The sequence below is a fragment of the Flavobacterium cheongpyeongense genome, assembly GCF_003202435.1.
In the GTDB taxonomy this organism is placed as follows: domain Bacteria; phylum Bacteroidota; class Bacteroidia; order Flavobacteriales; family Flavobacteriaceae; genus Flavobacterium; species Flavobacterium cheongpyeongense.
In genome coordinates this window covers 57,672-115,342 of record NZ_QJHK01000006.1, presented here as the reverse complement: position 1 = coordinate 115,342, position 57,671 = coordinate 57,672, and the positions used below count along the sequence as shown (strand labels likewise).

55 protein-coding genes and 3 tRNA genes (2 of these 58 cut by a window edge) are annotated in these 57,671 nt (G+C 33.1%); 23 read left to right on the top strand and 35 right to left on the bottom strand.

The annotated features are described in order from the left end of the window. From DMB65_RS09115 to DMB65_RS09100, 3 genes are all read left to right on the top strand, one after another. Positions 1-565 carry the end of a hypothetical protein gene (locus tag DMB65_RS09115; RefSeq protein WP_110306338.1) on the top strand. Its footprint begins 572 nt before the window's first position, so 565 of the gene's 1,137 nt are visible here — the last part of the coding sequence; the start codon falls outside the window, past its left edge; the stop codon is at positions 563-565. 55 nt (positions 566-620) lie between these two features. Further along, positions 621-1,886: a hypothetical protein gene (locus tag DMB65_RS09110; protein WP_110306337.1), complete on the top strand. Its 1,266-nt coding sequence runs from the start codon at positions 621-623 to the stop codon at positions 1,884-1,886. 889 nt (positions 1,887-2,775) lie between these two features. After that, positions 2,776-4,008: a TMEM143 family protein gene (locus DMB65_RS09100; RefSeq protein WP_110306335.1), complete on the top strand. Its 1,233-nt coding sequence runs from the start codon at positions 2,776-2,778 to the stop codon at positions 4,006-4,008. A gap of 642 nt (positions 4,009-4,650) precedes the next feature. Here DMB65_RS09100 and DMB65_RS09095 read toward each other — a convergent pair. After that, positions 4,651-5,196, bottom strand: a complete 546-nt coding sequence (locus DMB65_RS09095) for a DUF4494 domain-containing protein (protein WP_110306334.1) — start codon at positions 5,194-5,196, stop codon at positions 4,651-4,653. 163 nt (positions 5,197-5,359) lie between these two features. Here DMB65_RS09095 and DMB65_RS09090 point away from each other — a divergent pair, with 163 nt between their 5' ends. Further along, on the top strand, positions 5,360-5,824 hold the full coding sequence (locus DMB65_RS09090; RefSeq protein ID WP_110306333.1) for an Mpo1 family 2-hydroxy fatty acid dioxygenase: 465 nt from the start codon (positions 5,360-5,362) through the stop codon (positions 5,822-5,824). Next, on the top strand, positions 5,821-6,330 hold the full coding sequence (locus tag DMB65_RS09085; RefSeq protein ID WP_230470631.1) for a DinB family protein: 510 nt from the start codon (positions 5,821-5,823) through the stop codon (positions 6,328-6,330). Before DMB65_RS09090 ends, DMB65_RS09085 begins: the two co-directional genes overlap by 4 nt. A gap of 309 nt (positions 6,331-6,639) precedes the next feature. On the opposite strand, the gene DMB65_RS09080 is transcribed toward DMB65_RS09085, so the two are convergent. From DMB65_RS09080 to mraZ, 15 genes are all read right to left on the bottom strand, one after another. After that, a tRNA-Arg gene (locus DMB65_RS09080) sits at positions 6,640-6,713 on the bottom strand. 78 nt (positions 6,714-6,791) lie between these two features. Then, complete coding sequence (locus DMB65_RS09075) at positions 6,792-7,241, bottom strand: GatB/YqeY domain-containing protein (RefSeq protein WP_110306332.1); 450 nt, start codon at positions 7,239-7,241, stop codon at positions 6,792-6,794. 182 nt (positions 7,242-7,423) lie between these two features. After that, entirely contained in the window at positions 7,424-9,406 is a 1,983-nt protein-coding gene (gene ftsZ / locus DMB65_RS09070; protein ID WP_110306331.1) for a cell division protein FtsZ, read from the bottom strand. Positions 9,407-9,489: 83 nt separating this feature from the next. Further along, positions 9,490-10,899, bottom strand: coding sequence for a cell division protein FtsA (gene ftsA / locus DMB65_RS09065; protein WP_110306330.1), 1,410 nt, complete (start codon positions 10,897-10,899; stop codon positions 9,490-9,492). Positions 10,900-10,905: 6 nt separating this feature from the next. Next, positions 10,906-11,628, bottom strand: coding sequence for a cell division protein FtsQ/DivIB (locus DMB65_RS09060; protein ID WP_110306329.1), 723 nt, complete (start codon positions 11,626-11,628; stop codon positions 10,906-10,908). Beyond that, positions 11,615-12,964, bottom strand: a complete 1,350-nt coding sequence (gene murC / locus DMB65_RS09055; protein WP_110306328.1) for a UDP-N-acetylmuramate--L-alanine ligase — start codon at positions 12,962-12,964, stop codon at positions 11,615-11,617. Before murC ends, DMB65_RS09060 begins: the two co-directional genes overlap by 14 nt. A 145-nt stretch (positions 12,965-13,109) precedes the next feature. Next, a complete protein-coding gene (murG, locus tag DMB65_RS09050) occupies positions 13,110-14,195 on the bottom strand; it encodes an undecaprenyldiphospho-muramoylpentapeptide beta-N-acetylglucosaminyltransferase (protein WP_110306327.1) in 1,086 nt (361 codons plus the stop codon). Positions 14,196-14,239: 44 nt separating this feature from the next. Then, positions 14,240-15,550, bottom strand: a complete 1,311-nt coding sequence (locus tag DMB65_RS09045; protein ID WP_110306326.1) for an FtsW/RodA/SpoVE family cell cycle protein — start codon at positions 15,548-15,550, stop codon at positions 14,240-14,242. Between the two features lie 79 nt (positions 15,551-15,629). Continuing rightward, positions 15,630-16,964: a UDP-N-acetylmuramoyl-L-alanine--D-glutamate ligase gene (gene murD / locus DMB65_RS09040; protein ID WP_110306325.1), complete on the bottom strand. Its 1,335-nt coding sequence runs from the start codon at positions 16,962-16,964 to the stop codon at positions 15,630-15,632. Next, positions 16,965-18,197: a phospho-N-acetylmuramoyl-pentapeptide-transferase gene (gene mraY, locus DMB65_RS09035; protein WP_110306324.1), complete on the bottom strand. Its 1,233-nt coding sequence runs from the start codon at positions 18,195-18,197 to the stop codon at positions 16,965-16,967. A gap of 92 nt (positions 18,198-18,289) precedes the next feature. Further along, positions 18,290-19,753 (bottom strand): UDP-N-acetylmuramoyl-L-alanyl-D-glutamate--2,6-diaminopimelate ligase, encoded by a 1,464-nt coding sequence (locus DMB65_RS09030; protein ID WP_110306323.1) that lies wholly within the window; start codon positions 19,751-19,753, stop codon positions 18,290-18,292. Beyond that, entirely contained in the window at positions 19,750-21,759 is a 2,010-nt protein-coding gene (locus DMB65_RS09025) for a penicillin-binding protein (protein ID WP_110306322.1), read from the bottom strand. Before DMB65_RS09025 ends, DMB65_RS09030 begins: the two co-directional genes overlap by 4 nt. Further along, entirely contained in the window at positions 21,750-22,097 is a 348-nt protein-coding gene (locus tag DMB65_RS09020) for an FtsL-like putative cell division protein (protein ID WP_110306321.1), read from the bottom strand. The genes DMB65_RS09025 and DMB65_RS09020 overlap by 10 nt, the downstream gene beginning before the upstream one ends. Before the next feature lie 15 nt (positions 22,098-22,112). Next, the gene (rsmH, locus tag DMB65_RS09015) at positions 22,113-23,021 is read right to left on the bottom strand and encodes a 16S rRNA (cytosine(1402)-N(4))-methyltransferase RsmH (protein ID WP_196239570.1); all 909 of its coding nucleotides are present in this window, start codon (positions 23,019-23,021) and stop codon (positions 22,113-22,115) included. Next, positions 22,996-23,469 (bottom strand): division/cell wall cluster transcriptional repressor MraZ, encoded by a 474-nt coding sequence (gene mraZ, locus DMB65_RS09010; RefSeq protein WP_110306320.1) that lies wholly within the window; start codon positions 23,467-23,469, stop codon positions 22,996-22,998. Before mraZ ends, rsmH begins: the two co-directional genes overlap by 26 nt. A gap of 377 nt (positions 23,470-23,846) precedes the next feature. Between mraZ and DMB65_RS09005 the strand changes: the two genes are divergently transcribed. The 3 genes from DMB65_RS09005 to DMB65_RS08995 all read left to right on the top strand — a co-directional run bounded on the left by DMB65_RS09005 (position 23,847) and on the right by DMB65_RS08995 (position 26,062). Continuing rightward, entirely contained in the window at positions 23,847-24,620 is a 774-nt protein-coding gene (locus DMB65_RS09005; protein WP_110306319.1) for an alpha/beta fold hydrolase, read from the top strand. Positions 24,621-24,654: 34 nt separating this feature from the next. Continuing rightward, entirely contained in the window at positions 24,655-25,275 is a 621-nt protein-coding gene (gene yihA, locus DMB65_RS09000; protein WP_110306318.1) for a ribosome biogenesis GTP-binding protein YihA/YsxC, read from the top strand. Positions 25,276-25,435: 160 nt separating this feature from the next. Further along, positions 25,436-26,062 carry a hypothetical protein gene (locus DMB65_RS08995; protein WP_123955304.1) on the top strand — a complete coding sequence of 209 codons (627 nt, stop codon included), beginning with the start codon at positions 25,436-25,438 and terminating at the stop codon, positions 26,060-26,062. A 43-nt stretch (positions 26,063-26,105) separates the two neighbouring features. Here the strand turns inward: DMB65_RS08995 and gldC are convergent, their stop codons facing one another. Together gldC and gldB are read right to left on the bottom strand one after the other, a co-directional pair. Continuing rightward, a complete protein-coding gene (gldC, locus tag DMB65_RS08990) occupies positions 26,106-26,441 on the bottom strand; it encodes a gliding motility protein GldC (protein ID WP_165834903.1) in 336 nt (111 codons plus the stop codon). Beyond that, positions 26,441-27,397 (bottom strand): gliding motility lipoprotein GldB, encoded by a 957-nt coding sequence (gldB, locus tag DMB65_RS08985; RefSeq protein ID WP_110306316.1) that lies wholly within the window; start codon positions 27,395-27,397, stop codon positions 26,441-26,443. Before gldB ends, gldC begins: the two co-directional genes overlap by 1 nt. A gap of 98 nt (positions 27,398-27,495) precedes the next feature. Between gldB and nadE the strand changes: the two genes are divergently transcribed. Continuing rightward, on the top strand, positions 27,496-28,302 hold the full coding sequence (gene nadE, locus DMB65_RS08980; RefSeq protein ID WP_110306315.1) for an NAD(+) synthase: 807 nt from the start codon (positions 27,496-27,498) through the stop codon (positions 28,300-28,302). A 92-nt stretch (positions 28,303-28,394) separates the two neighbouring features. Beyond that, positions 28,395-29,024 (top strand): response regulator transcription factor, encoded by a 630-nt coding sequence (locus DMB65_RS08975; RefSeq protein WP_007810686.1) that lies wholly within the window; start codon positions 28,395-28,397, stop codon positions 29,022-29,024. Between the two features lie 73 nt (positions 29,025-29,097). On the opposite strand, the gene dnaG is transcribed toward DMB65_RS08975, so the two are convergent. From dnaG to rlmN, 6 genes are all read right to left on the bottom strand, one after another. After that, entirely contained in the window at positions 29,098-31,128 is a 2,031-nt protein-coding gene (gene dnaG, locus DMB65_RS08970) for a DNA primase (RefSeq protein ID WP_110306442.1), read from the bottom strand. 128 nt (positions 31,129-31,256) lie between these two features. Beyond that, positions 31,257-32,306 (bottom strand): hypothetical protein, encoded by a 1,050-nt coding sequence (locus tag DMB65_RS08965; RefSeq protein ID WP_110306314.1) that lies wholly within the window; start codon positions 32,304-32,306, stop codon positions 31,257-31,259. 116 nt (positions 32,307-32,422) lie between these two features. Then, entirely contained in the window at positions 32,423-33,148 is a 726-nt protein-coding gene (locus DMB65_RS08960; RefSeq protein WP_110306313.1) for a hypothetical protein, read from the bottom strand. Further along, positions 33,135-33,695 (bottom strand): RNA polymerase sigma factor, encoded by a 561-nt coding sequence (locus DMB65_RS08955; RefSeq protein WP_110306312.1) that lies wholly within the window; start codon positions 33,693-33,695, stop codon positions 33,135-33,137. The genes DMB65_RS08960 and DMB65_RS08955 overlap by 14 nt, the downstream gene beginning before the upstream one ends. A 178-nt stretch (positions 33,696-33,873) precedes the next feature. Continuing rightward, positions 33,874-34,851 carry a polyprenyl synthetase family protein gene (locus DMB65_RS08950; RefSeq protein ID WP_110306311.1) on the bottom strand — a complete coding sequence of 326 codons (978 nt, stop codon included), beginning with the start codon at positions 34,849-34,851 and terminating at the stop codon, positions 33,874-33,876. Positions 34,852-34,928: 77 nt separating this feature from the next. Further along, positions 34,929-35,972 (bottom strand): 23S rRNA (adenine(2503)-C(2))-methyltransferase RlmN, encoded by a 1,044-nt coding sequence (gene rlmN / locus DMB65_RS08945; RefSeq protein WP_110306310.1) that lies wholly within the window; start codon positions 35,970-35,972, stop codon positions 34,929-34,931. A gap of 421 nt (positions 35,973-36,393) precedes the next feature. Here rlmN and DMB65_RS08940 point away from each other — a divergent pair, with 421 nt between their 5' ends. The 4 genes from DMB65_RS08940 to DMB65_RS08925 all read left to right on the top strand — a co-directional run bounded on the left by DMB65_RS08940 (position 36,394) and on the right by DMB65_RS08925 (position 39,201). Then, positions 36,394-36,990 carry a YceI family protein gene (locus DMB65_RS08940; RefSeq protein WP_110306309.1) on the top strand — a complete coding sequence of 199 codons (597 nt, stop codon included), beginning with the start codon at positions 36,394-36,396 and terminating at the stop codon, positions 36,988-36,990. A gap of 296 nt (positions 36,991-37,286) precedes the next feature. Further along, the gene (locus DMB65_RS08935; protein WP_110306308.1) at positions 37,287-37,640 is read left to right on the top strand and encodes a hypothetical protein; all 354 of its coding nucleotides are present in this window, start codon (positions 37,287-37,289) and stop codon (positions 37,638-37,640) included. Between the two features lie 111 nt (positions 37,641-37,751). Beyond that, the gene (locus DMB65_RS08930) at positions 37,752-38,393 is read left to right on the top strand and encodes an O-methyltransferase (RefSeq protein ID WP_110306307.1); all 642 of its coding nucleotides are present in this window, start codon (positions 37,752-37,754) and stop codon (positions 38,391-38,393) included. Between the two features lie 85 nt (positions 38,394-38,478). Beyond that, complete coding sequence (locus tag DMB65_RS08925; protein WP_110306306.1) at positions 38,479-39,201, top strand: phytanoyl-CoA dioxygenase family protein; 723 nt, start codon at positions 38,479-38,481, stop codon at positions 39,199-39,201. 135 nt (positions 39,202-39,336) lie between these two features. On the opposite strand, the gene DMB65_RS08920 is transcribed toward DMB65_RS08925, so the two are convergent. The 7 genes from DMB65_RS08920 to DMB65_RS08890 all read right to left on the bottom strand — a co-directional run bounded on the left by DMB65_RS08920 (position 39,337) and on the right by DMB65_RS08890 (position 45,390). Next, complete coding sequence (locus tag DMB65_RS08920; protein ID WP_110306305.1) at positions 39,337-39,900, bottom strand: phosphatase PAP2 family protein; 564 nt, start codon at positions 39,898-39,900, stop codon at positions 39,337-39,339. 1 nt (position 39,901) lies between these two features. After that, entirely contained in the window at positions 39,902-40,249 is a 348-nt protein-coding gene (locus DMB65_RS08915) for a Sec-independent protein translocase subunit TatA/TatB (RefSeq protein WP_110306304.1), read from the bottom strand. 104 nt (positions 40,250-40,353) lie between these two features. After that, entirely contained in the window at positions 40,354-42,597 is a 2,244-nt protein-coding gene (locus DMB65_RS08910; RefSeq protein ID WP_110306303.1) for a M1 family metallopeptidase, read from the bottom strand. A gap of 65 nt (positions 42,598-42,662) precedes the next feature. Continuing rightward, positions 42,663-43,169 (bottom strand): DUF6702 family protein, encoded by a 507-nt coding sequence (locus DMB65_RS08905; protein ID WP_110306302.1) that lies wholly within the window; start codon positions 43,167-43,169, stop codon positions 42,663-42,665. Continuing rightward, positions 43,166-43,921: a hypothetical protein gene (locus DMB65_RS08900; protein WP_110306301.1), complete on the bottom strand. Its 756-nt coding sequence runs from the start codon at positions 43,919-43,921 to the stop codon at positions 43,166-43,168. Before DMB65_RS08900 ends, DMB65_RS08905 begins: the two co-directional genes overlap by 4 nt. Beyond that, a complete protein-coding gene (locus DMB65_RS08895; protein WP_110306300.1) occupies positions 43,911-44,636 on the bottom strand; it encodes a carboxypeptidase-like regulatory domain-containing protein in 726 nt (241 codons plus the stop codon). Before DMB65_RS08895 ends, DMB65_RS08900 begins: the two co-directional genes overlap by 11 nt. Continuing rightward, the gene (locus tag DMB65_RS08890) at positions 44,623-45,390 is read right to left on the bottom strand and encodes a hypothetical protein (protein WP_110306299.1); all 768 of its coding nucleotides are present in this window, start codon (positions 45,388-45,390) and stop codon (positions 44,623-44,625) included. The genes DMB65_RS08895 and DMB65_RS08890 overlap by 14 nt, the downstream gene beginning before the upstream one ends. Before the next feature lie 160 nt (positions 45,391-45,550). Here DMB65_RS08890 and pepE point away from each other — a divergent pair, with 160 nt between their 5' ends. After that, a complete protein-coding gene (gene pepE / locus DMB65_RS08885) occupies positions 45,551-46,258 on the top strand; it encodes a dipeptidase PepE (protein WP_110306298.1) in 708 nt (235 codons plus the stop codon). 44 nt (positions 46,259-46,302) lie between these two features. Here pepE and DMB65_RS08880 read toward each other — a convergent pair. Both DMB65_RS08880 and DMB65_RS08875 read right to left on the bottom strand, forming a co-directional pair. Continuing rightward, positions 46,303-46,375: transfer RNA gene (locus DMB65_RS08880), tRNA-Gly, on the bottom strand. Between the two features lie 92 nt (positions 46,376-46,467). Then, positions 46,468-46,540 (bottom strand) — tRNA-Gly (locus DMB65_RS08875). 135 nt (positions 46,541-46,675) lie between these two features. On the opposite strand from DMB65_RS08875, the gene DMB65_RS08870 reads away from it, so the two are divergent. After that, on the top strand, positions 46,676-47,119 hold the full coding sequence (locus DMB65_RS08870) for a GNAT family N-acetyltransferase (protein WP_110306297.1): 444 nt from the start codon (positions 46,676-46,678) through the stop codon (positions 47,117-47,119). Beyond that, positions 47,116-48,699 carry a L,D-transpeptidase family protein gene (locus tag DMB65_RS08865; protein WP_110306296.1) on the top strand — a complete coding sequence of 528 codons (1,584 nt, stop codon included), beginning with the start codon at positions 47,116-47,118 and terminating at the stop codon, positions 48,697-48,699. The genes DMB65_RS08870 and DMB65_RS08865 overlap by 4 nt, the downstream gene beginning before the upstream one ends. Here the strand turns inward: DMB65_RS08865 and DMB65_RS08860 are convergent. Continuing rightward, the gene (locus DMB65_RS08860; RefSeq protein WP_110306295.1) at positions 48,688-49,407 is read right to left on the bottom strand and encodes a murein L,D-transpeptidase catalytic domain family protein; all 720 of its coding nucleotides are present in this window, start codon (positions 49,405-49,407) and stop codon (positions 48,688-48,690) included. The genes DMB65_RS08865 and DMB65_RS08860 overlap by 12 nt on opposite strands. A gap of 452 nt (positions 49,408-49,859) precedes the next feature. Between DMB65_RS08860 and gpmI the strand changes: the two genes are divergently transcribed. After that, entirely contained in the window at positions 49,860-51,377 is a 1,518-nt protein-coding gene (gene gpmI / locus DMB65_RS08855) for a 2,3-bisphosphoglycerate-independent phosphoglycerate mutase (protein WP_110306294.1), read from the top strand. A gap of 72 nt (positions 51,378-51,449) precedes the next feature. On the opposite strand, the gene DMB65_RS08850 is transcribed toward gpmI, so the two are convergent. Further along, positions 51,450-52,703: a DUF445 domain-containing protein gene (locus DMB65_RS08850; protein WP_110306293.1), complete on the bottom strand. Its 1,254-nt coding sequence runs from the start codon at positions 52,701-52,703 to the stop codon at positions 51,450-51,452. A gap of 189 nt (positions 52,704-52,892) precedes the next feature. Here DMB65_RS08850 and map point away from each other — a divergent pair, with 189 nt between their 5' ends. The 5 genes from map to DMB65_RS08825 form a co-directional block, all read left to right on the top strand. Continuing rightward, a complete protein-coding gene (map, locus tag DMB65_RS08845; protein WP_110306441.1) occupies positions 52,893-53,711 on the top strand; it encodes a type I methionyl aminopeptidase in 819 nt (272 codons plus the stop codon). Between the two features lie 120 nt (positions 53,712-53,831). Then, a complete protein-coding gene (locus DMB65_RS08840) occupies positions 53,832-55,130 on the top strand; it encodes an AAA family ATPase (RefSeq protein WP_110306292.1) in 1,299 nt (432 codons plus the stop codon). Further along, entirely contained in the window at positions 55,120-55,620 is a 501-nt protein-coding gene (locus tag DMB65_RS08835; RefSeq protein ID WP_110306291.1) for a hypothetical protein, read from the top strand. The genes DMB65_RS08840 and DMB65_RS08835 overlap by 11 nt, the downstream gene beginning before the upstream one ends. Then, positions 55,621-56,388, top strand: a complete 768-nt coding sequence (locus DMB65_RS08830) for a class I SAM-dependent methyltransferase (RefSeq protein ID WP_110306290.1) — start codon at positions 55,621-55,623, stop codon at positions 56,386-56,388. It abuts the gene before it with no gap. A gap of 126 nt (positions 56,389-56,514) precedes the next feature. Next, a protein-coding gene (locus tag DMB65_RS08825) for a DEAD/DEAH box helicase (RefSeq protein WP_110306289.1) crosses the window boundary here: on the top strand, positions 56,515-57,671 show its 5' portion. It continues 1,744 nt past the right edge of the window; 1,157 of the gene's 2,901 nt are visible here — the first part of the coding sequence; it begins with the start codon at positions 56,515-56,517; its stop codon lies beyond the right edge, outside the window.

The following is a 57,671-nucleotide window of genomic DNA, read 5'->3' as shown; positions in this document are numbered from 1 at the left end:
AATTCTAAAAGCAATCGATCCCCAAATTGCTAGCAAGGGATATGGTGAGACGATAACCAACAGCAGCGGATTAATGGCACATCTAAATGAACTTACTCAAGCTTATTACAAAGAATTACAATCAAAAGGCCTGTTAACTATAGCAACAGATGGAACTTCTAATGAAAGTGGAAAATTTAATAAGGCTTCGTTTAGCATAACATATTTAAAAGGGAATAAGGAAGCCTGGAATGAAATTGACTTAAGAGCGAAACTTATTTATGCTGATACTTTAGTTACAGATCATTTACCACGAACTGAATTAAATACAAAAATTGGCTCGAACTTTAAATTCGGAAATGATTATAAAAAACAAAGCTACCTAGAAATTAAAGCTGTTGCAGAGTATAATAAAATATTTAATAATGTATTATCTGATGAAGATGACGAGGTAATTACTGCAAACGCTGAAATCAGATTAAGAATAGCAGATGATCTTTGGATTCCTCTAGTAATAAAATATGATATTGAAAAAGCTAATTTTCTGGGTTTCCTAAATGTTACTTATAATTTTGAAGGATTTTAATACATTTTAAACTAAAACTATTTACAATTATTGATACTAACCAAACACAACCATCATGACTAATAAAATAGGAATATACATTACTGGACTTGGACAATCTATTGATAATGAAACAGTAGAAAAACATGCTGAAAGACTAAAAAATGAACTAAGTTTTACCACAACTGGATTTGACTATTATTTAAAAACAGAAAAAATATTTTACATCCCAGAAAAAAGCAGCACGGTAGTCCAGCTTTTAAGAAAAGATAAAAAAACCGATAATGAAGAATTAGTATATAAAATATATGATTTTCAATATCACAACATACTAACAGACAAATTTTCGCATCGCAATATTTTTATTAAAAGTTTAATATTATTTAGTTTAGTGATAAAAAAATTACCTCATATCTTTTTGAAGCTTTTCAATCGCAATGGTTTTAGCAGACCTGGGCAAACTTTCTATGCCTTTTTAATACTTTTCGTAATTTCATTATTTATACTTTTTTTAATACCTACCTGTATTGATTTAATCTTAAATTCCGGGGTTTTTAAAAAACCAGACAATTCAATTTTAGAGAAAATAATAACACGGGTAGATGCTGAAAAAGTGAGGGAATATAGCAAATCAATACTTTCATTTACTGCCCTACTACTATTATTTGTGCCTCAATCAAAAACACTTATTACTTCTTTGGCAACAGAATTTGCTTGTGTAGACAGTTATATCAATAATGGAGAACAAAGTCAAATTTTATTAGGCAATCTAAATTTACTAACAGAATATATTGCTGAAAATGAAACCAATCCAGAGCTACATTTTCATTGTTACAGCTTTGGTAGTATTATAGCACTGGATGCACTTTTTCCGATAGCCAATATACCTCCAAGTGATAATATCAGAAATTTAACAACATTGATTATCACTATAGGAAATCCATTCGAATTCATAAATGCATATTATCCAAATTATTACGAAGGCAGATCTCGTGTTATGGAAGACAAGATAAAATGGCTAAATATTTATTCCTTATTAGATACTTTTGCAACCAATTTCAGGAATGATAATAAGAAAGGCGAAGCTCAATTTGGCTTAAAGGACATCTCTACTATACCCGAAAACATCAATTATGAAATACGTAATAAACCTTTAAATGCAATTGATTTTATATTACTAAACAGTATAAAGATGCACAAATGTTATTGGGACTCGTTAACGATTGGGGAAAGTTGTCTAAAAGTTTTATTACCTAGTATGAAAAAGGGTAATTTAATAACCGAAAGCATTCATCCAAATCCAGTTACTCCGGTAAATACTGAAACCACACCATTAGAGTAATTTTTTATAAATTGATCCGCGAATTTTAAATTATACACAAATGCCTGTTAAGTTCATATTTTATGTTCTTAAAGCATAAAAACTTTTTACAAAAGTGCCGAGTTTGAACTTGGCGCTTTTTATATCTACTAAACCCTCAATATGATGAAAGTTTGCCTTTTGTTTTCTGTAATAAAACACATTTATAAGAAATCAAACAATTATAATCTATCCCCAGAACCTTTTTAATCTCCATTATTTCGCTTTTGCATTTTGTCTAAAATCACAAACGACCAATTTTGGAGTACAATTTTCTAATGCCGGATCATAAGATATCATCCTACTACAGACATTTTTTGCAATGCTGACTGGGAGCAAACAATATCATTCTCCCTGGAACAGAAAAAATATATTCAAAAAACAACAAATAATGAGTATCTTAAGTATAATAAAGAAATTTTTAACCCTTTGGATGAAATTATTCAAAAACGTTAGTTTCGAGTGCTTTTTGTGAAGAGAAATGGAGCAAAAAATGTATCGGGAATCATTTTCAATAATTTTTTTTCTGTTCCTAATACGATTTTCTATCGAAAATTACTCAAGAAGACAAAAAATTATTAGCAAAACTCATTACAACCAACTCCATTATCTTACTTATATCAGCAACTTGCAATTGGCATTAAAAAAATCTAAAATTAAAGACGAACTTGGGTTTCAGCTGATCAATCCTACAGGATTGTCTGGTAATTATACTGAAACTATATTTAAAAAATATATCAATTTCCAATCGAATTCAGCTCTTTTTTAAACAATAACTAAACTTTAATACAAATACCACTCAAAATCAAGTTTCGAGTGTTATTTTTACGCTTTAGAAAATACTACTAAGATTAAAGTATCCGAAATTCATATGACACGAGAACATTACATTCCCTTTAACAAGGAATTCTTACTCGAACAACAAATAGCTGCTTTTGCAGAAGATCAGAAAAAAGCAGAGGACTTTAAAAGGTTATTCGATATCATCGAACATTATTATCATTATGAAGCTTTTAATCTTAATCGAAATCTAAAACAAAACTATGCTTTATTTGATCCAGATTTAAGTGAGAAAGAGCGTGAAGGATTTGTAAGCAAGAGTGATTTTTCAATCTTTAAAGAAACTCTTCTCAAAGTTTTAGGGCATGGCAACTATCGTCGTGTTGATCAAGAAACACTGGACAAAGCCTTCAAAGATTCTGATTTAATTGGCTTAAAGCTTTCAATAGACTTTAATGCTTTTAAAGAATATGAATTATATGTTCGTGGCCATCATAAAGCAAAAGAAAAAGTTAAAAAATATATTTTCTGGAAGAAAGAAATTGAAATCGAGTATTATGATCGTGTTATGATTTATCTGAATTATAACGAAGCCGATTATCTTAGTAAGAAAAAAGTAAAATTAGGAAAGATGCCTGTTGATCCGGGGTCGATCGTTTTGAAAATCTTTAAACGTGTACCTATAAACGACCTTGAAACCATTTTCCCAAATGCAATTCCAAGAATGTCTGCTACTGACAAATTACTTCTCTGGATACCAGGTGTTTTCGGTGGTATTTCATTATTAAGCGCCAAGGTAATTCCGGCCTTGATTAACATGTATGATGCTTATCAAACAGGCGAAGCTATTGATTTATTAAATAGTAAAACCTCCTTAAATCAGGGATTAATTGCACTCGGAATTTTATCTGCTTATTGTTTTCGTCAATACAATAATTTTATAAACAAGAAAATCAGATATTCTAAGATGCTTTCGGACAGTCTTTATTTTAAAAACCTTGGAAATAACAGCGGTGCTTTTTATTCGCTTTTAAATTCATCTGAGGAAGAAGTACTTAAAGAAACTATTTTGGCCTATACTTTTTTATACAAAAGTGAAAATCCGTTAACGGCTGAAGAAATTGACAATCAAATAGAATCCTGGTTTAAAACTAAACTAAATACAAACATTGATTTTGATGTAAAAGATGCTTTATTGAAATTAAAAAACATCGGTCTTGGAATAGAAACCAATGACAAATGGGAAGTTATTCCTCTTGAAAAAGCACTCGTTACGATTGATCAATTATGGGATGATGCTTTTGATTATAACAATCAAAAATAATTTTCTATTTGATTGTTATTAAACTTGTATACGACAAATCTGAAATACAAAATCTTTATAATTTTATCAATTCCTTTAATCCATTCTCAACTTTCTTTTTCATGTGTACTTTTCTGTTTTGTAATAATACCTCTATTAAAAACACTTTATAAAAGTACCAGGAAAAAAAACCAGCATTTCATCGGATTTATTTTGCTCTTTATCGATTTAATTTGTAATATTGACAAGGTTAAAAAAACAAAAATTTGTTTATTAAAAAAAATCATTTCTATTCTATAATTTTTATTTTTCATCTATTTGTATGAAAAAAAATCATTACAAAAGTTAAAACTAAAGATTTAAAAAAATTAATTAACAAATGATTACTATTTAAACAAAAAAAAGTTATGACAAAAAAAATGCTTCTTGGTTTGTGGATTTCGTTTCTTTTAATTTCTATTTTCATCCTTGTTTTAGGTAAATGGATCCAATCTGGCTATTGAAAATTATTAAAATTGTCATCAAAACACACTGGTTTTAGAAAAAAATATTCTGAATATTTTTAGAATATTTAATAAAAAAAGTGCTTACTAATTAGTAAAAGAAAAAAAGAGAACTCAAACAAGTTCTCTTTTTTTTACGTTCACAAAATTTACTGATAACTTATTCCGTTTCTGTTTCAATAAAATTTTCCACTGTTTCACCCACAGTTACTAATTCAGGTTTAGAAGCTTTAAGTGCATTGAATCTTTCTAACTGTTCCAATTCTTCTTCTTCGCCGCTAAAATAAGGAAAGACATCCATAATTGGGGATTCAGAAATTGCCGGAATAGTATAATCCCCCATAGTGTTTTTCATAACAGCAACGGTGTTATCATAAGCTTCCTTTACATCGTTTGCCTGCACCAGTATATACATGTTCGTTTTGCGCTCTTTTCCGCTTTCTTCATCAAAAGCTATTAAAGAAATTTTCGATTTAAACCAACGGTCTGCGTTTTCAAAAGGATGAATTTCTGCATAATTTGCCACTTTTATGTTGGTGATCTTAAATTCCTCACTAACATACGCCTTCATTTCTTCATTAATTCTGCTTTCAGCTTCTGTATACGATATGGCGTCTACCAGATAAGGTTCTGTTGTAACCTTTTGTGACCCAATATCATCCGTTTTTCTGTATTTTACTTTACATTCGTACCAAATTGCGCTCATTTCTTTTGTGTTTTTTTAAGGAATCCAAAGATAGATTTTCATAGAAAAAAAATCGGCTATTCGAGAAATAGATATTCACAATTTTAGAACAGGAATCAGTTTTGAAATTGTATCGTAAATCAAAAATATTTTATAGCTTTGATACAATCCTAAATTACAAAAAATGAGAACATTAGAACAATGGTTTGAAGAATATGCAGTTAGTCATCAAAACCCAAAAAACAAAAGCATACATTATATCTGCGTACCAGCGATTTATTTCTCAATTGTTGGTTTATTGATGAGCATTCCCAATAAATCCATTTCCAATACATTATCACTCAATATGCCAATAATTGAAAATTGGGCAGTTGTTGTATTGATTTTTGTACTTATTTTTTATACAAGGCTATCAATTGCTATGGCTTTTAAGATTGCTGTATTTTCAGCAATTTGTCTGACTGCAAATTATTACATCAGCAAGATTTTACCTTTATGGATGTTTTCTGTTGGTGTTTTTATTATTGCATGGATCGGACAATTTTACGGACATAACATTGAAGGAAAAAAACCATCTTTCCTTAAAGATGTCCAGTTTTTAATGATCGGTCCTGCCTGGGTTTTAGAGAATTTGTTTTCTAAGAAATGATTTTAAATACCATTTTAATTTTCACTATGGAATTTATGTCTTCATACTATAAAGAGCAATATGAGTTTGTAAAAGAATCCCGAGAAGTATTGTTCGGATTTTGTAAAAAAATTTCAGAGGAAGACTTCGTTAACCAAAATTCTTCATTTGGTCGTGGCGGAAGTATCAGAAACCTATTAGTTCATGTAGCCAACACTTATGAATATTGGATTGCCAATCTTGCTTTAAACAAAAATATAATCTATGCTGAATACGAAAACTTCAAAAATATACAAGATGTAATAATATTGTTTAATACTATAGACGATTTCATGTTCAAATTCATTTCAGAGCTTGATTATTTTGATAATGGGATATCATATAAAATCAAAAATATTAATCATTCAACAAAACCTCTTAGATTGTTTAGTCATGTAATTACCCATGAATATCACCACAAAGGTCAAATATTATCTTTGGCTAGACACTTAGAATATATTCCTGTTGATACTGATATAATGAGATAATTATCATTTGAAATAGCAAAAGTGGCAAAAATTCAGAACTGGCAAATTTAGGATACAGTATAAAGCAAAATGCTGGATTTGGAGAACCTTTCAGAAAATGGATTTACTACTTTTAAAAGCTATCAGCAAAAGGTTTGAACAGAAAATAAATGTATGCTGCAGTAAATTTTCTTCTAAATCGAAAAACCCTAGCCCAGACAGTAGCGTCATCCTTTTATGGCGGGTTTCGCCATAAAAGATATAGCGTAGGCTGGATTAGCTTCAAATAAAAAAGGACAAAAAAGAGAAATTCTTCTTTGTCCCGTCAAGTGACCACGGAGGGGTTCGAACCCCCAACCCTCAGAGCCGAAATCTGATATTCTATCCAGTTGAACTACGTGGTCAAAAATATTTAATTTTTAAATCCCAATTCCAAATTTGAGACGATCTAAACTTGGAATTTGGATTTTTTTTATTCAAATTTAAGCAAGTAACTTCTTGACTATTGTCGAAATGGTTTTACCTTCAGCAGTTCCTCCTAACTGAGCAGAAGCCAAGCCCATAACTTTCCCCATAGAAGCAATTCCTGAAGCTCCCGTTTCTGCAATAATTTTAGCAATTACCGCTTCTACTTCTGCTTCGCTTAATTGTGCCGGTAAAAACTTCTCAATTACAGCTACCTGAGCCAATTCGGGCTCAGCTAAATCAGGACGGTTTTGTTCAGTAAAAATTCTTGCACTTTCTTTACGGGTTTTAACTAATCTCTGAAGCAATTTAATCTCATCTTCTTCCGATAATTCTTCTTTAGATCCTGAAGCTGTAGAGGCTAACAGCAATTCAGATTTAATGGCTCGTAATGACTCTAATGCAACAGTATCTTTTGCTCTCATGGCGGTTTTTATCTCGTCCATGATTTGTGCTTGTAAACTCATTTTGTTTTATTTAAATAAGCAGTGCTTATAATTGATGTATAATGTGAATGATAAATCCCCACGTAGCTTTAACTTTTTTTATCATCGAAAAGAAATCAAATTTCTAAATTCTGTGCGAAGATAAAAAAAATAACCCGAAAATTAAATCCAATTTTCGGGTTATCCTAATATTAGATCTTAAACTAATCTACGTTGTCGTGCAAAAATGAATTATTTGAACGCAATTGCAAATCATTATTGCTGTCAGTTCCTACAGAAATTCTTGAATTGGCTGCATTTGATGGTGTATTCGACAAATCGATACCTAATCTTTTATAGGCCGGTTCTTTTTCAAGTTCATCAATTCTTGAAACATTATTATGGAACTTATAATTAAACTCTTTTAGCTTCTTTCTTCTTTCCTCAGCTCTTAAACGCAATGTTTCCTCAATTGTCAATTCCATTGGAGAAATTTCTGAAGTTGTGGTAAAATCAGGCTGACTTGTAAAATCTACTGCCTGCTTCAATGTAATATTTAATTCCTCCGGAACTACATCTTCTGTCCCTTTTTCAACTGGTTTTGATGTCATTAAATCATTCTCAACCTCCATATACTCTTCTAACGAATACTTGATGATTCCATTCTCAGAAACTTCTGTTACCGGCACAAACGAAACTGGTTCATTTACTTTTATATTACGGGTTTCATTTGTCAACTCGAATAAAATTTTATTATCCTCGACAACTTGATGTTTCTTTACTTCAGGCTCAGCTCTGAAAAGAGGCAAATCAAATGAAAAAGTAGTTTGCTCCTCTCTTTCTAAAATTCTCTGTTCAACCTGTTTTGTTTCCTGAAAAGACTTCACTTGAGGACTTGAAATAGTAAAATCGATATCTGTAATTGGCGATACGATTTCAAAAGTCACATCAAGATTTTTGATAAACTCAGACATAACAACTAACTCTTCCTGATTTATTGCTGGAGTAACAGGAGCAACAGCCACGGGTGTAGGTGTAATTGTTGCAGTTGTATCTTCCATCAAATCAAAAACAACTTTTGGCTCTGTTGGAGCGGTTGGAGTTTCTGCATTCAAATCAAAAGAAGTAAGAGGTCTGTTTGTTAAATTATGAACACTTCTTTGTTCATCTTCTAATGTATGGATGATCTTTTTGGGTTCAGTATTTACGATTTCATTTTGTTGTTCAACATCAAAACCAGTAGCAATGATGGTTACAGCAATGGCTTCACCAAGAGTTTCGTCTTCACCAACCCCCATGATAATATTAGCATTATAACCTGCTTCTGCCTGAATATGATCGTTGATTTCTCCGATTTCATCAAGTGTAATTTCATTAGATCCAGAAACGATAAGCAACAATACGTTTTTGGCTCCTGTTATTTTATTGTCATTTAATAACGGAGAATCCAATGCAGATACTATAGCATCTTTGGCTCTGTTATCACCTTCTGAAACAGCTGATCCCATAATAGCTGTTCCGCTATTTGCCAAAACTGTTCTGGCATCACGTAAGTCGATATTTTGAGTATAGTGGTGCGTAATTACTTCGGCAATTCCTCTTGATGCAGTTGCCAAAACTTCATCCGCTTTTGAGAATCCGGCTTTAAAACCAAGATTTCCGTAAACTTCTCTTAATTTATTATTATTGATTACAATTAGCGAATCTACCTGCTTACGCAATTTTTCAATTCCTATAAGTGCTTGTTCCTGACGCACTTTTCCTTCAAACTGAAATGGAATTGTTACAATACCCACTGTAAGGATTTCTCTTTCTTTTGATAATTGTGCTATAACAGGAGCAGCTCCTGTACCGGTTCCACCACCCATACCGGCAGTAATAAATACCATTTTAGTACCACGGTCTAACATTTTTTCAATGTCAGCGATACTTTCAATAGCAGATTGCTGCCCTACATCAGGATTTGCACCTGCTCCAAGACCTTCTGTTAAATTTACACCTAACTGAATTTTGTTTGGTACTGAACTATTTTGAAGTGCTTGTGAATCTGTATTACAAACGATGAAATCAACGCCCTTAATACCTTGTTTGAACATATGATTGATAGCGTTGCTACCTCCTCCTCCTACACCTATTACTTTGATTACATTTGATTGGTTTTTTGGTAAATCAAATGAAATGCTTCCAAATTCTGAGTTGCTCATCATCTTTTTGGTTTTGAAATTCTTATTTAATACATTTTTTACTTCTTGACTTGGGGCCAATAGTAATTCCTTTTCTCTTATTTATTTTATTCTGCGTTGTCTAAAAAATCTTTAATTTTGTCGACATACCTGTCAAAAAATGATCTTCTTATTTTAGTTTCTGTGGATTCTTCAACAGCTGAGTTGTTTCTAACCTCTCTTGATTGCTCAATAGTCTCCACTCTTTCAACGTAGTTTTCTTCAACTTCGTATCGTTGCTGGGGTACTGGGGTAACATTTCTGTAAACAACCTTGGGCTGTTCATTTACAACTTCCATCCTCACAGCACTTTGAGAGCTGTTCTCAATACTGTTCATTACCAATCCGACAGCAGTTGCAAACAATGGGCTGGAAATTTCTTCGCTTGAGTTCCCTGCCAGATGCTCATTAGGATATCCAATTCTGGTATCCATACCCGTAATATATTCGACTAACTGCTTGATGTGTTTTAATTGTGCTCCACCACCTGTCAGAACAATTCCTGCTATTAATTTTTTACGTGGATCTTCATGTCCGTAAGCTTTGATTTCAGTAAAAACCTGTTCGATTATCTCTACCACACGGGCGTGAATAATTTTTGATAGATTTTTCAGCGAAATTTCTTTTGGTTCTCTTCCTCTCAAACCTGGAATAGAAACAATTTCGTTGTCTTTATTTTCTCCCGGCCATGCTGATCCGAATTTTATTTTTAAAAGTTCTGCCTGTTTTTCAATGATTGAACACCCTTCTTTAATATCCTCGGTAATTACATTTCCTCCAAAAGGAATTACAGCAGTATGACGAATGATCCCATCTTTAAAAATGGCTAAATCTGTTGTACCGCCTCCAATATCAATAAGGGCAACCCCGGCTTCTTTTTCTTCCTGACTCAAAACAGCATCTGCCGAAGCCAATGGCTCTAGTGTCAGTCCGGATAATTCTATTCCTGAACTCTGAATACATCTTCCTACATTTCTGATAGATGATGCCTGTCCAACTACTACGTGAAAGCTCGATTCTAATCTTCCGCCGTACATTCCGATTGGTTCTTTTATTTCAGACTGACCATCAATTTTAAATTCCTGTGGCAAAACATGAATAATTTCTTCCCCTGGTAACATGGCCAGCTTATTGACCTGATCAATCAAAAGCTGAATATCTTTTTCACCAATTACTTCTTCGGGATTATTGCGGCTTATGTAATCGGTATGCTGAATACTTCTGATGTGTTGTCCTGCAATACCGACAACCACGTCTTTAATTTTATAACCTGAGTTTGTTTCGGCTTCAAGAATAGCTTGCTGAATCGATTGGATCGTTTGTGTAATGTTGTTTACAACACCCCTTGCTACACCCAGACTTTTGGATTTACCAATACCCAAAATTTCTAATTTTCCATACTCATTCTTTTTGCCTATCATGGCAACTATTTTGGTTGTTCCAATATCTAGACCTACTGCAATATTATCTTTTTCCATTTTCTACTATTTTGTGCAAACTACTTGTTCCGTAAACCTGAGATCAATTTTATTATATTTATATAACGAACTGTCTAAAACAGCTTTTTGAAAAAAGGCTTTATAATTCCTGAATTTTTCATCCATATTCATCGTTCTTCCAAAATCAATGAAGTAATTATAATTTCTATTAAACATCTTTAAGCTACCATTAGGCATAATTTCTATTGCAATGATGTTTTTTTTCAAAAACGCATCGTCATAAATTGTGCGAAATAGGGCAGCTAAATCTTCGTTATTTTTTTTATTTATTGTCCCCGAAACAAGAGGAACCCGCGCCGTAAAATTGTCAGACAAAGGCATTTTATTTCCTTCATAATCAACATAGAAAGAGCTCACACCATCATAAACTCTTACTATTGGTGTTCTCTGTTTTACCTGCGCTTTGAGAACTCCATCGATACTTACAAAAACATCTGACTTTTCAATCATGTCGTGTGCATCGAGGATTTTTTCAATTTTGTTCAAATCTACTTCATCTTTTCGGATACTGGAAGCGTCTCTTTTATTTTCTATCAACAATTTATTAACCGTTTCCGGCTTCACAAAAAGCGTATTTTCTCCTACAAAAACAACCATAGCTTTTTTGAGTTTTCTATCTCCGTTTCGATGCTGGGCAAACGAATACAAAAAAAGAACAAGTCCAAAAATGAGAATCAATCGAATATTTGTCCAATTAAATATTTTCATTTAGTGTTTTTTTGATTGACGGAACCATTTCTCCAATATCACCAGCTCCGATGGTTACAATTATTGGCGCATCACTGGCTTTAATCTGCGCTAATAAATCATTTTTTGCAACAATTTTTTTGTTAGGATTTGTCATTTTTGTCATCAGCCATTCTGATGTAATTCCTTCCATCGGTAATTCGCGTGCTGGATAGATATCCATTAAAAACACTTCATCAAAAGCTGACAAACTTTCTGCAAATCCATCTGCAAAATCTCTTGTTCTGCTAAATAAATGCGGTTGAAAAACGGCTAATACTTTTCGTCCGGGATACAACTCTGTAACCGCCTGATGAACAGCATTTATTTCTGTTGGATGATGGGCATAATCATCTATATAAACTAATTTTTCTGTTTTTATCTGGTATGAAAAACGTCTTCTGATTCCGTTAAAAGAAGCAAGTGCTTTTGCAATAGCCTCTGTTGCAGTACCAAAAGTTTTTGACATCGCAATAGCCATTAAAGCATTCATTAAATTATGTTTTCCCGGAAGTCCAAAACGCAAATCCTTCATAATCTCTGATGGTGTCTTCACATCAAAAACATAGCTTCCTTCTTCAATTCGGATATTATACGCTTTATATACTGCATCTTCATTTATAGCACACTGCATTCCATCAAGAGGCAGCTGTTTTGTTATAAACAATTTATTTCTGTCTTCGACTTTTGAAGCAAATTCTATAAATGATGCTTCAATTGCATCACTTGTTCCGTAAATATCTAAATGATCTGCATCCATTGATGTAACACAGGCAATATTGGGATGCAAATGCAAAAATGACCTGTCAAATTCATCTGCTTCTACAACTGTTACGGTTTTTCCGCTTCCAATCAAATTAGAGTTATAATTCTCTACAATACCACCTACAAATGCCGTAACATCTGCTCCACTTTCATGCAGGATGTGACCTAAAATACTAGATGTTGTAGTTTTTCCATGTGTGCCTGCCACAGCAAAGCAAAATGTGTCTTTTGTGATAATCCCCAGAACTTCGGCGCGTTTTTTGACCTGATAATTTCTTTCGATGAAATAATTCCACTCTGAGTGTGTTATAGGAACGGCAGGTGTAAAAATCACTAAAGTATTTTCTACATAATAGTCGTTAGGAATTAGTCCTATATTATCTTCAAAATGAATATCAATACCGCTTTCGATTAATTCACTTGTAAGCATTGAAGGCGTTTTATCGTATCCTGAAACTTTTTTTCCGATATACTTGAAATAACGGGCCAAAGCACTCATACCGATTCCTCCGATACCTATAAAATAAACGTTTTGTATTTGATTTAAATTCATTTCAATTTTTAATTTTGAGCTATTTACACATTTATAAGAAATTAGTAATTAAGCTTTTGTGTGTTTTTATTTTAATAACTCAAAACACTTAAAAATAGCGTTCTGAATTCTTTATCGTGTTCTATAATTATCAATTAAAGTTATATTATAACAACTTTTTAATTTCGTCTACTATAACTTTCGTAGCATTTGGCTTAGCTAATTTTTTAATATTCTCGCTTAATTGATGCTGCTTCTCTGAGTCTTTCAATAAAGCTTCAAAAACAATACTAAATTCACTTTCTAATTCTGTTTCTTTTAATAAAATGGCTCCTTTTGCTTCTACAATTGCCTGAGCATTTTTGGTCTGATGATCTTCGGCCACATTTGGCGACGGAATGAAAATTACCGGTTTCCCCACAATGCATAATTCAGAAACTGAGGAAGCACCTGCACGCGAAATAATCAAATCTGACGCAGCATAAACAAAATCCATTCTTTCAATGAAATCAACCACTTTTACATTTGGCTGATTGTATTTTTTATAATCCTCAAAATATAGTTTTCCGCATTGCCAAATTACCTGTACCTCTTGCGAAACAAAATTCTGCAGTTCTTTCTCAATCAACTGATTGATTCTTCTGGCACCTAAACTTCCTCCCAGAACCAACAATGTTTTTTTATTTGGATCTAAGCCATAAAAAGTAATTGCTTCGCTTCTTTTACTATCTATATCAATTAAATCCTGGCGAACGGGATTTCCTGTCAAAATGATTTTTTCTTTTGGAAAAAATCTTTCTAAATTTTCATAAGCTACACAAATCGAATTTGCTTTTTTACTTAATAATTTATTGGTAATTCCCGGAAAAGAATTTTGTTCCTGAATAACGGTTGGAATTCCTACTGAACCGGCTGCCTGCAATAAAGGTCCACTGGCAAAACCACCAGTTCCGATTACTACATTCGGCTTAAACTGCTTAATAATTCTTCTTGACTCTAGCAAACTTGCTGCTAATTTTAAAGGAAACATTATATTTTGTAATGTTAACTTTCTTTGTAAACCGGCAATCCAAAGACCTTTTATTTCGTAACCAGCCTGAGGTACTTTTTGCATTTCCATTTTATCTTTGGCACCTACAAAAAGAAATTCAGCATCAGGAAATTGTAATTTCAACTCATTTGCAATCGCAATGGCAGGATAAATATGTCCTCCTGTCCCGCCACCGCTTAGTATGAATTTATATTGTGTCATATTTTTTTAAAGTATAGTGTTTAAAAACTATTCTCTTCTCAATTTTATTTATTTAATACTGCATTCATCGGATTTCCGGAATTATCTTCGATCGAATACATTCCCTCTTCTTTATATATTTCATCAGCAGGTAAATCTTCCTCTGATAATTCTTTATCAATTAGCCTTTGAAGTGCTTCTTTTCTTCTTTCTTTATCTTGTTGTTCTTCTGCAATTTCTTCTTCTTTTTTAGTCACACTGATAATAATTCCCAAAGAGAAACAAGTCATCCAGATAGAACTACCACCACTACTTATAAGCGGGAGCGTTTGTCCTGTTACCGGCAATAATTCAACAGCTACTGCCATATTAATCATTGCCTGAAATATCATTGGAAAACCAAGCCCTACGACCACTAATTTTCCAAAAAGTGTATTTGCTTTATGCGATGCAATTACAAATCTGAAAAGCAACAACAAATATAAAAGCAAGATTGAAACTCCTCCAACTAGTCCGTATTCTTCTACTACAATCGCATAAATAAAATCAGAAGATGATTGCGGTAGAAAGTTTTTCTGAACACTTTTCCCTGGACCTAAACCTCCTAATCTTCCCGATGCGATAGCAATTTTTGCTTTCTCAATTTGATAATCATCTTCATCAGGTTTGTCTGTGGTAAAATTCATAATACGGCTTTCCCAAGTTGATACCCTGCTGAAGAACCTTGAATCTGGAAATGCTTTTGCTACCAATAAGAAAAATATCAGCATTGCAACACCTGAACCAATAATGAAACCAATATATTTTAATGGATATTTACCAATAAAAGTCAGCATTATTACCATGGCGAAAATCAACGCTGTGGTCGAAAAGTTTGCCGGTAAAATAAGTGCCAGTGTTATAAAAACCGGCAACCAAAGCTGTATTAATGAAACCTGAAAAGGTTCATTGCTGTCTTTTGTTTTTGATAAATAACGTGCTACAAATATAAAAAGAACGATTGCTGCCAAAGTCGACGTCTGAAATGTAATACCAATAAAAGGCACCTGGATCCAACGACTTGCATTTGCACCGGCAATTACAGTTCCTTTTAACAATGTGTAAAGCAACAAAAACCAAACAACAGGCAAGGCAATTTTTGAAATGGCTCTAAAATAATGGTATGGCACTTTATGCACCCAATAGATAATCAAAAAACCAATACAAATATGGGCTAGATGTTTGACCAAATACCCTAAAGTATTTCCGGTTCCATGACCGATGTAAGCCAAATTACTACTCGCACTAAAAACAGGCATAAACGAAAACAGCGCTAATAAAGCCACGAATGACCATATTACTCTATCTCCTTTTAATTTGTTAACTAGCTCTTTCATAATCTTTAATTTCAAGTATTTCTTGTTTTAGGTTTCAAGTTCATCCTAACTTGAAACCTAAAACCTGGAACAAATTTTTTTACAAGTTGTGTACCGCTTGCTTAAACTGCTTTCCTCTGTCTTCGTAACTCTCGAATAAATCAAAACTTGCGCAGGCAGGAGATAATAATACCGTATCTCCTTTTTCAGTTAATCTTTGAGCTGTTTTCACAGCATCATTCATATTGTTTACCTCTACCATAATATCAACTACATCACCAAAAGCTTCGATAATTTTGCGATTATCAATCCCTAAGCAAATAATTGCTTTTACTTTTTCGCGAACCAATGACATTAATTCATTGTAATCATTTCCTTTATCAACACCACCCACAATCCAGACTGTTGGTACATTCATATTTTCTAAAGCAAAGAAAGTAGCATTTACATTTGTTGCTTTTGAGTCATTGATGTACTGTACATTTTGAATTTTTAAAACCTTTTCTAAGCGGTGTTCAACACCTTGAAAATTTGATAAACTTTCGCGAATTGTTGCATTTCTGATTTGCATCAATTTTGCTACAGAGCTTGCTGCCATTGCATTTTTAATATTATGTTTTCCTTCTAACGCAATGTATTCTGTTTCCATTGTAAACTCTTCCTGGTTGATCTTTATTTCCATTTTATTGTTATTTATAGAAGCTCCTTCGTCAAAACTTTTAGTCAGTGAAAAAGGAATTAATTTAGCTTTTGTTTTATTGTTTTTTAACCATTCTGTAGTTGCTTCATCATCGGCATCGTAAATCAGATAATCACTTTCTGTCTGATTCATTGTAATTCTGAACTTTGAATTAATATAATTCGCATATTTATAATCGTAACGATCTAAATGATCTGGACTTATATTGGTTATTATGGCAATATCCGGTCTGTACTCTATTATTCCATCGAGCTGAAAACTGCTTAATTCGAGCACGTAAGCATCATATTTATTTTCGGCAACCTGCCATGCAAAACTTTTTCCTATGTTGCCACCTAAACCAACATTTAATCCTGCTGATTTTAGCAAATGATGCGTTAACATTGTTGTCGTGGTTTTACCATTACTCCCTGTTATTCCGATTGTCAATGCTTCGGTGTAAGGCTTTGCAAACTCGATTTCTGATATTACTTTAATTCCGGCAGCGACGAGCTTTTTTACTATGGGAGATTTTTCTGGAATTCCCGGGCTTTTCATGACGACATCGGCATTCAAAATCAGATCTTCTGTGTGTTGCTCTTCTTCCCAGGCAATTCCATTAATTACAAGAACTTCTTTATAACTTTCCTTTATTTTCCCAAAATCAGATACAAAAACATCATATCCTTTTTTCTTTCCGAGTATTGCGGTTCCGACACCGCTTTCTCCTCCTCCTAATACTACCAATCTACTCATCTATCTCAATTTTAAAGTAACAATTGACAATATTGCCAGCATGACAGCTACGATCCAGAAACGCGTCACGATTTTACTTTCATGATATCCTTTTTTCTGATAATGATGATGCAAAGGCGACATCAGGAAAATTCTTCTGCCTTCTCCAAAACGCTTTTTAGTATATTTAAAATAAGCCACCTGAATAATTACTGAAGCGCTTTCTGCCAGGAAAATTCCACAAAACAAAACAATTAATATTTCTTTACGAACAGCAATTGCTAATACTGCTATAATCCCTCCAATGGTTAGACTTCCCGTATCTCCCATAAAAACAGATGCCGGATAAGAATTATACCAAAGAAAACCAATCAAAGCACCTACAAAAGCAGAAATAAAAACGGTCATTTCTCCTGAATTGGGGATATACATTATATTGAGGTAATTAGAAAAAATGATATTACCCGAAACAAACGTAAATATCCCAAGTGCCAAGACAGATATGGCCGAAGTTCCTGCTGCAAGACCATCTATCCCATCAGTCAAATTAGCTCCATTAGAAACTGCAGTAATAATAAAAATAACAACCGGAATAAAAATCAACCAGGCCCATTTTTCATAGCCTTCACCAGTCCACGCTAAAATTTCAGCATAATCAAACTCATTGTTTTTTACAAAAGGTATTGTAGTGGCAGTTGATTTTTCTTCAACAGGAGCCTGAAGAACAACAGTCGTGGTATTAGTGGCTTTGAAACTTTCACTATAACCAGTATCTGTTCTCACTGTAACAGCCGGATTAAAATAAAGAACGGATCCTACAATAATACCAAGACCAACCTGACCAATAACCTTGAATTTACCTTTAAGTCCTTCTTTATCCTTTTTGAATATTTTAATATAATCATCCACAAAACCTATTGTACCCATCCAAAGTGTTGTAACAATAAGTAATACAATATAAATATTATGCAAACGGGCAAATAACAAAACAGGTATTAGAGTAGCAAAAATGATGATCAATCCTCCCATTGTTGGAGTACCTGCTTTTTCATTTTGACCTGCTAGCCCTAACTCACGAACAGTTTCTCCTACTTGCTGGCGGCGTAAAAAGTTTATAATTCTTTTTCCGTAAATTGTTGACAAAAGCAACGAAAGCATAAAGGCCAAAGCTGATCTGAAAGTAATGTACTGAAATACTCCTGCTCCGGGAACATCCAATGTTTTGTTTAAATATTCAAATAAATAGTATAGCATATCTTATTTTTTTTATTCCAATTTCGAATTAAATTCCATTTCTAAAATCCTAACATGAGCTGTGGATTTTGGAATGTGCAATTTCTATTTTTTTATTTTTTTAGTTGTTCCAAAATTTCTTTTACCGTTTCCATGTCATCAAAATGGTGACGGACACCATTTATTTCCTGATAAGTTTCATGACCTTTACCTGCAATTAAAATAATATCGTTTGCTTGTGCTAATTGACAAGCCGTTTTTATTGCCTGCTTTCTATCTGTAATTCTCAGTATCTTTTTATAATTATGAGCTTCAATACCTTCTTCCATGTCATCTAAAATCACTTCAGGATCTTCATTTCTTGGATTATCAGCTGTCAAAATTGCTTTATCACTTAAATTTGCGGCAATTTGAGCCATGATTGGCCTTTTGGATTTATCCCTATTTCCTCCACAACCTACTACGGTAATTAATTGTTCATTTTTAGTTCTGATGTCATTAATTGTTTTTAAAACATTTTCCAAAGCATCGGGAGTATGTGCGTAATCAACAATTGCAGTAACATTGCTCTCTGATACGATATACTGAAACCGTCCGGAAACACTCTCTAAATCAGACAACAAGCGCAACGCTTCAAGACTATCCATACCCAATTCGATTGCCGTTCCATAAATAGCCAATATGTTATAAGCATTAAAAGTACCTATCAGTTTTACCCAAACTTCATTATCATTCACTTTTAATAATAAACCTGACAATTGACTTTCCAAAATCTGCGCTTTAAAATCGGCATATGTTTTTAAAGCATACGTAAATTTTCTTGCTACTGTGTTCTGCAGCATTACAGGTCCGTTTTTATCATCAATGTTTGATAAAGCAAAAGCTGTTTTTGGCAATGAATCAAAAAAAGATTTTTTAACGTCTCTATATTCTGCAAAAGTCGGATGATAATCCAAATGATCGTGAGAAAGGTTTGTAAAAATTCCACCTACAAAATGCAGGGCTTCCGTTCTTTTTTGATGAATTCCGTGCGAGCTTACTTCCATAAAGCAGTGTGTTACTCCGGCCTCAATCATTTCATTCAAATAATGATTAATAGTGATTGAATCCGGTGTTGTATGAGTTGCTTTATATTCTGATTCATCAACCATTATTTTGACTGTTGATAGTAAACCAACCTTAAAACCTGCTTTTTGAAACAATTGAAATAATAATGACGCAATAGTAGTTTTACCGTTTGTACCTGTAACACCTACTAGTTTTAATTTCTCAGAAGGATTTTCGAAGTAATTAGCTGCCATAAAAGCCAAAGCCGTATTGGTGTCTTTTACCTGAATGTATGTAATCCCTTTTTCAACATTTTCTGGTAACGCATCGCAAATAATAGCAGTTGCACCTGACTGAATTGCTTTTTCAATGTAGTCGTGACCATCTGAAAGAGTTCCGCGAATGGCTATAAAAACATCATTTTCCTTAATTTTTCTTGAATCAAAATCGATTTTTTGAATAGCAATATCTGTTGAACCTGTTACAGATTCAATAGCTAGTTTATATAATATGTCTTTTAGTATTTTCACGATAATTCTAATACTATAATTGTGTTTTTATTAAATCTTTGTCCAGGCTGTACAGACTGTTTTTTTACTTTTCCGATACCGATCACTTTTACTTTTAAATCCAGATTCTCTAGTAAGGCAATAGCATCCATTCCTGGCATTCCTTTTAAATTCGGAATCAGTTTTGTTTTTTTATTGGATTCTATATCAAACTTGTCATAACTGTATTCCTGTTTTGGAATTTTAGAATCCAAACGTTTAATTTTATTTGTTGAAGGCGCATCAGTAAAAATCTTTTGGGCTATTCTTTTAAAAACCGGCCCTGCAACATCAGCTCCGAAATAATTATTTTTTGATGTATTGGGTTTATGAACCACCACAATACAAGAGTACTTTGGGTGATCTGCCGGAAAATATCCAACGAAGGAAGATGCATAATATAAAGCTGATTTTCCTTCTTTTCCTCCATAGTTCATCTGAGCCGTTCCTGTTTTTCCTGCCATCGAAAAATCTTTCGAATACAACTTAGAACCTGTTCCTTTTTTAACCACATTCTGTAAAACAGCTTTTATTTTTTTTAGCGTTTCTTCCGAACACACTTTTGGGTTTATTATTTCTGTGTCAAACTTCTTGATTGTTTTATTCCACTCTTTAATTTCAGAAACAAATTGTGGTTTTACCATTACACCATTATTGGCAACCGAATTATAAAATGTCAAAGTCTGCATTGGGGTAACTGAAACATTATAACCAAAAGCCATCCACGGAAGTGTAGTTCCTGACCAGCTTTTATCTCCCGGATGCGGAATAACTGGCCTTCCCTCACCTTTAAAATGCAATCCTAAAGTTTTATCCAATCCCCAATTTCTAATATGATTTACAAATTTTGACGGATTACTTTTGTAATTATCATAAACCGCCTGCACCATAACTGTATTTGAAGAAAGTTCAAATCCACGTGCTAAAGAAACTTTTCCATAACCTCCATTGTGCGAATCACGAACGCTGCGACCGTAATATTTTACCACTCCGTTATGACTGTCAAAAACTGTGCTTGTATCTGCAACCTTATCTTCTAAAATCGCCATTAAATCAACTAATTTAAAAGTTGACCCCGGCTCGTGAGATTCAGCAACAGCATAATTGGTAGTTTCATAATAAGTCCCGTCTTCTGCTCTTCCTAAATTTGAAATCGCTTTTACATAACCTGTTTCGGTTTCCATCACAACTACACATCCGTGATCAGCTTCGTAATCCTGAAGCTGTTTCAATAAGGCGTGATGTGCAATATCCTGAATAAAAACATCAATTGTTGAAATTACATCGTAACCATCAATTGGATCAACTTCGTTTACATCACGAATTGGCTTCCATTGTCCTTTGGCAATTTTTTGTTTTAAAATTTTACCGTCTTTTCCGTTCAGATAACTTTTAAATGCCCACTCGATTCCTTTCCCAACCTCTACTCCCGTTGCAGGATCAATTCGGTCGTAGCCAATTGTTCTTTCAGCAATTTTCCCTATTGGATGTTTTCTAACTGTCTCCTGTTCAATAATAATTCCTCCTTTAAAAGCCCCTAAATTAAATAGCGGAAAGCCTTTAATTCTCATATAATCAGTATAACTTAAATTACGTGCAATCAAATAATACCGGTTTTTATTTTGCCTTGCTTTTCTTAGCTCATTTTGATAATAGCCACTTGGTCTGCCAAATACAATCGCTAAAGAATCTGAAAGAGGCTTTACATACTTTTCGAAGTTCTCTTCTTTTGGTGCTTTTGAATCGAAACGAATTTCATAATTAGGTATTGATGTTGCCAGTAAACTTCCATCAGCAGAGTAAATATTTCCTTTATTGGCCGGAATTACAAAATTTCTAACCGTTCGCTGTTTCGCCAGTTTTCTGTAATAATCTCCTTCTACCCATTGAATATTGGTCAACTTAACAACAATAGCAATTGCCATCAAAAAGATGAAAACTGCTACGAGATAAATTCTGTAGGATATATGTTTATCGTCTACTGCCATATTCTTTTAAAGAAACTTTTTTCTTCTTCTTTTTTAACTTCTATCTTTATCGGAGGAACAGTAGAGGGATAAATCTGTTTTTTAAGCATTTTATCCGATATAGTGGACTCCATTTTTAACTTCATCAATTCTGAACGTCGGTCTACAAATTCAGATCTCAATTCTTTTACTTCGTTGTTGAGTTTTGCAATTTCAAAAACCTTTTGTTCGTATCGTTGTGTATTTGCAATCATTATTATAGCAAGCAGAATGATAAAAACAATGAATCTCCAGTTTTTAATTGCATCATCGTTAATCAGAAACCTTGCTTTTAATATGCTAAATACGCCACTTTTCATTTTCTACCTATTATATTATATCTTTTCAGCTACCCTTAATTTTGCACTTCTAGCCCTGTTGTTTATTTTAATTTCTGCATCATCCGGAACAATCAATTTTCCGATGGTTTTAAACGGAACAGAAAAATTTCCAAAAAAATCACGTTCCGGCTCGCCTTCAAACATTCCGTTTTTAATGAATCTTTTTACTAGCCTGTCTTCTAAGGAATGATAGGATATTACAGAAAACCTTCCGCCCGGTTTTAAAATCTCTAATGATTGCTCAATAAATTCTTTTAAAACATCCATTTCCTGATTTACTTCAATCCGGATAGCCTGATAAATCTGAGCCAATATTTTATTTCGAACTCTTTCAGGTAAATATTTCGCTAAAACTTCTTTCAATTCATCAGTAGTTTTGATTGCATGATGCTCTCTGGCTTCTATAATTGTCCTAGACAATACAGGGGCATTTTTCAATTCTCCATAGTCCAGAAATACCCTTCTCAAATTGGCATCATCATATTCATTAACGACACGATACGCATTCAAATCATTTTTCTGACTCATCCTCATATCGAGTTCCGCATCAAACCTTGTCGAAAAACCTCTTTCCGGAACATCAAACTGATGCGATGAAACTCCTAAATCTGCCAAAATTCCGTCTACACTTTTTACACCATGAAAACGTAAAAATCTTTTTATAAACCTAAAGTTTTCATTGATCAAAGTAAATCTTTCATCCGGTAAAGCATTTGCAAGCGCGTCCTCATCCTGATCAAAAGCAAATAACTTTCCGTTTGGTCCTAATCGCTTCAAAATTTCTTTTGAATGACCTCCGCCACCAAACGTAACATCTACATATATTCCGTCAGGCTTAATATTTAAACCATCAACTGTTGGATGAAGTAAAACCGGATTATGATATTCCATTGTCGTCGTCATTAATATTTCCCATTACTTCTTCGGCTAAATCTGCAAAATCCATATCTTCGCCGCTTATTGATTTTTCATATAAATCCTTATCCCAAATCTCCACAATATTAACCGCAGATGAAAAAACCACATCTTTTGAAATACCTGAAAAAGAAACCAAATCTTTTGGAACTAACAATCTTCCCAATGCATCAATCTCTACTATTTTAACTCCTGCAGTAAATCTTCGGATAAAATCATTATTCTTTTTTACGAAACGATTCAGCTTGTTGATTTTTTGCATCATCAAATCCCACTCTTCCATTGGATACAACTCCAGACACGGTTGAAAAACAGAGCGCTTCAAAACAAATCCGTTTTGAAGAGATGAAGTCAATTGCTTTTTTAAAGGCGCTGGTATCATTAGCCTTCCTTTAGCATCGACTTTACACTCATATGTTCCTACAATAGTGTTCAAGAAAATCAATTAACATGTTATACAGCAAAAATATAAAAAATATTACCACATTTTACCACTATATACCACTTTGTTGATAAGTTTACCTACTTTCACACCTTATCACTTAATTAATGGACAATCAATACTTTACACATTAATCAGTTTGCAAATAAATTCAAGAAATATTTGTAAAAATTAAATAGTCTTTCTCTTAAAAAAACAATTATAATGCAATGATTTTAACATTTTCAAGATTCAACAAAAAGCACTCTAAAACCTGATTTTTAAACATTTATAAATTCTACTAAAATTATGTAGTTAAAAAATGACAGCAAAAATTCATTTTTATTTATTAAACCCTATATTTGTCCAAATTGAAATTGGTATTAAATTAAATGGACAAACACTACAAAAAAGAAGGCAAATACAGCTATTTTGAAGCTGGAGAAGGAACTCCTATCGTAATTCTTCACGGATTAATGGGAGGTCTAAGTAACTTTGACGGTGTAGCACAATATTTCCCAACCAAAGGTTACAAAGTTGTTATCCCGGATTTGCCAATATACACGCAGAGTATCCTAAAAACGAACGTAAAAAGCTTTGCTAAATACGTTAAAGATTTCATCAATTTTAAAGGTTTTGACAAAGTTATATTACTAGGAAATTCATTAGGGGGACATATCGCCCTTTACCACACTAAATTATATCCTGAAAAAGTAGCAGGACTTGTAATAACAGGAAGTTCAGGACTTTACGAAAGCGCAATGGGAGACAGCTACCCAAGAAGAGGCGATTATGAATACATCAAAAAGAAATCTGAAGATGTATTTTATGATCCAAAAATTGCCACTCCTGATCTTATTGATGAAGTATATGCAACAGCCAATGACCGCATCAAACTGATTAAAACATTAACGATTGCCAAGAGTGCAATTCGTCATAATATGGCCAAAGATTTACCAAAAATGACAGTAGAAACCTGTATCATTTGGGGCAAAAACGATTCTGTAACACCTCCAAATGTTGCCGAAGAGTTTGATAAATTATTACCTAATTCAACCCTGTACTGGATTGACAAATGCGGTCACGCTGCTATGATGGAACATCCTGAGGAATTTAATGAAATTCTAGAAGAATGGCTTACTAAAAAGAATTTTTCTAGTATCTAGACTTACGAATTTAGAAGTTTTAAAACTCAAAAACATGAAAATTACTACTGCCGAATTCATTGTCAGCAATTCTGAAGTTGCAAAATGCCCGCAGGAATTTTTACCTGAATATGCTTTTATAGGAAGATCTAATGTTGGAAAATCTTCTTTAATCAACATGCTAACTAATCATAAAAATTTAGCAAAAACATCAGGTCGCCCAGGAAAAACACAGCTAATCAATCATTTCAAGATTAACAACAATTGGTTTTTGGTCGATTTACCGGGTTATGGATATGCAAAAGTTTCTAAAAAAACCAAATCAGTTTTTCAGCAATTTATTACGGATTATTTTGAAACCAGAGAACAATTAGTTTGTGCTTTTGTTTTGATTGACATTCGACACGAGGCTCAAAAGATAGATATTGAATTTATGTCGTATATGGGTGAAAGCGAAATTCCGTTTTGTATTATATTCACCAAAGCTGATAAGATTAGTAAAGTAAAAACAGATTCGCATATTGCCGCTTACAAAAAACAGATGTTTGCCAATAACTGGGCCGAAATGCCTCAGTATTTTGTAACCTCATCTACAGAATCAACAGGAAAGCAAGAGCTATTATCTTATATTGACGAAGTGAATCAGGAGGTTTTCAAAAACAACTCAGGGTTTTAATTCTAAAAAGAAGAATGGTAAATTAAAATTCCATTTTAAATATCAACCTTGGAATTCTTTATTATTGGCAAATTCTTTGAATCTGATTTTTTATTTTAAAGAATAACCTTTAGGCATTATTTTTTTTAAATTATATTTGACCAAAATTAATGATTCTTTTATGAAGAAAAATATTTGTCTTTTACTTTTGTTACTTTTATCTTCCTGTAACGTCACTCACTACTTTTTACATAGTACAGACAATGTGAATAGTTTGGATTTTACTAAAGGTACATGGCTTATCGGCGATATCGAAGTTGATCAAAATACAAAAACAAAGCTGACTCATTATGTAATGGCTGACTTTTCAAAATACTTAGGAAGAAGAGTAAAGTATTCGATGGCCGAACGAAAATATTTCGCAACCAAGCAAGTCCCTTTAAAATTAGACAAATCAGCAATTTTAGAACTCAAAAAAGCAGCTGATTCTGATTATTATGTAAATATAAAATGTAAAAACGCAAAAAACGAGTTTAGTAATTTTGAATTTAAAAATCATTTTTACTATAAAAAACAAATGACATACGCCGAAATTATTTTAGAAGTATATGATTTGAATCGTGGCGAAATAATATACTGTAAAGCAGCCGGAGGATGTCTCGAAGAAGACCTTAGTATTACAAACCAACCCACATCTGTAGTGATAATGGGTTGCTACAGAAAAATTATAAATGATATCAAGAAAAACTCAATCAAACCTGTAAAACGCTTACCTACCTATCAGGAGAAAAAAAATTTCAAATCCTGAGTTAAATCATTAGGATTTGAAATTTGTATTTTATTGGAATTTACTATCTGGTTAATTCTAATTTTTCTGCAAAATAATCACAGAAATCTTTCATTGTGTCTGCCATTTTTTCATCATCTGTAGCGCGTTTAAAAGTATCCGACATTGCAACTAATGTTTGGTGAAAGAAAATTTTCATTTCATCTACCGGCATATCTTTTGTCCACAAATCAATTCGCATACTTTCTTTGGCTTTACTGTCCCATATAGAAAGCATAATTGCTTTTGCTTCTTCATCCTGAACCCCACCATCCTGAGCACTCCATGTTAATTTTTCAGGCACTCGGTTTTCGTCTAATTGTATATTGAATTTAATTTCTGAGTTTATTGTATCTGACATTATTTCTTAGGTTTGTATTTTGACTTTTCGAAAATTTCTTTAGCATTTGTTTTCAATAATTCTGGTAAAGTTACAGCATTATTTTTCATATACGAACGAACCATTTGCCAACCGATCCAAGCACCAACCCTTCCAGGTGAATCATTATCTATTTCCAGATAAAATTTAGAAAACGGAGCAGGAGCTATAAAACGACCAGTTAATTTAGGATCTACACTATATAACATTTCTTTTTCTATAAAATAACGCCACATATAGGCCTCATTTTCTTCACACCATTTTATTTGTTCTGGTGTGTAACCAATTTTGTCAGCATCTGTATATTCTGGCAAAAGCAAATCTTTGGCGTACAATTGTTTCCCCTCGAAAATCATTTGGGAAACCAGATTTTTATCATCGTAGGCAGGAATATTTCTATAAGCAAAACTCGAAACGACATCTGGCATAATTTGTCTTTCTTCAAAATTTTGTCTCATATAATTTGGAAATTGATAGAATTTGTGGTCTTTACCCAAATACAACTCCAAAGCAACTATAACCAGACTATCTGCATAAATAGCTTTGGCATTATAATCCATCTCTCCAATTACCGTAATAACTTTAGGTGTCTTTGTTTTAGGAAAATAATATTTTACATGTTGAAAGAGCTTGTTAAATTCCTGACGAACAGGCTCAAAATTGGAATATTTTTTCTGAACTTCAGTATAAACCTCTCTCCAGATAGGTTCCTGCATTTTTTGAAGCCAGACCGAATCATCATTTCCAGCCGGAAAAAAGAATGGGTACTGTTTTTTTACCTTTGCTAAATCTTCAGGTTTAGTTTCAAAAAAAACTTTATCAAAACGCTCTACCTTAATATCAACCGGAATTTCTTCAACTGCCTTTTCTATTTTGTTTTTTTGATCACATGATAAAAAAAACAGGGATAGAACCACTACAAAGCGACATATTTTCATTTTATTTTAATTAGATTTGTGTTACTTATCTTTAGTAAACATATACTTAAAAATATTTTTGCAAATATACATCCCTACACCTTAAAACTTGAATTATTATGGCTAAAAAAAGCACTATTCAAACAGAAAAAGTAAATGCCCACATTGTAGAGTGGTTGAAAAATTATGCTAACAATGCAAAAGTGAATGGTTTTGTAATTGGAATTTCCGGTGGAGTTGATTCTGCTGTCACATCAACATTATGTGCTCAGACAGGATTAAAAGTCCTGTGTGTTGAAATGCCTATTCATCAGGCACCAAATCAGGTTTTGAGAGGAAAGGAACATATTGAACAACTAAAAAAACGGTTTCCTAATGTTTCATCTGTTGAAACAGATTTAACCGCAACTTTTGAAGCATTTAAAAGTGCAGTTCCTGTTACTGAAGACGAAACGAAAGTAAATTTATCATTAGCCAATACACGTGCACGCATCAGAATGACTTCTTTATATTATTTAGCCGGAATTCATGGCCTTTTAGTTGCAGGCACAGGTAACAAAGTAGAAGATTTTGGTGTTGGTTTTTACACTAAATATGGAGACGGTGGTGTTGATTTGAGTCCAATTGCCGATTTAATGAAGTCTGATGTTTATGCTCTTGGGGAATTTTTAACAATTCCTGCCTCAATTTTAACAGCCGCCCCTACAGATGGTTTGTTTGGAGACAACAGAACAGACGAAGACCAATTGGGCGCAAGTTATGACGAACTGGAATGGGCAATGCTCGCCGAAGAAGCAGGAAATACAGCTACTGACTATAACGGAAGAGAAAAAATTGTCTTTGAAATCTATAAGCGTCTAAACACCAATAACAAGCATAAAATGGAAGAGATACCTGTGTGTATGATACCAAAAACGTTAAAATAAAAATTTTTAACATTTGTCAGCGATAAACTACAGAATTTATTTATTAATTTTACAGCTCCAAAAACAATGTACAATTCTAAAAAGGTAAAATTATGATTAAAGTATGTCTAGCAGACAACCACCCTGTGACTCACTTTGGCGTTAAGTCGTATTTTAAAGACCATGACCAAATTTCAATTGTCGCCAATGTAGGTAATTTTTCAATGGTAAGAGACATTCTCCAAACGAAGGAGATTGACATTCTAATTCTGGATTTGGAATTAGAAGGTCTTTCAAGCATCTTTGAAGTAAAGTCAATCCTGAAAAATTTCCCAAAAACGAAAATTGTAATCTTTAGCGATCTGGCCGAGCAAATGTATGCTCCTAATGCAATCAAAGCGGGTGTTTCCGGGTACGTACACAAAACGGAAAAACTTGAAACACTGGGTGTTTCAATTATTAAGGTACACGAAGGAAAAGTTATTATTAACGAAACTGTACGTAAAAACATGGCACTTATTGCTAAACAAAGCAAAAGTGAACGTTTGTACAGAAAACTTTCCAATCGTGAAATTGAAGTTTTACGTTACTTAAGTGACGGTAAGAAAAACAATGAAATTTCTAAAATTTTAAACCTGAACGAAAAAACAATTAGTACTTATAAACTAAGACTATTGACTAAATTGAATGTTACCAATTTAGTTGATTTAGTAAATAAGGCTAAGACTTTAGAAATTATTTAAACAAAATGACTGATTTACTTTAGTAAATCATCAAAACGTAAAGCTCTATATTAAAAAAAATATAGAGCTTTTTTTATGAATGATAAGGAACGATAACCCTTCCCAATTTTTTCGAAAAATTATTAAGGAGTTTAGAATAATCTACAACCATGGATAATATTTCTGAATTATCTTCCTGCGGATCGTTTAATAAAGTGTTTTTTAATTCATGAATAATTTTAGAAATTAAATACCACCGCATTGAAAAAATAGTATCGGAAACATTCTGCTCTATGGTTGCATTTTTATGCTTTGGAAAAATGTTTTGTCCTTCCCAGTTATGAATGGTCAGCCTTTCATCTTCCATTAAAATATTGGTTACTTCCTGAGCAAATTCCGGCTGCAGGTGCATCAGATATTTATCTAAACTAAAGGTTTCGTTCTGATTATAAAAATCAATTATATCATTAAAAATGCTTTGAAATAATTGATTTGACAATTCTACTTCATCTTCTTGTAAGCTGAGGTAAACTTTCTCATAAACCCTATACTGTCTTTTTTCTGTAACCTCTTTTACATTTCCTTCTTCATCGGCCTTTAAGAAAACGTCTTCAAAATTTTCGGTAACGCTTCCATAGAGTAATAGAATTTCAATGATTTTTCTTTCCAGACCGTACAAAATATCTGTTTTTTCAGATGGTTGTTGCGTATCTCCGGGATAAGTTGGGTCATCATAATATCTGGGATCATCCGGCGAATAATTATTTCTATGAACTTCAAATGCCTTTTGCTCTTGTTTTTGCTTTTTACCGGCTTCTGCAATCTCTTTTTGTGTTAGCTGTGCGAGTGTACTTACCAGTACCTGCTCAGAAATATCCATGATTCTGGCACACTCCTGTACATATACTTCACGCTGAATTCGATCTGGAATTTTAGAAATACTAGTAACCATATCCCGAATCAAATCGGCTTTTTTTATAGGATCATTTTTTGCTTCGCCCATTAAAATTGAAGCTTTAAACTGGATAAAATCTTTACTGTTTTGCTCCAGATACGCAACTAAATCTTCATAAGAATTTTTTCTGGCAAAACTGTCGGGATCTTCTCCGTCCGGAAATGCACAAACCCTAACATTCATTCCTTCTTCAAGAATCAAATCAATCCCCCGGATTGCAGCACGGAGTCCTGCAGCATCTCCATCAAAAAGTACGGTGATGTTTCGGGTAAGCCTGTTAATTAAACGAATCTGATCTGGTGTTAAGGCAGTTCCGGAAGAGGCCACGACATTCTCAATTCCGGACTGATGAAACTGGATAACATCTGTATAACCTTCGACCAAATAACAATTATTTTGTTTTGCGATGGATTGTTTGGCCTGAAAAATCCCGTAAAGGACTTTACTTTTATGGTAAATATCACTTTCAGGAGAATTCAGGTATTTTGCTGCTTTTTTATCATTCGTTAAAATACGCCCTCCGAATCCCAAAATACGTCCAGACATACTTTGAATTGGAAACATTACACGCCCTTTAAAACGGTCAAAAGGCCGGTCTTCTCTTGGAATTGTCAAACCGGTACTTTCCAGAAATTCCAGTTTATAGCCTTTCCCTAAAGCTTCTTTGGTTAAAGCATCCCAGGTTTCCGGAGAATATCCCAAACTAAATTTTTTAATCGTTTCATTTGTAAAACCTCTTTCCTTAAAATACGAAAGCCCTATGGCTTTTCCCTCTTCTGAATTTAAAAGAACATCATTAAAATATTTGGCAGCAAATTCTGAAACCAGATACATACTTTCGCGAACATCCGTGATGGCCTTTTCAGCATCTGTCTGTTCGGTTTCTTCAATTTCAATATTGTATTTTTTGGCCAGATAGCGAATGGCTTCGGGATAGGTAAATTGTGAATGTTCCATCAGGAATTTTACAGAATTCCCGCCTTTTCCTGTACTAAAATCTTTCCATATCCCTTTTGCAGGTGATACCATGAACGATGGAGAACGTTCATCAGAGAATGGACTCAGGCCTTTAAAGTTACTTCCGGCACGTTTTAAATTGACAAAATCACCAATAACCTCCTCTACACGAGCAGTTTCAAAAACAGTATCTATCGTATTTTGTGAAATCAAAATGTAAAATATTTTTAAAGTTGAAAGCCTGTAAAAGTACACAAATCCTATTTTAAAATTGAATGATTTAGTATAAAAAAAGCACCTCTTTCGAAGCGCTTTCTACGAACTATAACCAAATTGTATTCTTAATTAAAATCAAATCTTAAGCCTAATGAAATGTTATTCTCTTTAATTAAATTATCCTGAAATAATGGATTTAAATCGTATTTCATATACAAACTCAATTCTTTGTAACCGATATAGGAACTTAACCCGTAAATAAAATTATTTACATTATAATCACCCTTTATTGTTGATTTGTATTTCAAGTCATCTTCCTCAAATTTTAATATTTGTTTTGATTTTACATTGATTCCTGTATACCCTCCAACTCCAAAACGGAAACTTTTATGTGTTCTGAAATAAGTATTACCATTTCTTTCTTTAGGCTTGCTAAAATCAAACTCTAAATGAACTGGCAACACCAGATATACATTTCTAAAACGTGATTCTTTTAAATTTACAGGGTTTATTTCAAGATTGGTCTGATCTCCATTAACCACAAAACTCCTGTTATCTGTAGGACGAATGTTATTGTACATTAAAGAAAGTCCGTATTTTGCATGCAGGAGATTGTCGTTTTTCATTAATCGGGAATTATATGTAAAACCCCATTCGTAAAAATGTGACCCTTTAAAATTATAATTCGAATCCTGTAATTTGCCATCGGCCATTGTGTTATTTAACCCCATTGCAAAAACAAATTGTGAAGTTGTTCTTTTTTCGCTATAAATAGAATCTTTGTGTTTATTATTGCCCCAATTTTTCTCATCCCAATGAAAAACTAATCTGTGCTTTTTGGCAGAGTCCTGCTCTTGTATTTTTCCGTCTACTTTTTGTTGTACTAAATCGTTTAATTCGTTTTGAGCCAGCGTTACTTTTTCTTCGATGATTACTGCCCTTGCCTCTGCCAATTCTTTTTTACGTTTGTCGGCTTGTTCCTGGCTGATTTTGCCTTCAGAAAGCTGTACATTAATAGTTTCAACTTCTTCTTTCAGCTTTTCTTTCTCTTCCTTAGTAACTTTTTCGATTTTATTTGCAATTTGTTTTGCTTTAGATTCAAAAGTTTCCTGTCCCAATACTTTGCTGACAAATAAGAAGACCAGAATAACGAGATAAATGGTAAAATTTTTCATAATTGATTTTTTAAAATTGATTGATTGATGATTATATTCTTTATTATTGCTATTAATTATAACACTGTTGACATTGTTATTGATATTGATATTGTAATTGACATTGTATTTTGAAATTATTCCTGCTGATTTCGATTAGCGACAGCAACTTTTACGGTTTGATAGTTTTTATTGACTCTTGCAATTACTTTTTCCCGAAACGAAAGCTCGAGTTCGCCATCGACCTGATTCAGTAAATTGTTGGCATTGACTTTTATTTTCGTTTTTGGCTTAGCCGAATTTTCGGCTATAACCTTATGATCAGCCGTTTCTAATAACTGGTCAACATTTGAGTTTTTCGTGTTTTCGGCAACTACAGTTTGATTGTTGATTGATTGTTTTTCCTGATTTTTTTTGATGATGACTGAAGACTCCGCTATTTGATTGTTTCCATTTTTAATAGTTTTATTTGATTTTTGAATTAATTTTTTTTCTTCTTCTTTAATTGAATTTCCTCTGTTTTGACTTGATTCTTTTTCCGAAGTCACGATTTGGTTTTCAATTGGATCTGTTGTTATACGATTTTGGTTTTCTACCGAATCTTTTTGAACATGTTCTTTAATAACAACAGTCTTTTTAGGCATTTCAATTGTACTATTCTTTTGATTGAAAAAGAAGGTTCCAATCAATAAAAATGCAGCAAAACTGGCTGCGATATACAACCATTTATTTTTCTTTTTAGGCTTCTTTTCCTCTGCAATACACAACATGGCATCCAATCGGCCCCAGACTTTATCACTTGGTTCAATTTTGCGTTGATTTAGTTTTTCACGGAAATCCTTTTCAAAATTATTCGGTTCCATTATCTTGTTTTTTTAAAATAGTAATTTGTGTTTGCAGCATCTTTCTGGCGTGCGATAATTGCGATTTTGATGTTCCTTCATTAATCCCAAGCATCTTCGCAATTTCATTGTGTTTATAACCTTCAATTGCATATAAATTGAAAACCATTTTGTACCCGTCCGGCAAAGTATCAATCAAATATTGTATCTGATCAACAGTAAACTGACTGTCGATTTCGTTGAAACTTTCTTCAACAAAAAATTCATCCTCAGCAAATTTTACTTTTTTCTGAACTCGCAAATAAGAGATACATTCGTTCACCATAATTCGGCGAATCCATCCTTCAAAACTTCCTTTCTGTTCAAACTTGTTTAAATTGGTAAACACTTTCATAAAAGCCGTAATCATTACATCTTCTGCCAACTGAATGTCCTTTATATATTGTCGGCATACACTTAACATCTTTGAAGAAAACCGACTATAAATCTGCTGTTGTGCTTGTCGATTATTTTCGACAGCCAGCTTTATGATTTTAGCTTCTTCGTGATATAACTGAATAATTTTCATTAATAAGCTTTTCGGTTTTGGTTTAGAAACAGACTTCTATTAGCATAGACGATTATCGTTTCGAAATGGTTGCATGAGAGTGTGATTTTTTTCCAAAAAAAAAAAAGAAATTGATTTACAGTCAAATAAAACCAATTATCTGATTAAATAAATTTTCTAATTATCTTAATTTACAAAACTATTTCTTTCTCTCAATAACGTAGTTCACCATCAGAGTCAAAGCATCTTTATATTCAGAATCTTCGATGTTTTGAAGTAATGAAAGCGCTTCCTGCTGGAATTCAACCATTTTGTTTTCGGCGTAAGCCAGACCATTTTTGTTTTTTACAAAAGCAATCACTTCTTTTACGCGTTTTTTGTCTTTGTTGTGGTTTTTGATGGAGTTTATCAGCCACTTTTTTTCCTGCGGGGTACAGGTATTTAACACATGAATTAAAGGCAAAGTCATTTTTTGTTCCTTAATATCGATTCCGGTTGGTTTACCGATGGCTTCTTCGCTATAATCAAACAAGTCGTCTTTAATTTGAAAAGCCATTCCGATTAATTCACCAAACTTGCGCATGTTCTCGACCTGAAGATCGTCTTCAATTACTGATTTGGCGCCAAGTGCACAACAGGCAGCAATAAGTGTAGCTGTTTTTTTACGGATGATTTCGTAATATACATCTTCGGTAATATCAAGTCTTCGGGCTTTTTCTATTTGAAGTAATTCGCCTTCACTCATTTCTCGAACGGCAACAGAAATAATTTTAAGTAAATCAAAATCGCCATTATCAATTGAAAGCAAAAGTCCTTTTGAAAGCAAATAATCCCCAACCAAAACGGCAATTTTATTTTTCCAAAGTGCATTGATGGAGAAAAAGCCACGACGGCGATTACTGTCATCTACCACGTCATCGTGAACTAAAGTTGCGGTATGAATCAGCTCAATAACAGAAGCACCACGATAGGTTCGTTCATTGACAAAACCTCCGGAAACCATTTTCGCAGTCAGAAAAACAAACATCGGACGCATCTGTTTCCCCTTACGATTTACAATATAATAGGTGATACGGTTTAGCAATGCAACTTTTGAAGTCATCGATTCATGAAACTTTTTTTCGAAAAGTTCCATTTCATGAAAAATAGGCTGTTTTATTTGAGAAGTAATATTCATTTTCGGCTTCAAATATACTACTTTGAAAATAAAATCCGGCACACGAAAACTACTTTTGAAGGCTTTTTATAGAAGATTTAACCTTCTTTATTCGCCAGTTGACCACAAGCAGCATCAATATCTTTACCGCGGCTTCGGCGTACCTTTACCACTACTCCAATATTTTCTAATGCTTTTATATAAGTCATAATAGATTCTTCAGAAGCCTGTTGAAACTCGCCATCATCGATAGGATTGTATTCGATTAAATTGACTTTGCAAGGCACATATTTACAGAATTTAACCAAAGCATCTACAGAAGCTTTATCATCATTAATTCCTTTCCAGACCACATATTCGTAAGAGATTTTGCTCTTTGTTTTTCTGTACCAGTATTCCAAAGCTTCACGTAAATCTTTTAAAGGAAAATTTTTACTAAAAGGCATGATTCGCGCACGAACTTCATCAATAGCCGAATGTAATGAAACTGCCAATTTGAATTTCACATCATCATCTGCCATTTTTTTAATCATTTTTGGAATTCCTGAAGTGGAAACCATGATTCGTTTTGGCGACATTCCTAAACCCTCAGATGAAGTTATCATATCGATGGCTTTAATGACATTATTATAATTCATCAAAGGTTCTCCCATTCCCATAAAAACAATATTCGAAAGCGGATGATTGTGATACAAACGACTTTCTTTATCAATAGCGATAACCTGATCGTAAATTTCGCCCGGTTCCAGATTTCGCATTCTTTTTAATCTGGCTGTTGCGCAAAAATTGCAATCCAGACTGCAGCCAACCTGACTCGAAACACAGGCTGTTGTTCTGGTGTCAGTAGGAATTAAAACAGATTCTACAACCAGACCATCATGCAAACGAACAGCATTTTTGACCGTTCCGTCAGTACTTCGCTGCATGGTATCAACCTTAATATGATTGATTACAAAGTTATTTTCCAACATTGCCCTTGTAGGTTTTGCAACATTGGTCATATCATCAAAACTATGTGCTCCCTTGCTCCATAACCACTCATAAACCTGATTTCCACGAAAGGCTTTGTCATTATTGGCGACAAAAAACTCCCGTAACTGATCTTTTGATAAGGCTCTTATGTCTTTTTTCTCAATTTGCATGGTGCAAATTTAATCACTTTTGTCCTTTTTTAATACTTTCTAAAGTCATTCTTACCGAAAAAGCACATTTTTTTAAGTTATTTTAGGAAAATCTCAATTATTAAACCGAAATAAAACTTTATAAAAAGTAAAAAAACTTCTTATACCGCAATTAGTTTTAAACGCACAAATAATTTAAAATCAAATAAATGTAAAGTCCAAAAGGTGTTACCAAAGTTTGTTTAAGCAAAAAACATCACGCCTACTTACTAGTATAGTTCTTTAAAATAATTTTGACTATGATTTTTATCATTAAATCTGCTCTGTATTCGCAATAAATTTGGTACAGGAATTAAGGGAATTAATTATTTAATAGAAAGGTTATCCGACTATCAAAAACATCAGTCCCTAATCAAATGATTAACGAAATAAATCAATAAAAATGAAAACTCTCAAATCTTTTTTTTTAACAGTTATCTGTTTAGGAATTACACTTTACACCAATGGTCAAAAAAATTATACAGTTAATACAAAATCTAAATTTGAAGTTGCAGGAACTTCTACAGTACACGATTGGGTAATGAAATCTACAGACGGAAGCGGCACAGCCAACTTAACGGTTAAGGACTCAAAACTAACTGACATAAATAGCTTAACAGTTATATTACCTGCAGAGAGCTTAAAAAGCGGCAAAGAAAGTATGGACGATGTAGCTTACGAAGCTCTGGACACAAAAACATACAAAAACATTAAATATGTTTTAAAATCTGCTGATAAAATAAACGAAACAACCTGGAACTTAACCGGAATATATACTATTTCTGGTGTGAGCAAAGAATACAGAACACAAATTAGTGTGACGGCTGTTAACGGAAATTTTGTTTTAAGAGGCTCTAACCAAATCACTTTTAATGATTTTGGAATTTCTCCCCCAACAGCAGCACTTGGAGTAGTAAGAACCGGAAAAGATCTGACTATCCTTTTTAATATTACTTTAAATGATTATACTCAAAGTGAAAATGTTTTAGTAATCAAATAATCCTGATTGAAGTAAAACATATTTAACACTTTCAAAAATGAACGGAGTTGGAGTCCTTTTTATAAAGTACTTCGACTCCGTTTTACTTTTCAGTTCTTTTACCAAAACCAATGGGCAAAATATTTTTGCTAAAAATTCCAGCATCCTGCTAAAAAATATTTTTTTTGGCACGGGAATTGTCTTGCTATCAAATAGAAAATAATCTTGCAAAGAGCGCTTAATTTTAAAATTTGTACTATTATTTTTTCAGCATTTTAACCTTTATATTTTAATCAATTTTAAAAAATTAATCCATCATGAAAAAACAAATTTTAAGTTTGGCAGTTATCGCTTTATTAGCATTCGGTGTTCAGTCTTGTGAAGACAAAAAGGCTACTAAACCTGAAGACGAATTAACACTAGGAAACAAAGTAGATTCATTGACAACAGATCTTGAAGAAGTAAAAGATACTGCCGTTGTTAAAGCACAAAATGCAGCTGAAAAAGCAAAAGAAGCTGCTGAAGAAGCAAAAGAAAAAACAAAACAGACTGTAGAGGAAGTAAAAGATGCTACTAAAAAAGGGGCTGAAAAAGTAGAAGCTGCTGCTAAAGCTGCTAAAGACGGAACAGTAAAAACGGCTAAAGAAGTAAATGAAGCATTGAAAAAATAATTTCACCAAAATTCAAAATCAAACCATTCGCGAGAACGAATGGTTTTTTTATGCAAAAAAGTTACCCGGTATTTTTTGTATTTTTGCACTTCAATTTTAGAAAACCATTATATGCATTTTATATCACAGGAATTAGAAGATTATATCGAACAGCATTCTGAAAAAGAACCGGAGTTGTTAGCTAAATTAAATAAAGAAACCTACCAGAAAATCCTTTTGCCCAGAATGCTGAGCGGACATTTCCAGGGTCGTGTTTTAAGCATGTTGTCTAAATTGATCCGACCGGTGAATATTTTGGAAATTGGAACTTATACTGGTTATGCTGCTTTGTGTTTATGCGAAGGAATGCAGGAAAGCGGGCAATTGCATACTATTGATATTAAAGAGGAATTAGTTGATTTCCAACGTAAGTATTTTGATGCTTCTCTATGGGGACCACAGATTTTTCAGCATTTAGGTGAAGCAATCGATATTATTCCGACTCTGGACGTAAAATTTGATTTGGTTTTTATTGATGCCGATAAAGAAAACTATATCAATTACTGGGAAATGATTGTTCCTAAAATGAATAAGGGCGGAGTCATTTTGTCTGATAATGTGTTGTGGAGCGGAAAAATCCTGGAACCGGTTCATCCGAACGATGTTAGTACCAAAGTGCTTTTAGAATACAATTTACTTTTAAAAAATGATCCTAGAGTAGAAACGGTTTTGCTGCCTATTCGTGATGGGTTGACGGTGAGCAGGATTTTATAATATCGTTTTTTTTGGCTAAAGCCATTTTTACTTTATTATCAATTTACCTGCAGCAAAAGCAGAACGCTATTTAAAAATACCAATAATGAGTTACGAGCGCCAAATAAATTCTAAAGGTTATACAATCATAAATCAGGTTTACAACGAAAGCGAAATTGATAACTTAATTTCTCTGATTGAAAACAGAACCAAAAATAATCCTGAAAATGCAACTTTTAGAAAATCCCAGGATTTGTTTGCCATCAGACAATTTCACAAAGAGGTTCCGGAAACTTTGGATTTTATTTTTAACCAAAGTTTAAAAGGTATTATTGAAAACACTTTTGGAAAAGGATATTTTATAACCAAATCCATCTATTTTGACAAGCCCGAGAAATCAAATTGGTTTGTGGCTTATCATCAGGATCTGACTATTTCTGTCGATAAGAGAATCGAGATTGACAATTTTGAAAACTGGACAGTAAAACAAAATCAGTTTGCGGTTCAGCCTCCTGCAGCAATTCTTGAAGATAATTTCACTATCAGAATTCATATTGACAAAACTACAAAAGATAATGGCGCCTTGAAGGTGATTAATAATTCGCATTCAAAAGGAATTCTAAGAATTGAAAACCTGGATTTTGAAAACGAAAAAGAAACGATTTGTGAAGTTGAAAAAGGCGGTATTATGATTATGAAACCTTTATTATTTCATGCTTCCAATAAAACTACAAATAATGAAAGGCGAAGGGTCATTCATATTGAATTTAGCAGACAGGAACTACCAGATGGATTGGAATGGAGTGAGAAAACGATTCTTTTGAACTAATATTTTCTTTTGAAAACACTTGCCCTAGCCCGGATGGAAGCGGCATCCTTTTTATTTTTCCTTTAAAAATAAAAAGATATAGCGGACAGCCGGAAACAGCTCCTTCCTTCGACTACGCTCAGGATGACAAAAGTATTATCCCGGAAAGTATTTTGGTTTTAAATTTTGATAGATTTTGAACATCAAAAATCCGAAAATAACACCGAAGAAATAACCTGTGAAGATGTCTCCCGGGTAATGTAAACCTAAATAGATACGGCTATAGGCGAAGATTAAAGGCCATAAAAACAAGAATCCTAAATACTTGAAATGGCGTTTTAAAACGAGGTATAAAAAGGTGGCAACAGCCATTGTATTGGCCGCATGCCCTGAGAAAAAGCTGTATGATTTTCGAGATTGTACTACCCTTATAATCGTATTGATTTCTGGATTGTTACAAGGACGTAAACGCTGAAAAGTATTTTTAAAAAAATTAGTTGCCTGATCCGTAAAAGCAAGTAAAACAGCTATAAAAAGCAATAAATACAAGGTTTGTTTTCCTCCTATTTTTTTATATATAAGATAAAACATTAATAAAAAAAGAGGTGTCCAGTAAACTTGTTTTGTAATAATGAGCCAAAGCGGGTCGAATGTTTCAGAACCTAAACTATTCAGGTAAACCAGCAAATTGGAGTCTAATTCTTGTATTTTTTCAAGCATATTATATTTGGCGTTTTACAGGTCCTGAAATGGAATCAATATCTTCTTTTACTTTTTCAATTTCTGAGGCAGTATCCCCCAGTAAATTAGTAGTTTCTCCTAATAAACCTGACTTGGCATCATTTATTTGAGCATTGATGTTCCCTGTTATATCTGTAAACGATTTGGAGTCAAGACCATTTGCCTCGGCTCCTTTTTGGATTTCACTTTTAATATCGTTCGTTGCATTCTTTAGCTGCGCCATAGCTTTACCCATTGTTCGGGCAATTTCAGGCACTTTATCTGAACCAAAAAGCATTAGCACTATAAATAGTATGAAAACTAATTCTCCTCCTCCTATACCAAACATATCTTTTATTTTTGTGTCACAAAGATATTAAATTTTGCAACTGTGCGTTTTAAAATTAACTTAAAAAAAGAAAGACTCTTTTCTGAGTCTTTCCTGTATCATCTTTAATCAAATTTTGACTTTTGTTCTGTTTTTGGCCAGGAATTATTTCCTGTATCAATATCGGCAGTCATTAATTTTGGATCTATCTGAATGCTTTTGATTGCTTTTTCTGTTGCATAAACCTTTTTGGCTGTATCATTGTTTTTTCTCCAGATTTGTGCAGGATACTGATAGTTGTCTTTTGTACCATCTTCATAAGTGATTTCAACAAGAATTGGCATAATCATTCCGCCCGGCTTATTAAATTCGACTTCATAAAAATATTTAGGCGATCTTAAACTTGCTTTTTCTTCTGCAGTAAAAGTTTGGTTTATATAATCCGAGAGTGCTTTGAAATCTTCAACTTTTAAAGGTTTTTTATTCGAGTCATTTACTTCTGTATTATCACCTGCAACCAAATAGACAAAAGGCCCTTTTTCATAACCGAAGCGTCCTTTTCTAACTTTAACATCTTTGATATCAGTAGTGGCGGTTTCAGAAACATAATATTGTTTTACCTCTTTAATTCCGATGTCTACAAAATCAGTTGAGTAAAACCATCCTCTCCAGAACCAGTCCAGATCTACAGCAGATGCGTCTTCCATCGTTCTGAAAAAATCTTCCGGGGTTGGATGTTTGAACTTCCATCTGTTTGCGTATGTTTTAAAAGCATAATCAAACAATTCTCTTCCCATCACTACTTCTCTCAGAATATTAAGTCCTGTAGCCGGTTTTCCGTAAGCGTTATTTCCAAATTGATGAATCGTTTCAGAATTTGACATAATAGGCTCCAAAAACTTCTGGTCTCCGCTCATATAAGGAACGATGTTTTTTGCAGGGCCACGTCTTGAAGGGAATTTCGGATCTAATTCCTGTTCAGCCAAATACTCCAAAAACGAATTTAACCCTTCGTCCATCCAGGTCCATTGGCGCTCATCCGAATTTACAATCATTGGAAAGAAAGTATGACCAACTTCATGAATTACGACACCAATCATTCCGTTTTTAACTTCTTTGCTTGTGACTCCATTTTCATCAGGACGACCAAAATTCCAGCAAATCATCGGATATTCCATGCCCTGATCTTCTGCTGAAACGGATACCGCCTTTGGATACGGATAATCAAATGTGTGCGAAGAATAGCTTTTTAGAGTATGTGCTACAGTCATGGTTGAAGTTTCTCCCCAAAGCGGATTTGCTTCTTTTGGGTAAACGGATTCTGCCATTACGATTTTTCCACCTAATTTCACAGCCATTGCATCGTAAATAAATTTTCTTGACGAAGCAATTCCAAAATCACGTACATTTTTCGCACTGAATTTCCATGTTTTTTTCTTTTCAGAAAATCCTTTTTCAGCAACTTCAGCTTCAGCTTGCGTTACAATTACGACTGGTTTATCAAATGACTTTTGAGCCTGTTCATAACGTTTTACCTGTTCTGCAGTAAAAACTTCACTTCTGTTTATTAATTCTCCCGTTGCATCAATAACGTGATCGGCAGGAACCGTAATGTTTACATCAAAATTCCCGAAAGGCAAGGCAAATTCCCCACTTCCCCAGAACTGCATATTCTGCCAGCCTTCCACATCGTTATAAACTGCCATTCTAGGATAAAACTGAGCAATTACGTATAATTTATTTCCATCTTTTTCGAACAGTTCATATCCGGAACGCCCTCCTTCTTTCCTGTAATTATTGATATTATACCACCATTTTACAGAAAATGAAATCTTTTCTCCAGGCTTTAATGGTTTATCCAAATTAATACGCATCATCGTTTCGTTGATGGTATAAGACATGGGATTTCCTTTAGGATCTTTTACATGTTCAATATTAAAACCACGTTCTAAATCCTTCTTTAAATATTTACTTGAAAATCCTTCCAGAGGCAATACCTGATTAATTTTTTCTCCTTCTGCTAAAGTAGACTGCGTGTTGGCTTTGGCCTGATTTTGATCTAGCTGTATCCATAAATACTCTAAACTGTCCGGTGAATTATTTGAATAGGTAATGGTTTCAGATCCACTTAATTTTGAGTTTTTATCATCAAGTTCAATATCAATCTTATAATCTGCCTGCTGTTGATAATAGGCAGGACCGGGAGCTCCTGATGCTGTACGAAACATATTTGGAGTAGCCATCAAATCATACATTTGACTAAACTTGTTCGTATCATACTTTCCCTGTTGTTTTGGTGTAACAGTTGTATTTTTTTCCTGGGCAAATAACACCGCAGGAAAAAGCAATAGTAATGAAAGTCTTCTCATAAATATTTATTGGATTTTTTTGATGCTGTGAAAATAGCAATTAAAATAACAAACTTGTTTGTTCATTAATACTTTAACACTTCTTTCCTTGAAGATTCTGTAAAAAGAATACTTCTTTTAGTGCCAAATGCTGAAATATGTGTAACATTTTGTTGTTCTGCATTCCAATCAGTCAAAATAGTATTTGAGATTTCTAATGTTTTAAATTTTTCAACTGCTGGAATTCTGGAATAACAAATCAAAATATCATCAGCCTCAATTTCTTTGGATAGAAAAATAATTGATTTTAGCTGACCATTGATTTTTATGCTGAAATTTTCAGAAAGGTATTTTTTCAATAAATCAATATCTGCCTGAGTTTCCTTATCGGTTCCTAAAAATGTCTTTTTATTGTATTTTTTTTCAATTCCTTTATTGAGATCATCCACAAATATTCTGGAGGTAATCTGAATCATTTTTTTTTCGGCTGCATAATTCACCTGAAAAATCCCCATGTAAAATTTATGGAATACAAAAGAAGATAGTGCTAAAAATAATATTCCGATTAAGGAATACATTACATTCTTTTTCATTTTTGTTTTACCTCAGCATTTTTAAAATCTTTATTTTTATTGATCATAAAATCGATCAATTCAAATTTCTGATCGGTTTTTAAATGCCTTTTAGATTCAGAATCGTTAGAGCAGTACATTAAAAACAAATCGATTTCATCTTCTTTCAGTCCTAATGTTTTGGTATAAAAGTCCTTTGTAAAATTATCCTTAGCATAAGCAACAAAAGCAATATCACTTATAACTTCCTCTTCTACTTCTTTATCTTTGAGAAGCAATTTTTTAACGTCTTTGAAAATTCGGACAAAATCGATTCCGTACTTAATTGTCTGATCAGAATACATGACCGTATTCTTAGGTGTAGACTGCCGGTCATCTTCGAATTGCATATCCACAACTTCCTGAGAGCCCCCTTGTAGTGATTTTACTTTTAACTCTTTATGCACCAAAACCTCTTTCAATTCAACATTCACTAAATCCAAACGCACTGAAAAAAGTCCTTCTGTACAGTCTTTTTCGGTCAATACAATTTTTTTGGACTGAAATGCCATGCCGGTAAACACCAAAGTATCTTTAGGTCTTGCCAGAATATCAAATAATCCATTTGCTCCTATAAAGGTTCTAGTATTAGAATTTATATTCATCACATTCCCTGTTTCAATAGGAAGCGAACTATTAACTACCTGCCCATGCAAAGGTTTTCTCGAATAAGTCTGCCCCATTATGAATTGACAAAACAAACAGACTGCAAATATTCCTAATTTATTTTTCATGCTCTATAATTGTTAGATATTCCTGTGCCAAACCGGTTATTAAAAACATACTCATGGTTTTGTTCTTAGTATTCAAAGATACAGCAAATTCAGGACTATCCACGCAATAAAGCTGAAATCCTTTTATATATTCTAACGGAATTTTAAGGCGATCTGTATAATATGCTTCTTCAAAAAGATATTCCATCTTTCTGAAGAGGGCTTCTTTTTTCTCTACTTTCACCTCCTTTTTCAGCATTGTAGTCCTTCCAGAGATTGCATTTAGTAACTTATCTACAGAAGTTGATGTCGCTGTATAAACCTTTCTTTCAGCCGGTGTGTATTTTTTTTGTCCTTTCGGAATAATTCCGAGATTTTCTGCTGTAATATTGGCATTCTCATTTACGACAACTTCTTTCAGCTCAATTTCTTTCGCTGACATTTTTATCGTAATTGAATTTGAAGCCAGATCTTCAGCACTAATCCTACGTTTTAAAGGCTCTAAATTTACTGACGAAAAAACCAAAACATCTCCTTCTTTTACCACAATAGAAAACATACCGTTTGTGTCTGAAACGGCCGTCACCTGAGTGTTGTTGTTAATAATATTTACACCATCGACAACAGTAGACTGTTCAAAAATTTGCCCCTGGATTTCTTTATTGCCAGAAGTTTGCCCAAAAGAAATCTGAACAATAAAAAGTATAATGATGTATAATGTATTATTTAACTTCACTTGCAATTATTTCTTTGTATTTAACAGCCAGCTCGCCTAACAAAAATTCAGTCGAGGTTTTATTTTTAGAATTTAAAATTTTTGTAAACTTTTCATTTTCAACAGCATAATATTCAAAACCTTTTACATATTCAACCGGAATTTTAAGTCTCTCGACAAAATGATCCAATGTGAACATGTTTTCTAAAAGCCTCATAAAAAATTCTTTTTTCTCTACAGCAACTTCTTTTTTCAACATTGCCGTACGTCCTGAAAAAAAGTTGAATAATGGATCCGCAGAGAGAGAGCCTCCCGCCATTGTTCCGGCATTTGCAGTTGCATTTAAAGCAGTTGCTGTATGTAATTTTCTCTCTGCTGCTGTATAACTTTTTTGTCCGGAAGGAATAATACCTAAAGCCACAGCATTAATATTGTCGTATCGTTTAATAATCACTTCCTGCAACTGATGCATCAGGAGATTTAATTTTACAGTAAAATTGAGATTTGAAAAATCTTCCTTTGTTAGTACAACTCGGGTTTCCTTAAACTGAATCGACGAAAAAACCAGTGTATCACCACTTTTAGCCGTTATAGAAAAAAGCCCGCCAACTGTTGTAGTTGACATTACTTCGGTTTGCGCATTAATAACATACACGCCTTCCAGATCATTGGTATTTGAAATAATTCTTCCGTTTAAAACAGCTCGTTCCTGACCCTGAACCCAAGCAGTCTGACAAAGAAACAATCCACAAAAACAGATAATTTTGTTAATCAAAATGATAAAATTAGAATTATTCTTAAAAATGTAAAAATATCCTAATGTGTTCCAAATTTAGTGCTAACAGCTTGGTAAAAATATGTTAATTTAAAAAGCCCTTAACTATAAAAACACCCTTTTTAATACCTTTAACAAAAAAGAACCTATTCTAGAATTTATGAAAAAAATTATTATTGCCAGCACTTCTACACTGCACGAAGAACGTTATTTAGAATACTTACTTCCTGTCTTAGAATCGCATTTTAAAAATTGTAAAAGTATTTTATTTATTCCCTATGCCCGTCCTGGCGGAATTTCTCATGATGAATACACTCAAAAAGCAACCGAAGTTTTTCTGAGCATCAATATTTCAGTAAAAGGAATTCATGAATTTGAAAATCCGGAAACAGCCATAAAAGAGGCCGAAGGAATATTTACAGGTGGAGGAAACACTTTTTTACTAGTCAGTCAATTATACAGAAAAAATATCATGCAGCTTCTTTCTGAAACTGTAAAAAATGGAACACCTTATTTAGGAACCAGTGCCGGAAGCAATATTTGTGGCCTTTCGATGCAAACTACAAATGACATGCCTATTGTTTATCCTCCAAGCTTTCAAACTTTAGGACTGATTTCATTTAATTTAAATCCGCATTATTTAGACGCCGCCTTAGAATCGAAGCACATGGGAGAAACCCGTGAGGAACGTATACATGAATTTCATGCGTTTAATTCAGTTCCGGTTTTAGGACTAAGAGAAGGCAGCTGGCTTGAAATAAAAGGAGAAAAAATTACTTTGAAAGGAAATTTGTCGGCCCGATTATTTCAACAAAATCAGCTTCCAACAGAATTAGATCCTGAAAGTGATTTAAGTAATTTAAATTAGGGTTAAAAAAAAATCCTCAAACAAATTGTTTGAGGATTTTAAAGAGCGAAAGACGAGGCTCGAACTCGCGACAACCAGCTTGGAAGGCTGGAGCTCTACCAACTGAGCTACTTTCGCATTAACAGGGTGCAAATATAAACAATTTAATCTTTCAGCAAAATAAAAAACAAAATTATTTAAATTTAAATCTAAACCTAAGTTTCGATTAGAGCGAAAGACGAGGCTCGAACTCGCGACAACCAGCTTGGAAGGCTGGAGCTCTACCAACTGAGCTACTTTCGCATTACTGTGGTGCAAATATAAAAAATAAGTAAGCTTTAAAACAAGCTTTTTTTGAAAAAAAATAAATTAAAAATCACTATCTCTAGTAATTCATTTAAAATTAAAATGTTATAGCTTTGTTTTTTTATTCAAAACATGACATTAATTAAAGAAATAACCGCTCAGGAAACTTTTATTATAAGACATCCTGTACTTCGAAAAGAAAAACCTCTTGAATCCTGCGCTTTTGACGGCGATGATTTAGAAACAACTCATCATTTTGGATTATTCGAAAATTCTTGTTTAACAGGAATAATTTCATTGTTTTTAAAAACCAATCCTATATTTGCAGAAAATTCACAGTCTCAAATTCGCGGCATGGCAATTGTAGAGTCTTGTCAGAAGAGAGGTCTGGGACAAGCCCTCGTGAAACACAGTGAAGCTTACTGTATTTCAAACCAGATTGATTTAATATGGTTCAATGCACGCACGGCTGCTATTGGATTTTATAAAAAAATGGGATATGAAATCAAAGGAAATTCTTTTGAAATTCCCGAAGTTGGAGAACATTATTTAATGTACAAAAAATTATACAAATGAATAAACTTTACATTTTGTTGCTATTGTGTGTTTTTATAAGTTGTAAAAAAGATCAAAAAAACGCAGTCCAAAAAACAAAAAAAGCCTTACCCGCCATCGTTATTACGGATGCGCGGACTATCGACATAGATACTGCTCTTATTAATGCTTATAAAAGTGAAACATTAAAGCAATTTTATCTCTCATCTGACAATAAAACTATTTGGGGAAATCTTAAAAAAAGAAGCTATGTTTTATCACAACTAAAAAAATCAGATGAGTTGGGATTAAATCCTAATGATTATCGGGTAAAAAAGATGAATCTTTACGAAACCCAAATCAACAAACTAAATAACAAACAACTCGCAGAGTATGATCTCTTACTTACTCATAATTTTGAGAAATACGTTATACATTTATATGAGGGAAAATTAAACCCAAAATATTTATACCGTGATTGGGCACTTGAAGACAAGGATCTGAAAATAAACACAGCCTTAGTAAAAAGCTTCAACCATAACACTTTAGACAGTTTAGTCAAAAACATTCAATCAAAATCACCAACTTACAAACAGTTATTAAAAGCCCTGAAACTCATTAATGATTTTCCTGATGATAATATTAAAACTATTGAAGCCTCAGAAAAAATAGTATTTAAAGACACTAATCCCGCCTTAATCAACATTAAAAAAAGGCTTTTATACTGGAATGATATGTCAGGAAAAGATAGTTTAACCACTATATACGACAGTAAAACACTTGAAGCTGTAAAGAAATTCCAGTCCCGTCATGGGTTAATACCGGACGGTGTCATTGGAGCAAGCACTATTCATGCCATGAACATTTCTAAAGAAAAAAGAAAACATCAGATTATTGCTAATTTAGAGCGCTGGAGATGGTATCCAAACGAATTTTCAGAAAATTATTTTATAGTAAACATTCCTGATTTTAAATTGCATGTTGTAGAAAAAAATGATACGACAGCTGTCAGAAATGTAGTAGTCGGAACCAGCAAAAGAAAAACACCGGTTTTAACATCAACACTTAAAAGCATCGTCTTCAATCCAACATGGACAGTACCTCCTACTATTTTAAAGGAAGATGTTGTTCCGGCAATGAAACGCAACCGGAATTATTTAAAAAACAAAAACATTACTATTTATAATACTGCCGGACATGAAGTCGACCCGGCAAACTGGAACATTAACAAACCTCGCAGTTATAGATATATCCAAAAACCAGGTTATTACAATTCTTTAGGATTAATAAAAATTATGTTTCCTAACAATTACAGTGTCTATTTACATGATACCAATCACCGGAATTATTTTGAAAGAAGCAATCGTTCTTTAAGTTCCGGATGTGTGCGTGTAGAAAATCCATTGGAATTGGCCCGGCATATTTTAGACGACTCTAAAAACTGGTCGAAAGACAAAATAGATACCATTATCGCCCGTAAAAAAACAACCAGTATTAAAATTACCAAAAAATACAAATTATATCAATGGTACTGGACCGCATGGAGCGAAAAAAATCAATTGATTTTCAGATATGATGTTTATGATCTTGATGAAGATTTGTACGCTAAATTACGAAATTAGTTCCTCTATAGGAAAACTTCTTGACGGATGATAGATATACAAACATGATTTGCCTTTTATAGTCTGAATAATTTCGGCAGTTAATTCAACAGGAATCGCAGGACACCCCTGACTTCTGCCTAGTCTTTTATGCTCTCTGATAAACGATTCAGAAACATAATCAGCTCCATGCATCACAACGCCTCTTTTACGGGCCTGATCATTTACACCCTTTTCTAAACCATCCAGACGTAATGAAATACCATGCTTTCCCTTATAAATTTCACCGGTTGCATAAAAGCCAAGGCTGCTTTTGTATGATGAATTAATATTAGAAAATGCAGAAGCAAACTCTTCACCTGTATTTTTTCCGTGAGCTACAAGGGACTGGAACAGAATCGAATTGGTGTTTAAATCAATAACCCATAGACGTTTTATTGATGATGAAAGACCGAAATCAATCAGCGTTAAAATATCTTTCTGAACAACGCCTTTTTCTTTCAATAAGTAAAATCCTTTTAAGGCTTCGGTAAAAGTCCGAAATTCCGGCAGAACAAAATTGTTTGTGTTTAATGTGTTATAAATATTTTCAATTTTAGCATCAATAGCTAGTTTTTCAACTTTAGCAATGCTATTTCCTGTTACTTCTTTAGCTTCAGTATTATTTTTAGTATCTGTACCAAAAGACAAAAACAAAAATAAAATTGCGGGATAAATCTTATAAATCATTGGTTACGTTTAGGTTATACTTGATTTGGGATTTGACAAATGTATACTTTATTTGCAATTACAGAACTTAACATCACTAAATTAGGTGATTTTTACTCAAAATTTAACACTTAATCGCAAAAAAAGTTAAATAAAGCTAAATATATCATTTTATTTTGCAGGAATTTACCTTGTTTAATGAATATAATTTACACTTTCAAAACATAATCAACAGAAAATCAAATCCTTGATATAATTTAGATATACAACAACAAAAAAATCAATAAAATTATTTATAAATTGTGTTTCACTAATCATCGAAGTGCCTGCCCTCCTGCATTAATTTTAAAAAACAAAGCCTTCTTTAAATAAATTATTATTTTTTGACATGCTTCCTTTTATAAAATATAATTGTTACCATTGTTTCTTGCGTGTTTTATAAATGGCTTATCTTTGCCAAAAACTAAAAACCAATGAATAAAAAAGTAGTCCTTATGATTTTAGATGGTTGGGGGAAATCTCCTGACCCTAAAGTATCTGCAATAGACAATGCAAATGTTCCATTTATAAACAGTCTTTACCAAAACTATCCAAGTGCTCAGCTTCGTACTGACGGATTAAACGTAGGTTTACCGGAAGGTCAGATGGGAAATAGTGAAGTAGGACATATGAATCTTGGTGCGGGAAGAATCGTTTATCAGGATTTAGCCAAAATAAACCTGGCAGTTGCACACCAAACACTGGCTAAGGAACAAATTCTTGTTGACGCTTTTACTTACGCAAAAGAGAACAATAAAAAAGTACATTTTTTAGGACTGGTTTCTGATGGAGGTGTCCACTCACACACATCACATTTACGTGGGCTTATAGATGCTTCTCAGGAATATGGTTTAGAAAAGGTATTCGTTCACGCTTTTACAGACGGACGTGATGTTGATCCAAAATCAGGCGCTAAATACATTCAGGATTTAGAAAATCATATTAAAGATACTCCGGTAAAAATTGCCTCAATTGTTGGGCGTTATTATGCAATGGATCGTGATAAACGCTGGGAACGTGTAAAACTGGCTTACGATTTGGTCGTAAATGCAATAGGGACTCCGTCAAAAAATGCTGTTGCCAGTATTCTTGAAAGCTATTCAAAAGATATTACTGATGAATTTATTGCTCCAATTGTTATGGTTGATGAAGAAGAAAAACCATTAGCAACAATAACAGAAGGTGATGTTGTGATCTTCTTCAATTTCAGGACTGACAGAGGGCGCGAGCTTACCGAAGCACTTTCTCAACAAGATTTTCATGAGCAAAACATGCACAAATTAAACTTGTATTATGTAACGCTTACCAACTACGATGAAACTTACCAAAACGTAAAAGTGGTATATAACAAGGATAATATTACAGAAACTCTTGGTGAAGTTTTAGAAAAAGCCGGAAAAAAACAAATTCGTATTGCTGAAACTGAAAAATATCCACACGTAACCTTTTTCTTCTCGGGAGGAAGAGAAACACCTTTTGAAGGAGAATCACGTATTTTAAGAAATTCTCCAAAAGTTGCCACCTACGATTTACAGCCTGAAATGAGTGCATACGAACTTACAAGTGCTCTTGTTCCTGAATTAAATAAAGGCGAAGTAGATTTTGTGTGCCTTAATTTTGCAAATGGTGATATGGTTGGTCATACCGGGATCATGGAAGCTGCAATCAAAGCTTGCGAAGCGGTTGATGCCTGTGCAAAACAAGTCATTGAAGCTGCCCTTGAAAACAACTATACAACCATTGTGATTGCCGATCATGGAAACTGCGAAACGATGATCAATCCAGACGGAAGCCCAAATACAGCGCACACCACAAACCCGGTGCCTATTATTTTGGTTGACAAGGAATTAAAAAATATTCAAAATGGTGTTTTAGGCGATATTGCCCCTACTATTTTAGAATTAATGGGCGTTCCACAGCCTGAAGCAATGACTTGTCATTCATTATTATAGAATTATTATAGAAAACCACTTTTTTAAATAGAAAAGAGACAAGTTTTAGGATTTGTCTCTTTTTACTTTTATCTACATTACAAAGTAATGATATGTCCATTCAGCCCCATAAATTACGAGTCCGATAAGTCCGCCTACTAAAGTTCCGTTAATTCTGATGTACTGAAGATCTTTTCCTATTTCTAATTCTAATTTTTCAGAAACCTCTTTTCCATCCCAGCTTTTTACCGTAGAAGCAATTAAATCCCCAATTACCTTTTTATTATTGAGGAGAACAGAAAGTAAATCATTCTTAATAAAGTTATTGATTTTATCAACCATAACAGCATCCTCTTTTATTCCGTTACCAAAAGTTTGAATGAAACCTGCAACACTTTTTTTAATAGAAGAATCGTCACCTTTCTCTAAGTCAGTTGTTATTGATAATTTTATTTCATCCCAAATTCCGTTAATATAATCCTGCACTTCTTTTTTACCAATGAAATCTAAGATCATATCATTAATTTTAATTCTCATATCTTCTGATTTTTTTACCTTTTCAAGAAAATCATATATATATTCATCAATTTTGATACGCACTTCGCTATCTGGATTTTTAGCTTCATTTAAAAAATCCTGCAAACCATTAAAAACACCTTCTGTAATACTTTTATCAGCGAAACCGAAACTTAAAAACGGCGTTGAAGTCTTGACTTTTTGTCGAATCAAATCTTTATTGTTAGTGAGCTCGCTGCTCATTACCTCAAGAAGATTAGTCAGCATTTGATTTTTCAACTCTCCTTTTTGCAGCGGTTCCAAAGCAACAGCAACCCAATCGCCAAAATTTATTCCTTCTATTTTTTCAGCAAACTGCAGCTGTATAAATCGTTTTACATCTTCATCCTTTATGGTTCTTAAAACTCCCGGAATCACATTTGCGGCAACCGCATTTGCGATATTTTCCGCATTCTTTTGTTGCGAAAGCCAGTCAGAGGTTTTCAATGCAAAATTGAATTCATCAAGTTTACCTTCCAGTTTTTCGCGATCCAGAAATTCCTCTGAAACGAAATTCCCTAAATTATCCCCTATTTCATTTTTCTTAGTCGGAATAATCGCTGTATGCCAAATTGGGATTCCAAGCGGATGCCGAAACAAAGCCACAACTGCAAACCAATCGGCAATTCCGCCCACCATTGCTGCCTCGCTAAAAGCCTGCAGTATCGGGATTTTAAAATAAATAGCAATTATAAACAACAGAACTGCTACTCCCAAAAGTGCCAAAGCACTTCTTTTCATTTTCTTAAGAGCCTGTATTTTGGCTATATCCTGATCTGTAATAGTTTTCATGATGAACAAGGTTTTATTACTAATTTATGCCTTTTTTCTGAAATGCACTTTTAAAAAAATGTTAGAATTCAATAGCTGGTTTGATTTTCAAATAAGTAATTGAAAATTTTAGTCCCAATTAATTTCAAAATCAACTTTAAAAAAATTAAGATTAAAATTGTACTTTTGCAAACTGAAAATCTGAAAAATATGATTATCCAAAAAACCCGTGAGGAAATAGAATTAATGCGCGAAAGTGCTTTGATCGTATCGAAAACATTAGGAATGATTGCTTCTGAAATAAAAGAAGGAGTCACTACATTATATCTTGACAAATTAGCCGAAGAATTTATTCGTGATCACGGTGCAGTACCAAGTTTTCTTGGATTATATGATTTTCCTAATTCACTTTGCATGAGTCCAAATGCTCAGGTAGTTCATGGAATTCCGAACAATACCCCTTTACAAAACGGAGATGTAATTTCGGTTGATTGTGGTGCTTTTAAAAATGGTTTCCACGGAGATCACGCCTATAGTTTTGAAATTGGTGAAGTTGCCCCAGAAACCAAAAAACTTTTGCAGGTCACCAAAGAATCCCTTTACGTAGGAATCAGGGAATTTAAAGCTGGAAACCGTGTTGAAGATGTAGGAAATGCTATTCAGAAATATACTGAAGCACACGGCTATGGAGTGGTTCGCGAACTGGTAGGGCATGGTGTTGGACAAAAAATGCACGAAGCACCTGAAATGCCAAACTACGGTAAAAAAGGAAGAGGAAAACTTTTTGTTGAAGGAATGGTGGTAGCCATTGAGCCTATGATCAACATGGGAACAAGAAACATCAAACAGCTTAAAGACGGCTGGACAATCCTGACCGCTGACGGAAAGCCAAGTGCGCATTTCGAACACGACGTTGCTTTAATTGACGGAAAACCAGAAATTTTATCTACTTTCTATTATATCTACAAAGCATTAGGAATCGAAAGCAACGAAGAAGATGAATTTAGAAAAGTGCCATTAGTATTGTAGTTGTTTCACAGAGATTTGCAAAGACCATTTACTAATATATAATACTAATATTTTAGTAGAGAATAATATTTTTAATTTATTAAATTTAAAAATAACTACTTTTATAAAAAATAGTATCTAATGAAAATTAAACTCCAAAATATTGGAATTATAGAAGAAGCTGACATCAATATCGAGGGAATTACTCTTATTGCGGGTCAAAATGATTCAGGAAAGAGTACTGTTGGAAAAGTTTTATATGCGTTAATTAGAGGAGTAAATGGCGATGAAATCTCTCACAATGCAAATAAAATTCGATTTGTTTACGAAAAAACAAGGGATATTCGAAATCTTTTATCAAGAACTACAGCAACTAATGAAAGCGACCAAAATATTCAAAATAAATTTATTTCAGAATTTCTAGAAAAATTAGAAATAAGACCTTCCTCATTACATTCAAAAAAAGATACTGACATTATTAATTCTATAAATAATGAATTAGAATCTGTACTTAGCCTTTACGATAATTATTCTAATGCACAGATTAAAGAAAAACTTTCTGAATTTATAGTTGATTTTGGTCGTAGAACTTCAATTTCTTTTGATTCTACAGAAGCATTGTACTACAGATTAGAATCTTTTTTGAAAAATGAATTTGGAAATCAAATATCAAACTCATTTAACAAAAGTGACTCCTTTATTAAACTTGGAGGAATTGAAGAAAAAAGTATTTATTTTAAAGATAAAATTGAATTCGTAGGACTTGAAAACACTTCTTCTTTATATTTTTACGATGAAGTCATTTTTATTGAATCTCCATTAAGACTAGAACAAACTTACTCAGTTCGTTTTAATGAAATTATAGATAAGAATGATCATTTAAATAAACTAATATTTTTAAGAGAAAATGAATTAAATATTTTCTCTGATGATAGCAAAAAGAATAACAACCTCTTATCTTTAATTTCAAAAGTCATAAATGGAAATTTTAGTATCGATACTTTAGATGAAATAGTTTTTACAAAAAATGCGACAGAATTCGAATTTGGAAATATTGCTACTGGAATAAAAAGTTTTGGAATATTGCAATTACTTTTACAAAAAGGAAAATTAAATTCAAACACTTTATTAATTATTGATGAACCAGAAGTTCATTTACATCCAACTTGGCAAGTTAAATTTGCTGAGATTTTAGTTTTATTATCTAAAGAATTAGCCATTCCGATCTTATTAACTTCACACAGTCCATATTTTATTGAAGCTTTGGAAGGATACACTAAAAAACATCAATATGAAAGTTCAACAAATTTTTATTTTGCGAAGAAAAATGAAGATGGATTATCTTCTGAAATTATTGATGTAACAAATGATATAACTCCTATTTTAAGTTCCATCTCTGAAGCATTTTATAAAATTCAAGATATAATCGATGAGGATTAACGATATTGAACAGTTTTTTAAAGGAAATGTCCCTAAAAAAACATTAACTGAACTTTCTTTAGACAGCAATAATAATATTTCTTTAATTAATTCTGATAATCAAAGTTTTGATTTTGACAACATTGACACACCAATAATTCAAAGAGATAAAATAAAAACATCTGACACAATTTATTTCAAAAATGGTAAAGTAATTTTTATCGAATTTAAAAGAGGACAAAGAATACCTGAAACTGATTTTAGATTAAAAGCAATGGAATCAATAGTAACTTTCTACAACTATGTTTTTAATCAAAATTTCACAGATAATATATGCTTTCCTAATGATTTATTTCAAATTTATTTTATTTACAATAAAGATAATATAAGCGCAACTGCATTGCCTTATTTCAGAAATTTGGAAAGAAAATTTAGAACTCAATTCAAACATTTTATTTCAGAATATCACATAATAGAAAGTGATGAATTCATACGCTTATTCAATACATAAATGAAAAAACTATTCAAACTAGTACTTAATACAATACCCCGCCCATTATTAATTCGTTTGAGTTATGTGGTGCGACCAATTTTAGCTTTATCGTTAAGAGGAAGCAAATTTACCGATCCTATTGACGGAAAAAGCTTTAAGTCGTTTTTGCCTTATGGATATGGTAAACAACGTAACAATGTACTTTCGCCAAGTACACTTTCGTTAGAGAGACACCGTTTGCTTTGGCTGTATTTAAACGATCAGACTGATTTTTTTACAGCTCCTAAGAAAGTGCTTCATTTTGCTCCGGAACAGGCGTTTTACAAAAGATTCCGTAAGCAAAAAAATCTGGATTACACAACAACTGATTTACTTTCGCCTTTGGCAGATGTAAAAGCGGATATCTGTAATTTGCCTTTTAAGGACAACGAATACGATGTGATTTTGTGTAATCACGTTTTAGAACACATCCCGGATGACACCAAAGCGATGCAGGAATTATTTCGCGTCCTGAAACCAGGAGGAATGGCAGTACTACAGATTCCGCAGGATCTAAACAGAGAAGTTACGTTTGCAGACGATACAATCACTGATCAAAAAGAACGTGCCAGAATCTTCGGCCAATACGATCATGTTCGAGTTTACGGACGTGATTATTTTGATAAATTAAGAAGCATTGGTTTTATTGTTATCGAAGAAGATTATACCAACAAAATTGCTCCAGAATTAGTTGAAAAATATTGTCTGGCAAAAGGAGAAATTATTCCGCTTTGTTTTAAACAGTAAAACTAATTTTTGTTTCACCATACAAGTGATGTAAGTTCATTTAAAAGAGTTTTCAAATTATTGCTATTTTTGAAAACTCTTTTTTTTGCCAAAATCCAAATTACCAGCCTAATCAAATCCTCTTAAATGGAACCTACAAAATCATTTCAGTTCTGCTTTGATATCAGTTTTGAAAAAAACCTGAATACCTATATCCCAACAGCTTATGTCGTTAAGAATGTCAAAGAAATTAAATATCTTGACAAAAAAGCAACTAAAGAAGTCCAGGAAAGTTTCGGAATTGATTTTGAAAATTTAGATTCTAATTCAAAAAAAATCCTGACTGCCTGCGAATCTTTAAAACCTGAATTTATTTTCAGGAAATTCAGTGCCAAAATCAAATCGGCCAAAACTATTGCCGATTTGCAAAAAGATTCCAAAATTGAGTTTGCTATCCGGCAGTATTTAAAATTTAATTTAAGCTCCTTTTACGATTTAATCGTGAAGGAACAGTTTCCGTTATCTTTGAATTTAGGACATGAAAAAGATTTTTATCGATCCCGAGTAAACGTTGAACCACTCGAATTTGAACCTCAGATAAAATTTGACAAACATTCAGAAGGCATAACTTATACTCTTTCTTTAAAAGAAAATAAAACCACTTTTTTACCTATAAACAGTAGTATCGCTATACTGCTGGATGAACCGGGCTGGTTAATTATAGATAAGAAATTAGGCCGCTTAAAAGAACTCAATGCTAAAAAACTGACCCCTTTTCTAAAAAAAGAATCAATTGAAATACCTTCAAAACTGGTTGATAATTATTTTAAAGGTTTTATTCCCGAAATAGCAAAAAAAATTGATATTGAAGCAACAGGTTTTGAAATGGAAGTTCGTGACAAAATTATTTCAAGCACGATTCAGCCTGTTTATGATTTCTTTAAAAATTGTTACTATCTCAATCTTTATTTTGATTATAACGGCTATATTTTTGACGGAAGTACAACTAAAAAAACACATTCTTTTGTCGATTTCAGTATCGCCAATGAACCGAAAATAATTCGGTTTAAAAGAAGTGCCGTTGAAATTTTATATATAAAAAAACTACTTGAAATTGGTTTGGTAAAAATCAAAAACGAATTGTTTGGTCTGGAAACAGATTTAGAAAACCATGATCCTTACATCAATATTCAATTAATTATTGACAATAAGGAAAAACTTGAAAGTTTAGGTTTTACCATTCAAAACCTGAAACTTGAAAGCAAAGAAATCATCACTGAAAACCATACTATCTCGGCTTCAAA

Bases quoted from the DNA above. Each gene is read 5' to 3' on its own strand.
- DMB65_RS09110 (WP_110306337.1), top strand. From the start codon at position 621: ATGACTAATAAAATAGGAATATACATTACTGGACTTGGACAATCTATT.
- DMB65_RS09100 (WP_110306335.1), top strand. From the start codon at position 2,776: ATGACACGAGAACATTACATTCCCTTTAACAAGGAATTCTTACTCGAA.
- DMB65_RS09095 (WP_110306334.1), bottom strand. From the start codon at position 5,196: ATGAGCGCAATTTGGTACGAATGTAAAGTAAAATACAGAAAAACGGAT.
- DMB65_RS09090 (WP_110306333.1), top strand. From the start codon at position 5,360: ATGAGAACATTAGAACAATGGTTTGAAGAATATGCAGTTAGTCATCAA.
- DMB65_RS09085 (WP_230470631.1), top strand. From the start codon at position 5,821: ATGATTTTAAATACCATTTTAATTTTCACTATGGAATTTATGTCTTCA.
- DMB65_RS09075 (WP_110306332.1), bottom strand. From the start codon at position 7,241: ATGAGTTTACAAGCACAAATCATGGACGAGATAAAAACCGCCATGAGA.
- ftsZ (WP_110306331.1), bottom strand. From the start codon at position 9,406: ATGATGAGCAACTCAGAATTTGGAAGCATTTCATTTGATTTACCAAAA.
- ftsA (WP_110306330.1), bottom strand. From the start codon at position 10,899: ATGGAAAAAGATAATATTGCAGTAGGTCTAGATATTGGAACAACCAAA.
- DMB65_RS09060 (WP_110306329.1), bottom strand. From the start codon at position 11,628: ATGAAAATATTTAATTGGACAAATATTCGATTGATTCTCATTTTTGGA.
- murC (WP_110306328.1), bottom strand. From the start codon at position 12,964: ATGAATTTAAATCAAATACAAAACGTTTATTTTATAGGTATCGGAGGA.
- murG (WP_110306327.1), bottom strand. From the start codon at position 14,195: ATGACACAATATAAATTCATACTAAGCGGTGGCGGGACAGGAGGACAT.
- DMB65_RS09045 (WP_110306326.1), bottom strand. From the start codon at position 15,550: ATGAAAGAGCTAGTTAACAAATTAAAAGGAGATAGAGTAATATGGTCA.
- murD (WP_110306325.1), bottom strand. From the start codon at position 16,964: ATGAGTAGATTGGTAGTATTAGGAGGAGGAGAAAGCGGTGTCGGAACC.
- mraY (WP_110306324.1), bottom strand. From the start codon at position 18,197: ATGCTATACTATTTATTTGAATATTTAAACAAAACATTGGATGTTCCC.
- DMB65_RS09025 (WP_110306322.1), bottom strand. From the start codon at position 21,759: ATGGCAGTAGACGATAAACATATATCCTACAGAATTTATCTCGTAGCA.
- DMB65_RS09020 (WP_110306321.1), bottom strand. From the start codon at position 22,097: ATGAAAAGTGGCGTATTTAGCATATTAAAAGCAAGGTTTCTGATTAAC.
- rsmH (WP_196239570.1), bottom strand. From the start codon at position 23,021: ATGACGACGACAATGGAATATCATAATCCGGTTTTACTTCATCCAACA.
- DMB65_RS09005 (WP_110306319.1), top strand. From the start codon at position 23,847: ATGGACAAACACTACAAAAAAGAAGGCAAATACAGCTATTTTGAAGCT.
- yihA (WP_110306318.1), top strand. From the start codon at position 24,655: ATGAAAATTACTACTGCCGAATTCATTGTCAGCAATTCTGAAGTTGCA.
- DMB65_RS08995 (WP_123955304.1), top strand. From the start codon at position 25,436: ATGAAGAAAAATATTTGTCTTTTACTTTTGTTACTTTTATCTTCCTGT.
- gldC (WP_165834903.1), bottom strand. From the start codon at position 26,441: ATGTCAGATACAATAAACTCAGAAATTAAATTCAATATACAATTAGAC.
- gldB (WP_110306316.1), bottom strand. From the start codon at position 27,397: ATGAAAATATGTCGCTTTGTAGTGGTTCTATCCCTGTTTTTTTTATCA.
- nadE (WP_110306315.1), top strand. From the start codon at position 27,496: ATGGCTAAAAAAAGCACTATTCAAACAGAAAAAGTAAATGCCCACATT.
- DMB65_RS08975 (WP_007810686.1), top strand. From the start codon at position 28,395: ATGATTAAAGTATGTCTAGCAGACAACCACCCTGTGACTCACTTTGGC.
- DMB65_RS08965 (WP_110306314.1), bottom strand. From the start codon at position 32,306: ATGAAAAATTTTACCATTTATCTCGTTATTCTGGTCTTCTTATTTGTC.
- DMB65_RS08960 (WP_110306313.1), bottom strand. From the start codon at position 33,148: ATGGAACCGAATAATTTTGAAAAGGATTTCCGTGAAAAACTAAATCAA.
- DMB65_RS08955 (WP_110306312.1), bottom strand. From the start codon at position 33,695: ATGAAAATTATTCAGTTATATCACGAAGAAGCTAAAATCATAAAGCTG.
- DMB65_RS08950 (WP_110306311.1), bottom strand. From the start codon at position 34,851: ATGAATATTACTTCTCAAATAAAACAGCCTATTTTTCATGAAATGGAA.
- rlmN (WP_110306310.1), bottom strand. From the start codon at position 35,972: ATGCAAATTGAGAAAAAAGACATAAGAGCCTTATCAAAAGATCAGTTA.
- DMB65_RS08940 (WP_110306309.1), top strand. From the start codon at position 36,394: ATGAAAACTCTCAAATCTTTTTTTTTAACAGTTATCTGTTTAGGAATT.
- DMB65_RS08935 (WP_110306308.1), top strand. From the start codon at position 37,287: ATGAAAAAACAAATTTTAAGTTTGGCAGTTATCGCTTTATTAGCATTC.
- DMB65_RS08930 (WP_110306307.1), top strand. From the start codon at position 37,752: ATGCATTTTATATCACAGGAATTAGAAGATTATATCGAACAGCATTCT.
- DMB65_RS08925 (WP_110306306.1), top strand. From the start codon at position 38,479: ATGAGTTACGAGCGCCAAATAAATTCTAAAGGTTATACAATCATAAAT.
- DMB65_RS08920 (WP_110306305.1), bottom strand. From the start codon at position 39,900: ATGCTTGAAAAAATACAAGAATTAGACTCCAATTTGCTGGTTTACCTG.
- DMB65_RS08915 (WP_110306304.1), bottom strand. From the start codon at position 40,249: ATGTTTGGTATAGGAGGAGGAGAATTAGTTTTCATACTATTTATAGTG.
- DMB65_RS08910 (WP_110306303.1), bottom strand. From the start codon at position 42,597: ATGAGAAGACTTTCATTACTATTGCTTTTTCCTGCGGTGTTATTTGCC.
- DMB65_RS08905 (WP_110306302.1), bottom strand. From the start codon at position 43,169: ATGAAAAAGAATGTAATGTATTCCTTAATCGGAATATTATTTTTAGCA.
- DMB65_RS08900 (WP_110306301.1), bottom strand. From the start codon at position 43,921: ATGAAAAATAAATTAGGAATATTTGCAGTCTGTTTGTTTTGTCAATTC.
- pepE (WP_110306298.1), top strand. From the start codon at position 45,551: ATGAAAAAAATTATTATTGCCAGCACTTCTACACTGCACGAAGAACGT.
- DMB65_RS08870 (WP_110306297.1), top strand. From the start codon at position 46,676: ATGACATTAATTAAAGAAATAACCGCTCAGGAAACTTTTATTATAAGA.
- DMB65_RS08865 (WP_110306296.1), top strand. From the start codon at position 47,116: ATGAATAAACTTTACATTTTGTTGCTATTGTGTGTTTTTATAAGTTGT.
- DMB65_RS08860 (WP_110306295.1), bottom strand. From the start codon at position 49,407: ATGATTTATAAGATTTATCCCGCAATTTTATTTTTGTTTTTGTCTTTT.
- gpmI (WP_110306294.1), top strand. From the start codon at position 49,860: ATGAATAAAAAAGTAGTCCTTATGATTTTAGATGGTTGGGGGAAATCT.
- DMB65_RS08850 (WP_110306293.1), bottom strand. From the start codon at position 52,703: ATGAAAACTATTACAGATCAGGATATAGCCAAAATACAGGCTCTTAAG.
- map (WP_110306441.1), top strand. From the start codon at position 52,893: ATGATTATCCAAAAAACCCGTGAGGAAATAGAATTAATGCGCGAAAGT.
- DMB65_RS08840 (WP_110306292.1), top strand. From the start codon at position 53,832: ATGAAAATTAAACTCCAAAATATTGGAATTATAGAAGAAGCTGACATC.
- DMB65_RS08835 (WP_110306291.1), top strand. From the start codon at position 55,120: ATGAGGATTAACGATATTGAACAGTTTTTTAAAGGAAATGTCCCTAAA.
- DMB65_RS08830 (WP_110306290.1), top strand. From the start codon at position 55,621: ATGAAAAAACTATTCAAACTAGTACTTAATACAATACCCCGCCCATTA.